General features: G+C 52.8%; 46 protein-coding genes. 19 read left to right on the plus strand and 27 right to left on the minus strand.

Going from position 1 to position 50,454, the window contains the following annotated elements; translation table 11 throughout:
• The 4 genes from NP596_RS04610 to NP596_RS04625 form a co-directional block, all read right to left on the minus strand.
• A partial coding sequence (locus tag NP596_RS04610; protein WP_371927902.1) for an ammonium transporter occupies positions 1-744 on the minus strand: 744 nt, incomplete at its 3' end.
• A 125-nt stretch (positions 745-869) separates the two neighbouring features.
• Positions 870-1,208 (minus strand): P-II family nitrogen regulator, encoded by a 339-nt coding sequence (locus tag NP596_RS04615; RefSeq protein ID WP_256614088.1) that lies wholly within the window; start codon positions 1,206-1,208, stop codon positions 870-872.
• A 179-nt stretch (positions 1,209-1,387) separates the two neighbouring features.
• The gene (locus tag NP596_RS04620; RefSeq protein WP_371927903.1) at positions 1,388-2,779 is read right to left on the minus strand and encodes an ammonium transporter; all 1,392 of its coding nucleotides are present in this window, start codon (positions 2,777-2,779) and stop codon (positions 1,388-1,390) included.
• A 19-nt stretch (positions 2,780-2,798) separates the two neighbouring features.
• Positions 2,799-3,137, minus strand: a complete 339-nt coding sequence (locus NP596_RS04625) for a P-II family nitrogen regulator (RefSeq protein WP_013819546.1) — start codon at positions 3,135-3,137, stop codon at positions 2,799-2,801.
• 428 nt (positions 3,138-3,565) lie between these two features.
• Here NP596_RS04625 and NP596_RS04630 point away from each other — a divergent pair, with 428 nt between their 5' ends.
• Positions 3,566-4,789, plus strand: coding sequence for a porin (locus NP596_RS04630; protein WP_256614089.1), 1,224 nt, complete (start codon positions 3,566-3,568; stop codon positions 4,787-4,789).
• A 151-nt stretch (positions 4,790-4,940) separates the two neighbouring features.
• Positions 4,941-6,350 carry a glutamate--ammonia ligase gene (glnA, locus tag NP596_RS04635; protein WP_256614090.1) on the plus strand — a complete coding sequence of 470 codons (1,410 nt, stop codon included), beginning with the start codon at positions 4,941-4,943 and terminating at the stop codon, positions 6,348-6,350.
• A 211-nt stretch (positions 6,351-6,561) separates the two neighbouring features.
• Here the strand turns inward: glnA and NP596_RS04640 are convergent, their stop codons facing one another.
• Positions 6,562-6,813, minus strand: coding sequence for a Rho-binding antiterminator (locus NP596_RS04640; RefSeq protein ID WP_256614091.1), 252 nt, complete (start codon positions 6,811-6,813; stop codon positions 6,562-6,564).
• Positions 6,814-7,254: 441 nt separating this feature from the next.
• On the opposite strand from NP596_RS04640, the gene NP596_RS04645 reads away from it, so the two are divergent.
• A complete protein-coding gene (locus NP596_RS04645; protein WP_256614092.1) occupies positions 7,255-8,523 on the plus strand; it encodes a hypothetical protein in 1,269 nt (422 codons plus the stop codon).
• A 163-nt stretch (positions 8,524-8,686) separates the two neighbouring features.
• On the opposite strand, the gene NP596_RS04650 is transcribed toward NP596_RS04645, so the two are convergent.
• From NP596_RS04650 to NP596_RS04690, 9 genes are all read right to left on the minus strand, one after another.
• Positions 8,687-9,454, minus strand: a complete 768-nt coding sequence (locus tag NP596_RS04650) for a hypothetical protein (RefSeq protein ID WP_256614093.1) — start codon at positions 9,452-9,454, stop codon at positions 8,687-8,689.
• Between the two features lie 132 nt (positions 9,455-9,586).
• Positions 9,587-9,787, minus strand: coding sequence for a hypothetical protein (locus NP596_RS04655; RefSeq protein WP_256614094.1), 201 nt, complete (start codon positions 9,785-9,787; stop codon positions 9,587-9,589).
• Positions 9,784-10,356 (minus strand): ATPase, encoded by a 573-nt coding sequence (locus NP596_RS04660; protein ID WP_256614095.1) that lies wholly within the window; start codon positions 10,354-10,356, stop codon positions 9,784-9,786. The genes NP596_RS04655 and NP596_RS04660 overlap by 4 nt, the downstream gene beginning before the upstream one ends.
• 18 nt (positions 10,357-10,374) lie before the next feature.
• Positions 10,375-13,677, minus strand: a complete 3,303-nt coding sequence (locus NP596_RS04665; protein ID WP_256614096.1) for a COR domain-containing protein — start codon at positions 13,675-13,677, stop codon at positions 10,375-10,377.
• A gap of 309 nt (positions 13,678-13,986) precedes the next feature.
• Positions 13,987-14,139 (minus strand): hypothetical protein, encoded by a 153-nt coding sequence (locus tag NP596_RS04670; protein ID WP_256614097.1) that lies wholly within the window; start codon positions 14,137-14,139, stop codon positions 13,987-13,989.
• 169 nt (positions 14,140-14,308) lie between these two features.
• Positions 14,309-14,974: a ribulose-phosphate 3-epimerase gene (rpe, locus tag NP596_RS04675; RefSeq protein WP_256614098.1), complete on the minus strand. Its 666-nt coding sequence runs from the start codon at positions 14,972-14,974 to the stop codon at positions 14,309-14,311.
• An 86-nt stretch (positions 14,975-15,060) separates the two neighbouring features.
• A complete protein-coding gene (locus NP596_RS04680) occupies positions 15,061-17,430 on the minus strand; it encodes a sensor domain-containing protein (RefSeq protein ID WP_256614099.1) in 2,370 nt (789 codons plus the stop codon).
• Between the two features lie 12 nt (positions 17,431-17,442).
• Positions 17,443-18,144, minus strand: coding sequence for a response regulator (locus NP596_RS04685; protein WP_256614100.1), 702 nt, complete (start codon positions 18,142-18,144; stop codon positions 17,443-17,445).
• Between the two features lie 67 nt (positions 18,145-18,211).
• Positions 18,212-23,413 (minus strand): ATP-binding sensor histidine kinase, encoded by a 5,202-nt coding sequence (locus NP596_RS04690; RefSeq protein WP_256614101.1) that lies wholly within the window; start codon positions 23,411-23,413, stop codon positions 18,212-18,214.
• Between the two features lie 120 nt (positions 23,414-23,533).
• On the opposite strand from NP596_RS04690, the gene NP596_RS04695 reads away from it, so the two are divergent.
• The 3 genes from NP596_RS04695 (at position 23,534) to NP596_RS04705 (ending at position 25,306) form a co-directional block, all read left to right on the plus strand.
• Positions 23,534-24,097 (plus strand): thioredoxin family protein, encoded by a 564-nt coding sequence (locus NP596_RS04695; protein WP_256614102.1) that lies wholly within the window; start codon positions 23,534-23,536, stop codon positions 24,095-24,097.
• Positions 24,097-24,489 (plus strand): Dabb family protein, encoded by a 393-nt coding sequence (locus NP596_RS04700; RefSeq protein ID WP_256614132.1) that lies wholly within the window; start codon positions 24,097-24,099, stop codon positions 24,487-24,489. The genes NP596_RS04695 and NP596_RS04700 overlap by 1 nt, the downstream gene beginning before the upstream one ends.
• A 301-nt stretch (positions 24,490-24,790) precedes the next feature.
• Positions 24,791-25,306: a copper resistance protein NlpE gene (locus NP596_RS04705; RefSeq protein WP_256614103.1), complete on the plus strand. Its 516-nt coding sequence runs from the start codon at positions 24,791-24,793 to the stop codon at positions 25,304-25,306.
• A 298-nt stretch (positions 25,307-25,604) separates the two neighbouring features.
• Here NP596_RS04705 and gnd read toward each other — a convergent pair whose 3' ends face one another.
• The 9 genes from gnd to amrB all read right to left on the minus strand — a co-directional run bounded on the left by gnd (position 25,605) and on the right by amrB (position 35,564).
• The gene (gene gnd / locus NP596_RS04710; protein WP_256614104.1) at positions 25,605-27,050 is read right to left on the minus strand and encodes a decarboxylating NADP(+)-dependent phosphogluconate dehydrogenase; all 1,446 of its coding nucleotides are present in this window, start codon (positions 27,048-27,050) and stop codon (positions 25,605-25,607) included.
• Between the two features lie 53 nt (positions 27,051-27,103).
• Complete coding sequence (locus NP596_RS04715) at positions 27,104-27,676, minus strand: cytochrome b (RefSeq protein ID WP_256614106.1); 573 nt, start codon at positions 27,674-27,676, stop codon at positions 27,104-27,106.
• An 83-nt stretch (positions 27,677-27,759) separates the two neighbouring features.
• A complete protein-coding gene (locus NP596_RS04720) occupies positions 27,760-28,389 on the minus strand; it encodes a bifunctional 4-hydroxy-2-oxoglutarate aldolase/2-dehydro-3-deoxy-phosphogluconate aldolase (RefSeq protein ID WP_256614107.1) in 630 nt (209 codons plus the stop codon).
• A gap of 113 nt (positions 28,390-28,502) precedes the next feature.
• Positions 28,503-30,323: a phosphogluconate dehydratase gene (edd, locus tag NP596_RS04725; RefSeq protein WP_256614108.1), complete on the minus strand. Its 1,821-nt coding sequence runs from the start codon at positions 30,321-30,323 to the stop codon at positions 28,503-28,505.
• A gap of 48 nt (positions 30,324-30,371) precedes the next feature.
• On the minus strand, positions 30,372-31,748 hold the full coding sequence (locus tag NP596_RS04730; protein WP_256614109.1) for an OpgC family protein: 1,377 nt from the start codon (positions 31,746-31,748) through the stop codon (positions 30,372-30,374).
• Positions 31,749-31,865: 117 nt separating this feature from the next.
• A complete protein-coding gene (gene pgl / locus NP596_RS04735) occupies positions 31,866-32,576 on the minus strand; it encodes a 6-phosphogluconolactonase (RefSeq protein WP_256614110.1) in 711 nt (236 codons plus the stop codon).
• Between the two features lie 32 nt (positions 32,577-32,608).
• Positions 32,609-34,078 carry a glucose-6-phosphate dehydrogenase gene (zwf, locus tag NP596_RS04740; protein ID WP_256614111.1) on the minus strand — a complete coding sequence of 490 codons (1,470 nt, stop codon included), beginning with the start codon at positions 34,076-34,078 and terminating at the stop codon, positions 32,609-32,611.
• A 162-nt stretch (positions 34,079-34,240) separates the two neighbouring features.
• Entirely contained in the window at positions 34,241-34,798 is a 558-nt protein-coding gene (gene amrA, locus NP596_RS04745; RefSeq protein WP_256614133.1) for an AmmeMemoRadiSam system protein A, read from the minus strand.
• On the minus strand, positions 34,785-35,564 hold the full coding sequence (amrB, locus tag NP596_RS04750; protein ID WP_256614112.1) for an AmmeMemoRadiSam system protein B: 780 nt from the start codon (positions 35,562-35,564) through the stop codon (positions 34,785-34,787). Before amrB ends, amrA begins: the two co-directional genes overlap by 14 nt.
• Before the next feature lie 456 nt (positions 35,565-36,020).
• Between amrB and amrS the strand changes: the two genes are divergently transcribed.
• On the plus strand, positions 36,021-37,106 hold the full coding sequence (gene amrS, locus NP596_RS04755) for an AmmeMemoRadiSam system radical SAM enzyme (protein WP_256614113.1): 1,086 nt from the start codon (positions 36,021-36,023) through the stop codon (positions 37,104-37,106).
• Between the two features lie 125 nt (positions 37,107-37,231).
• Here amrS and NP596_RS04760 read toward each other — a convergent pair whose 3' ends face one another.
• Positions 37,232-37,393: a hypothetical protein gene (locus NP596_RS04760; protein WP_256614114.1), complete on the minus strand. Its 162-nt coding sequence runs from the start codon at positions 37,391-37,393 to the stop codon at positions 37,232-37,234.
• Positions 37,394-37,567: 174 nt separating this feature from the next.
• Between NP596_RS04760 and NP596_RS04765 the strand changes: the two genes are divergently transcribed.
• The 4 genes from NP596_RS04765 (at position 37,568) to NP596_RS04780 (ending at position 39,592) form a co-directional block, all read left to right on the plus strand.
• Positions 37,568-38,173 carry a hypothetical protein gene (locus NP596_RS04765; RefSeq protein WP_256614115.1) on the plus strand — a complete coding sequence of 202 codons (606 nt, stop codon included), beginning with the start codon at positions 37,568-37,570 and terminating at the stop codon, positions 38,171-38,173.
• A 48-nt stretch (positions 38,174-38,221) separates the two neighbouring features.
• On the plus strand, positions 38,222-38,827 hold the full coding sequence (gene yfbR / locus NP596_RS04770; RefSeq protein ID WP_256614117.1) for a 5'-deoxynucleotidase: 606 nt from the start codon (positions 38,222-38,224) through the stop codon (positions 38,825-38,827).
• A 129-nt stretch (positions 38,828-38,956) separates the two neighbouring features.
• Complete coding sequence (locus NP596_RS04775; RefSeq protein WP_256614118.1) at positions 38,957-39,310, plus strand: glycine zipper 2TM domain-containing protein; 354 nt, start codon at positions 38,957-38,959, stop codon at positions 39,308-39,310.
• 78 nt (positions 39,311-39,388) lie between these two features.
• The gene (locus NP596_RS04780) at positions 39,389-39,592 is read left to right on the plus strand and encodes a hypothetical protein (protein WP_256614119.1); all 204 of its coding nucleotides are present in this window, start codon (positions 39,389-39,391) and stop codon (positions 39,590-39,592) included.
• 125 nt (positions 39,593-39,717) lie between these two features.
• Here the strand turns inward: NP596_RS04780 and NP596_RS04785 are convergent, their stop codons facing one another.
• The gene (locus NP596_RS04785) at positions 39,718-40,578 is read right to left on the minus strand and encodes an L-ribulose 3-epimerase (protein WP_256614120.1); all 861 of its coding nucleotides are present in this window, start codon (positions 40,576-40,578) and stop codon (positions 39,718-39,720) included.
• 595 nt (positions 40,579-41,173) lie between these two features.
• Between NP596_RS04785 and NP596_RS04790 the strand changes: the two genes are divergently transcribed.
• Both NP596_RS04790 and NP596_RS04795 read left to right on the plus strand, forming a co-directional pair.
• Complete coding sequence (locus NP596_RS04790; protein ID WP_256614121.1) at positions 41,174-42,667, plus strand: vanadium-dependent haloperoxidase; 1,494 nt, start codon at positions 41,174-41,176, stop codon at positions 42,665-42,667.
• 372 nt (positions 42,668-43,039) lie between these two features.
• Positions 43,040-43,357, plus strand: coding sequence for a hypothetical protein (locus NP596_RS04795; RefSeq protein ID WP_256614122.1), 318 nt, complete (start codon positions 43,040-43,042; stop codon positions 43,355-43,357).
• Between the two features lie 228 nt (positions 43,358-43,585).
• Here NP596_RS04795 and NP596_RS04800 read toward each other — a convergent pair whose 3' ends face one another.
• The gene (locus tag NP596_RS04800) at positions 43,586-43,738 is read right to left on the minus strand and encodes a hypothetical protein (protein ID WP_256614123.1); all 153 of its coding nucleotides are present in this window, start codon (positions 43,736-43,738) and stop codon (positions 43,586-43,588) included.
• A gap of 275 nt (positions 43,739-44,013) precedes the next feature.
• Here NP596_RS04800 and NP596_RS04805 point away from each other — a divergent pair, with 275 nt between their 5' ends.
• From NP596_RS04805 to NP596_RS04820, 4 genes are all read left to right on the plus strand, one after another.
• On the plus strand, positions 44,014-45,105 hold the full coding sequence (locus NP596_RS04805) for a sensor histidine kinase (protein ID WP_256614124.1): 1,092 nt from the start codon (positions 44,014-44,016) through the stop codon (positions 45,103-45,105).
• A gap of 23 nt (positions 45,106-45,128) precedes the next feature.
• Positions 45,129-45,545, plus strand: a complete 417-nt coding sequence (locus tag NP596_RS04810; RefSeq protein WP_256614125.1) for a response regulator — start codon at positions 45,129-45,131, stop codon at positions 45,543-45,545.
• Positions 45,542-46,873, plus strand: a complete 1,332-nt coding sequence (locus NP596_RS04815) for a PAS domain S-box protein (protein WP_256614126.1) — start codon at positions 45,542-45,544, stop codon at positions 46,871-46,873. The genes NP596_RS04810 and NP596_RS04815 overlap by 4 nt, the downstream gene beginning before the upstream one ends.
• 115 nt (positions 46,874-46,988) lie before the next feature.
• Complete coding sequence (locus tag NP596_RS04820) at positions 46,989-47,534, plus strand: hypothetical protein (protein ID WP_256614127.1); 546 nt, start codon at positions 46,989-46,991, stop codon at positions 47,532-47,534.
• Positions 47,535-47,602: 68 nt separating this feature from the next.
• Here NP596_RS04820 and NP596_RS04825 read toward each other — a convergent pair whose 3' ends face one another.
• A complete protein-coding gene (locus NP596_RS04825) occupies positions 47,603-48,889 on the minus strand; it encodes an esterase (RefSeq protein ID WP_256614128.1) in 1,287 nt (428 codons plus the stop codon).
• 281 nt (positions 48,890-49,170) lie between these two features.
• Here NP596_RS04825 and NP596_RS04830 point away from each other — a divergent pair, with 281 nt between their 5' ends.
• Positions 49,171-49,698 carry an SRPBCC family protein gene (locus tag NP596_RS04830; protein ID WP_256614129.1) on the plus strand — a complete coding sequence of 176 codons (528 nt, stop codon included), beginning with the start codon at positions 49,171-49,173 and terminating at the stop codon, positions 49,696-49,698.
• 157 nt (positions 49,699-49,855) lie between these two features.
• The gene (locus NP596_RS04835) at positions 49,856-50,389 is read left to right on the plus strand and encodes a DUF1097 domain-containing protein (RefSeq protein ID WP_256614130.1); all 534 of its coding nucleotides are present in this window, start codon (positions 49,856-49,858) and stop codon (positions 50,387-50,389) included.
• Positions 50,390-50,454 lie beyond the last annotated feature (65 nt).

A 50,454-nucleotide genomic window follows, 5' to 3' on the forward strand; every position in this document is an offset into this window, starting at 1 on the left:
GCTGCCGTCGGCGGTCAGGGCGCTGCCGCCGTTAAAGCCGAACCAACCGAACCAAAGCATGCCGGCGCCGGTGACGACCATGGTCATGTTGTGCGGCGGCATCGCCACGGTGGGAAAGCCGCGTCTGGGGCCCAGCACTAAAGCTGCAACCAAGGCCGCTATGCCGGCATTGATATGAATCACGATGCCGCCGGCAAAGTCTTTCACGCCCATATCCGCCAGCCAGCCGCCGCCCCAAATCCAGTGGCAGATCGGCATATACACCACGATCAACCATAAGGCGCTAAACCAAAGCATGGCGGAAAATTTCATGCGCTCGGCAAAACCGCCCACTATCAAGGCCGGCGTGATGATGGCGAAAGTCATTTGAAACATGAAGTACACGGTTTCCGGAATATCGCCGATTAAATTGCTGGTGCTCATATCGGGCAAGAATATTTTCGCGCCGCCGCCTAAGAACTTTTGCCAATCGCCGCCGTCGGCGAAGATAAAGCTATATACCCCGGCCAGCCACATCAGCGATACCAGGCAGGTGATCGCAAAGCATTGCATTAATACCGACAGCACGTTTTTGCTGCGCACTAGGCCGCCGTAAAACAGCGATAAACCGGGTATGGTCATGAATAATACCAACGCGGTGGAGGTTAAAACCCAGGCGGTGTTGGCTTGGTTGATTTCTTCGGCTGTCGCCAGTTGCGGCAACAAGAATAAGCTGGTAAGTGCGATAAGTTTATGAATTGTCATTGTTATAGTCTTATTTTTGATCCGCCTTCTAAATAAGGCCAAGCCAGATATGACAAGATCGCCTCTATCTACGTTTGTGTAGATAGAGGCGATCTTGTGAAAAGCCTTGGCTTATCCGGGCGGACTTATATGGCATCCTCTCCGGTTTCGCCGGTTCTGATGCGAATGATTTGTTCCAGAGAGGTGACGAAGATTTTACCGTCTCCGATTTTGCCCGTGTTGGCCGCTTTGACGATGGCGTCTATCGCTTGATCGACAATAGCGTCGGCAACGGCAATTTCGAGTTTCACTTTCGGTAAAAAATCCACCACATACTCTGCTCCCCTGTACAGCTCGGTATGGCCCTTTTGTCTGCCGAAACCTTTTACTTCCGTAGCCGTCACGCCGGACACGCCCATTTCGGACAATGCTTCCCTTACGTCGTCCAATTTAAATGGTTTGATAATTGCGGTAATTAATTTCATGCTTTCCCCAAATGATTAGTTAAGAACGGTTTTATCCTGTGCCAGCATGATAAAGAATTCTACTTAAACCTACAATTTGTCTGATTAACTCACTGATATTTCAGGTAGCGCCAACACGAGAAAAGGGCGGCCATTCCTGGCCGCCCGTGTCCGTTAAAACTGAAGAGTGGGCTGATCGGTCAGAGGTTATAGGCCGATTCGCCGTGTTCCGTGATATCCAGGCCTTGGCGTTCGGATGTTTCGTCGACGCGCAGTCCCACCATGATGTCGGCGATTTTGAAAGCGATGAAAGAGACAACGCCTGACCAGACGATCGCGGTAGCCACGCCCCATGATTGGCTGATGAGTTGGGTGATCATGTCGTATTCGGCAACAGCATTGCCCACATAATCCCAAACTCCCGTGCCACCCAATGCCGGACTTGCTACCACTGCGGTACCCAGAGCGCCGATGATGCCGCCTATGCCGTGTACGCCAAACGCATCCAGCGAATCATCGTAACCCAATATGTGTTTCAGACGAGTGACTGTCCAGAAACATACCGCTCCGGCTACCAAGCCCAGGAAAATCGAGCCCATCGGACCGGCCCATCCGCAAGCGGGGGTAATTGCTACCAATCCTGCTATTGCGCCTGATGTTGCGCCGAGCAGGCTAGGTTTGCCGCGTACTAGCCATTCAATCGTCAGCCAGGATAAGGTTGCCGCAGCGGCGGCGAGCAAGGTGTTGAGGAATACCAAGGCCGCCAGACCATTGGCTTCCAGGTTGGACCCGGCATTGAAGCCAAACCAGCCCACCCATAACAAAGATGCGCCAACCATGTTCATGGTGAGGCTGTGCGGTGCGATAAACTCTTTGCCATAACCGATGCGTTTGCCGATCATCAAACAGCCCACTAATCCGGCAACGCCCGCGTTGATGTGAACCACCGTTCCGCCGGCAAAGTCCAAAGCGCCTTTTTGGAACAAAAATCCTGCTGTTGCGCCGGCTGCTTCCGCAGCTGAGGCATCGGTATATGCATCGGGGCCAGCCCAGTACCACACCATGTGCGCCATCGGTAAATAACAAAAGCTGAACCAAAGGACTGTGAACAACAATAATGCCGAGAATTTAATCCTTTCGGCAAAGGCACCGATAATGAGGGCGGGTGTAATGGCCGAAAAGGTTAACTGAAAGGCAACATAGATGAATTCAGGGATGTAGATGCCTTTGCTGAATGTAGCAGCCATCGAATCCGGCGTTACGCCGGCTAGAAACGCTTTGCTAAAGCCGCCGAAGAACGCATTACCTTCCGTAAAGGCTATGCTATAGCCATAGAGTGCCCATAAAATAGCGGTCAGGGAAAAAATAACGAATACTTGCAGTAATATGGACAGCATATTTTTGGCGCGCACCATGCCGCCGTAGAATAATGCCAAACCCGGAATCACCATCAGAGAAACCAGTACCGTAGCGACTATCATCCAAGCCGTATCCCCTTTGTTTACAGTGGGAGCGGCTATTTCCTCGGCGAATGCCAGGTCGGTAAAACCGCTTAGCATGAGTAGTGCTGAGCCAAATAAAAGTTTTTTCATAGTTCTTTCCTCTATTGATTTAAAGCGCTTCTTCGCCGGACTCGCCGGTTCTGATTCGAACGACCTGCTCCAGATTGGTCACAAAAATTTTGCCGTCGCCGATTTTGCCGGTATTGGCAACTCTGACAATCGATTCGACTGCCTGCTCGACCAAACTGTCCGCCACCGCCACTTCAATTTTTGCTTTGGGCAGAAAATCAACCACATATTCGGCGCCGCGATACAGTTCGGTGTGGCCTTTCTGGCGGCCGAAGCCCTTTACTTCGGTGACCGTTACACCGGAGACGCCAATATCGGACAGCGCTTCACGCACGTCATCCAATTTGAATGGTTTAACAACAGCAGTTATGAGTTTCATAAATAAGCACCCCTTTTGTTCATGGCTAAATACCTCTACGTATTTGTGATTAACATCACACAGCCAAAAGCAGGTAGCGTGCCAAGTTATAAGCTTTTGATATTAAAGGATGTGATATGAAATTGGTGGGTTTGGTGCAATTTAAGGCACCAAGATGGAGCGTTTTGCTTCATTTTGGATCGTAGCGGCGGCGGGGCGAGCTTTTATCTGAAAAATAGCCGTGTCCGGCAGGTAATTGCGGGCATAACTTGTTGCTTAGCAACAAAAAATGGGTATTTAGCAACAAATATGGTGCAAGTTGCGCACTTAGATGGTGCGTATTTGCGCAATTCGTATGCATTTAATTGTATATGTTATTGAATTTGTTGTATATTTATTGTGGCACGGTACGTGCTTTATGGTTTTTGAATGTTTACTGGAGAAAAAATATGAAAAAAATCATACCCTCATTAATCACAGGCAGCTTAGCGTTGGTGGCGGCAAATGCTCGGGCTGAGGATGCCGGCATGATCGAGTCCTTAAGTGGTTACAACGTTAATGAAAGTGCGTTTACTAAAAGCACGGGGATTAATGTTGGCGGTTGGGCAAGCGGCGGTATTACTTACGCATCGCATAACGCACCATCCAATTCAAACGCGCCAATCAGCTTCAATGACCGCATCAATGAGTTTCAATTTAATCAATTGAATCTGTTTGCTGAAAAAGCAGTAAACAAAGGCAGCGGTTGGGATTTCGGCGGGCGGGTGGATTTTATGTTCGGTACCGATTCACGTAAAACGCAAGCAGCCGGATGGGATAATAGAATGATTCCCAGAAATAATGGCAACTCTCCAGGTGAGGGCGAACGCTTTTATGACGTAGCGTTTCCACAAGCGTATGCGGAAATCTATGCGCCATTCGGCAATGGCGTTACCGCGAAAATCGGTCATTTTTATACCATTATCGGTTACGAAGTGGTGACGTCGCCCGATAACTTTTTCTATTCGCATGCCTATACCATGCTATATGGCGAACCGTTTACCCATACCGGTGCGATTTTAAGTTACGACATTAACGACAATATCTCCATCACCGGCGGCGGTGTAATGGGCTGGGATAACTTTCGTCAACAACCGGGCGCGTGGGATTTCCTGGGCGGCGCAACCTTCACTACCGATGACGCAAACACCTCTTTAGCGCTGAACATCATCACTGGCGATACCAACCAGACCGATAACATCAATACCACAATGTATAGCGCCGTATTGCAACACGGCTTTACGGATAAACTGCACTACGTTTTGCAACATGACTTTGGGGTCATTCAAGACGGCGTTAACCGCGGCGGTCAAAACGCCGAATGGTACGGCATCAACCAATATTTGACCTACGACATCAATGATAAATTAGGTGCCGGCATCAGGGCGGAATGGTTTAGAGACAGCACCGGCGCGCGTATAGCCACTACCGGTATTGGCGGTGCTGCAGGAACCGGCGGTAGCTTTTACGCGGTTACGGCTGGCTTGAACTATTCTCCGAACTCATGGTTGAAATTGCGTCCGGAATTGCGGTACGACTATTTTGCGGCCGACGGTGACGGCTCTAAGGCTTACGATGACGGCAACGAGTTCGACCAACTCGGTGTGGCGATGGATATGATCGTTGCATTCTAAGCGGACGCTATCCATTTCAATGCAAAAAAACCACGGCGACAAACCCTAAATTGGCGTTTGTTGCTGTGGCTCTTTATAAAAATTGATGATATTGTTAACGCTGTTTTACACCCACTAACTATAACAATTATCCTGTAGGAGACCTTCGCCGATGTCAGTAGATAACGTACTTAAAATGATCCAAGAAAACGACGTGCAATTCGTCGATTTTCGTTTTTGCGATACCCGCGGTAAAGAACAGCACGTTACTTTTCCGGCGCATACTATCGACGAAGACACCTTTGAAGAAGGCAACATGTTCGATGGCTCATCCGTGGCCGGCTGGAAGCATATTAACGAATCCGACATGATTCTGATGCCCGATCCAAGCACTGCTAAAATCGATCCATTTTTCGACGATAAAACCTTGATCCTGCGTTGCGACATCATCGAGCCAAAAGATATGCAAGGCTACGGCCGCGACCCGCGCTCCATCGCCAAACGCGCGGAAGCTTACATGCAATCCACCGGCATCGCCGACACCGCATTCTTCGGCCCCGAAAACGAATTTTTCATTTTCGACGATGTGCGTTGGTCCGCTGAAATGGGCGGCTGTTCTTACAAAATCGACTCCGAGGAAGCCGGCTGGAACTCCGAAAAAGTTTACGAAAACGGCAACATCGGCCACCGTCCCGGTATCAAGGGCGGTTACTTCCCCGTGCCTCCGGTCGATTCATTCCAAGACATGCGTTCCGCGATGTGCTTGGTATTGGAAGAAATGGGCCAAACCATCGAAGTGCACCACCACGAAGTGGCGACTGCCGGCCAATGCGAAATCGGCTCCAAATTCAACACCTTGGTTAAGAAAGCCGACGAAGTGTTGGAACTGAAATACGTAATTGCCAACATTGCGCATGCATACGGCAAAACGGCTACTTTCATGCCAAAACCACTGGTTGGCGACAACGGCAGCGGTATGCACGTTCACCAATCGTTGGCTAAAGGCGGCGTAAACCTGTTCACCGGCGATTTGTACGGCGGTCTGTCCGAAACCGCGCTGTACTACATCGGCGGTATCATCAAACATGCTAAAGCCCTGAACGCCTTGACCAATGCGTCAACCAACAGCTACAAACGTTTGGTTCCCGGTTTTGAAGCGCCTGTGATGCTGGCGTACTCCGCGCGCAACCGCTCCGCGTCCATCCGCATTCCCTACGTCACCAATCCTAAAGGCCGCCGTATCGAAGTGCGTTTCCCAGACTCAACCGCTAACCCATACTTGGCCTTCTCCGCCATGTTGATGGCCGGTCTGGACGGCATCCAAAACAAAATCCACCCGGGCGAAGCCATGGATAAGGATTTGTACGACTTGCCGCCGGAAGAGGAAAAAATGATTCCGCAAGTTGCATTCTCGCTGGATTCCGCCCTGGAAGCGCTGGACCAAGACCGCGAGTTCCTGACCCGTGGCGGCGTATTCACCGACGATGCCATCGACGGTTACATCGCCCTGAAACAACAGGATGTGACTCGTCTGCGTATGAGCACTCACCCTGTTGAGTTCGATATGTACTACAGCCTTTAACGGTTAAGCCTGTTTCAGACAGGCCCACACCACCCCAAAACCCCGCAAGTTATCTGGCTTCGCGGGGTTTTTTATGTCCCGAGCATTCCCAGCAAAACCCATTGAGGGCCGATATTTTGTCCCCCAGTTCGTACCGAACAACGAAGTTTCTGCCGAGGCGAAAGCCCGCCTTTAATGCGGCCGATGATAGGCTCTTTCGCCGCGCGGCGGGTTAAAAAACGACTTCCTTAAATTGCGCGTTGGGTGTCAACACTTGCAGCTTTTTTAACTGATTAAGCTCGATTTGCTGTCTTTGTCCATTGTCGATAATCAGGTACTCGCGTTTTTCGGCGCTGGTCAGGGTGTCGACAGCTTTTCCTTCCATAGTCTGCTGGTCCTTAAACGTAAGCTTGAGCCGATAATGATACAGGCAGGCGATTTCGATAAAGTCGTGCAGATCGCAGGCAATGGTGCATTTACCCATGTTTGTCTCCATGGCGTTGGTTAACGCTTCTGAGGTGTTGTTGCTCTTAATATAACCCTAATCTCAGGATCGTTTAGTTTTGGCGTAGCCATTGATAGACTTTCCAGGCGCAAAACACTTTCGGGTATTGTTGCCGGGAGCGGCTTTAGCCCCGCTCAAGGCGCTCATAGCGGCTAAAGCCGCTTCTACGAAGGAAATATATTTCGGTAATATGTTTCCAACCATATCCTTAATGCGGTGACTTTTAGGGGTTAATGCGGTAAATCCGGGCGATTGGGCGGGTTGCCTTCATCCGCTGCACAATACGCAAAGCGAGGGTTTGAGTGGCTAGCCAACAAAATTGGGCGAGACACTGTTTCAGCGCAACGACGGTGTCCTGCGCCAATTTCCGTGAATACCCTACCTGAACTATTTCGGGTTTTTCTTTCAGAGGTGCCGGTTATGAAGAAAGCCGCAACCGTTATTGTTCTAATGGCGTTCGCAATGCTCAATAGTATGGGCAGCGTCGCAGCTCCCGCCATCGCAACAAATTCCATCGATAAGCAAAGCCATGCCGCGATTTTAGTAAAGTATATCCGCGTTGCCATAAACGATGCCATGGATACGGACCGGAATATCGGTAGCTATCGACTGTTTAAAACCGGAACCGCGTTAAAAAGCATCATGGATACCTGGCAAAACGCTAACCCAGCCATTGGCGATAAAAACTATGGCGCATTGGAGACGGCGCAACAAACCTTCATCGCCGATGCCTATGCCGCCGCTAAACAGTTGAATCAGGACACCGCCGCGCAGATGGAAGCTGCTGCAATGATCGAGCATCTTGCCAAGCAAAGTTCAGCGGATGCCGGGATATTTCAGGGTAGCCCCGCTCTGTTCAGTTACGCGCCAAGGATTGTTCATCCGGGTATGAACGGGGTACTGTCTTTTACCATACAGGGTGTGAATTTCCGCAAAGCCAAGCCGCGCATCATATTGCCCAACGGAAAAGCGGCGTTTCGGGTTTCTTTGTCGAATCATGAAGCCATTTTTTCGGTGCCGTCGGCAATCTTCAAGTTCGATCAACTGAAGCCAGGCTTTGCCACGCTAAGATTGAGCTACCTGAATTCGAAGAAAAAGCGGGCAAGCACGGATATTTCCGTCCTGCAATTGCCGCAAAAGTTCAGCGACTTTACGCTGCAGGTCAAGACTCGGGATACCGTTCGCGACACCTGGGAAGGTAATCGCCAGTTCTATTGGGCGGGCCAGGAACAATCCAAAACATTGTCGCAAGGGCCGCACGATAACGGTTGGAAAATAATGGCGGCTTCTCTCCGCCAGGGCCAGGTTTGGGGCGAGGCGGGTAAAGGTTGTACCGTTGCCGCCAATAGCGAATACGGTTTCGCGATCGAGATTCGCCACGATGCGGTTAAAACCGATTCGAGTCCCGGCGCATCGCCTTATCAATATTGCGAATGGCACTGGAAAGAATATTTCGATAGGCAAGTGATTACCGACCAACCGCCCGTGGTCGGTCAACTCAATTGGTTGGAAAACGTCATGCTGCCGTTACCGCAAAATACCGCCAGCACTTTGTTGCTAATGAAGACCTGGGACGGTATCGAGCGCACCATCGCCGGCTCGAGGACGGAGCCTTTTTTCCAGGTGGTCGATACCGGAAACGTTTTGGAAATTAAACCCAAAATCCCCGATGAACTGAATGCGCTTTGAGGCTGGCCGGCATGTCTAAGTCGTAAGCCGATAATAATCAATCTGGGCTTAGCGCAAGTCCCTTTCCAACTTCGCCCCGCCTGCAAAGCCAAGGCGTCGAGTTCTTCAGTGATTCCCTGTTTCCCCACCAAAATCCATTTTTCCCCTGGCTTTGGCGACAGCCTCAATAGCGCGGTTTGGCTGGCGCAATCAGAAAAAACACGACAAAACCGATAAAGCTCAATAACGTCAGCCAGTTGAAGGTTTTGGCCAGCTTGCGCAGCCCCGGGTTGGCCTTTTTAACGATGTCGAAGCTGTCGATATAAATGGTTTCGCAAGCGCCTTGCCCGGTGTCATTGCGGGTTGGGCTGGTGCCGCGGGTATAGCCGATGGCATGATTGGTGTATTCCGCCAAAACGCCAGTGAAGCGGATCACGTCGCCCGGTTCCGCCTGCATCAGTTTAGCCTTGAGATCGTCGTTATCGGTGACGATATGATTGTTGGATAGGGCGTACATGGAAAAGGCGGCGCCGATCTCCTGATTGGGCCATGCCGCCCAACAGGTCCAGCTATCGCTGCTGAAGCGCATGCTTTTGTAAACCCCGGATGCGACGTTTTTGCCCCAGATCACGCATACATCCCGCACGTTGATGAAATCTCGCCATCGTTTGTGATGCCAGATGTTGGTAAAACCGTCCGCGTTGCTGTAGCTGACCACCACGCCCTGCAAATCGTATTCGAATTTAGGCTTGACGGTATAAGCCAAACCGTTGGCCTCGATCGAGAAAGGTTCTCTATCCGTCTCGGTTTGCAGCGGTTCATCGAGTTGGCTGAGATCGTAATAGCTTGGCTCGGGCCAGTCGTCTTTATAAAACTGGCTGATGCCGGCGACACAGGCGCTGACGATAAACAGGTATTTGAACAGGCGTTCGAAAAAGCCGCTGGCGGTCATGTGAAAGCACCTGCATAAAGATTATTGGACTGCCCAAACTTTTATTTCAAACAAACTCGGCACCGGCATCGAAGTAATCAGCGCCAGGATTTTAGTATGTTGGCTGAAAACCGGTGCACCGTCTAAGATCGTTTAGTGTCGATCGGGTTGCGCTGGAGTTTTCAAGTCTGCCGGGGCGTCGTCACCCACTGTAAAAGGTGTTGTACCGTTCCATTGCACAGAATATTGACCAAGCCTGCGCTTGCGTTCCAGGGTTTTGCTGACGGCCAGCCGCAGGCAATCCAGCATCGCTTGGGTGTCCGGGCTGAGGGTGGGTTTGGATGGTTCGCTCATGATTGGGCCTGCTGTTGTAACCATGTGAAAAAATCGGCATGTAATATTTCGCGGGCCGTTCCGGTTTGCTGAAATACCAATTCCGGAATGGCGCCGCTGTTCATAAAGCAAAGAGTTTGATCGGTTTTCGGCGCAAAGACATTTAACAAGTTGTGCAGGCTGCGCGGGAAACGCCGCGCAATGTCTGCTTCGGCGATGTTGTGGCCGCCGTGGGCGACGCGTTCGGCTACACGCAACCGCGACATTTCCGCATTCGGCAAGGCCAGATAAGCCAATTCCACTCGCCAGCCCTTGGCTTGCAAGCGGTCTATCAGTTTCAAATAACCGCGCCCGGCCAGCGTGGTTTCGAAGGCGAAATCCTGGCGCGCGGCGATGCAGCTTTCGATTTCATGCAGGAACAAGCGGCTGGCGGCCAGCAGGTGTTGTTCTGGGGCCAGCGGCGACAGGCCGGCAGCGATCAAGTCGGCGTTGACGAAGCGTCGGCAGCCCGCCACCGAAGGCAGGTATTCCAGCGCGAAGGTGGTTTTGCCCGCGCCGTTGGGGCCGGCAATTATCCAGCAGGTTGGCATGAGCTTGATTCTTCTGGGCTAGGTCGAGGCTGTTGTTGACTTGTTGTCTATTAATTTTTGTAATTCCGGTTTCAACCTTTTTACGAGTTCCATCATGTAATGCTGCCGGTTGGAGTTTGGAATTGGTTGACCATCCGTTTCCCGGAATTTCACTAAATCGGTATAAGCGAATTTGGCGCCTATTTGAGTCTGGTCGAACTGATCCCCATGTGGCTTGAAAAATTGCAACCTAGCTAATTCCTCGTCGGAACTAAACTGACATGGAGTAAAGTAAATCGGTGCTATTAATAGGCTGTTATCGGACTTTAGCCGCTCAAGTGCTGCACCGAATTCTTTTTCCTGAATGTATTGCGAATTCATGAACTCCTGACTGACTAATAGAATCATCACGTCGCAATTGGCAACCTTGCTTTGCAGGAAGTTATCCCAATCTGTGCCGATTGGAATTTCTTGATCCGCAAAAACTTTAGCATATAACTCTGGAGAATTAATATATTGATCAAAATCGGCCTTGAAGATGGAAACGTAATCCCTCTGGGCATGAGAATAGGAAATAAATATTTTTAATGGTCTATTCATTGAGTTTGTTTTATTCGCCCATTTTGGTAGATGCTCTGAACGTATACCATCCAGCAATTCCGATACATCTACAACTTCATAACTGGCTGGACATTCTACTTTGAGTTTGTAGTCGCGCTTACGTTGTAAAAGCCGCTTTAAATCGAAAGATTCAGGCTTGGTTTTTTCGCGACATTGATTGCAATTACATGGCACGAGCTTTTCGACTTTTTCGTGATGTTTTTCGTCGTTTAATCGAAAACTGTCGTTTAACGCATCTAAGTCTGCCGAGATGGCGGTTAGCAACTCCTTGCGTTCCGGACCACGTGCACGCAAGATAATTTCTCCTCCCTTCGGAGCAATTTCAACGAGGAGTTCGCTACCATCCTGTTCAAATAACACTCCGGTTACCCAGCCCAAATCCGGGCGTGATACGAAACGATGTTGACGCACCATCAGGCGGCTAACCAAACCTTTAGGCATAAACTCGTAGCGGTAGCGCAACACTAAATCGCCCGGCTGTTCCCAAGATGCGAGTGCGGCAGGTTTTGACGGAGGCAGCAGTTGTGGAGCAAGCCATGTCTCTGAGCCGGCGTCAGGTAGCTGATAACACAGTTCAAACTTTTGCATTAGGGCCAGTAATTCGGCGTGCATATCGGCATATTGAGAATCTTGCCAAACTCTCAGGCAGTCTTGCTGATTAAAATGTCCCAAGGCAGTCTTAACGATTTCATCATCTAGCATTTTGAATACCGCTTCTGTGGCCCAAGTATTTTGCAGAATTATTGTTTTAAGTAAGTTCCTATCCTCCTGAAAATGTAAGAATACTCCAAGATCGTGTAGATAACGGCTTAAAAACAAGGCTTTTTCTCGATCAAACGGCAACTGTTGACCATAAAGATCGAAATATTCTTGCAGCGATATGTGCGGTCTATACTCCGCTAGAGTTTCAATATCGGCACGGATAGAAACCCAACGAGCAGGAAGTTGTTCGCCTATGTGCGGTAAGTTTTTAGCATAATATTCAAGTGCACTCTTCAACTTATTTGCAGTACCAGGAAACTCAAGATTTCCATTGAATATCTCTTTCACGTTATCGAATCGGCCTTTTATACCTGCTTCGTCGATTTTTTTTCCGCGCCCGCCTTTCTCATTCTGGAATATCAAGAGCGGGCTATGATCGGACAATTGGTCAACGACTTCCAGCCAGTATTTAAAGCCTTCGTCTTGAACGGTTTTATTATCTTTACGGGTATCGTCCAGCAATACATATAAGGAGCGTTTAGTAAGGAAAAACTGATGTGTAGAATGATAGATTTCCTGGCCACCAAAATCCCAAACGTTTAAACGAAAAGTTCGGCTATTATCGAGTTTAAACTCGTGTCGATGAATTGCTATTCCCTTTGTCGTTTCTGCTTCCTCAGGAAGCGGTTTATCGGTTTGATAAAGTCGTCTCAATAAACTGGTTTTTCCAGCGCCGCCTTCGCCGACAATTAATAATTTTGCTTCGTATAAGTGATCGATTCCTTGTTTTTGTTTTTCATCGAAATAATTTAAAATTGCTTCATTGCCCTGCTTAACTATCTCAGCTGGTGGAATAGTAAGATAATCATCATCCACTGTGATTGCATTATTACGCCAATAACCTAGCTGCATCGATTGAGATTTTAATCTTATTGAAACTCCAGATCTAATCCAATGAAGGAAAGGGGAAATATCGCTGATGGGAATAGATCTGGCTACAATCTCTTTAAGGCCATCCAAAGCGAGTAAAGGCGTCAGATCAACCTCTTTCGATCCTTTTATTCGTAATGTATTAAGTACGGTCAAATTTTTTAATGGGTCTAAATCAGTATCGACTTCAAAAATAAACTTTCGACCAATATGTAAATACTCTAAATTTGATAATCTTTTCAGTGTAGTTAAGTCTAAATATTTTGTTCCCGAAATATCAAGATTTCTCAATTCAATAAGATTAGCTAGTGGATTGAGATCGATGATGTTATTGTCACTGATGTCGAGTTTTACTAGATTTTTTAAATGAGTTATTGGGCTTAACTCAGTGATTTTCGTATTGTGGGCATTGACCTCTCTCAGTTTATTAACTTTTACCAAAGGGCTTAAATCATCAACTGCTGTTCCACCGAAATAAAGTCTTTCTATGTTATGCATGCCGGCGAGCGGTGACAAATTTTTAACTCTTGTACGGCTGATAAAAAGTGATTTTAGGTTTGTTAGTCTATTTAGGGGGGTTAAATCAGTTACTTTAGTACCTGATATGTAAAGATCCTGTAATTTCTTAAGGTTAGAAATTGGGTCTAGATTGGATAGTTTTGTATCTGAGAGGTCGAGCCATTCTAAGTTTTTTAATTCTGCCAGGATTGATATATCTGAAGTTCTAGTGTTAGAAAAGTCTAACCACTCCAGTTTTTTTAAATTTTTTAGCGAGGAGAGGCTTTCAGGGCTATATGAAGTCTGTCCGTCGAAGCAATTAAACCAGAGCCTCCTGAGGTTGGTTAGGTGTAAAAAAGGGTTGCTTTTATCCTTTTTTCTAAAGTAACTAATTTTATTTGCTGGGCCATTATTCCGGTTATTTCTTTCAAATCCCAAAACTTCCTTTAAATTAGAGAATGATAGTTCCTCCAGCCAGACTAATTCGGAAATTTCCATTGGGACTTCAGTTAATCCACAATTACCCAAATCTAAACATGGAGATTGAGTAATCTTGTTTTCTTTGATGAGTTTCAAAGCGAGTTCAGACATTAGATGTGTTCCTTCATATGCTGTGCGGAAGAGATTTTTAAATTCGTCCTAATTGATTTGATAAATTTTAGCAGGTATCCCCAATTCAGTCTTTGTGGTGTAAGCTTGCATTTTCTCGGTGTCGGTTATATGCCTTTGATGTTGTCAAGGCCTTATGGTTGATAAACGTTTGTTTAATGTCGATTCTCGAAGCGATCCACCATGGATAGTTTTCGATTGACCGCCATTGTTTTTAGTCGTGATGGAATGTTGGATGCTACAGGGTTTGTTTTGCTGGATTGTCGCTGCATTCAGGAAATGTATCCAAGGTTACTCGTCTATTTGGACTTGTTCTTCCGGGTTGGTGAACAGCCGGCTTTTCTTTTGTTCGAGGTATTCGATGCGTTTATCGTCGTCGGACAGCTTGATCAAGCCTTTTTCAACGCCCTGTTGTATGTAGTCGATGACTTGATTTTCGATCATGTACTGCCCTGTTTAGCTTTGCGACTGGATTGAATATCCGCGCATTTTAACAAAACAGCCGGTGTGGACTTTGAATAATGAACTGAAGGTTTTAGATGGGAGGCAAAGACGCTGTCTTTTCAGGTGGGTTCATCCGCTTCGATAAGAGCATCGAAGCGGATGTATGGGATTAGGCCTTGGCCATTTCAGCGCGCATTTCGTCGATCACGGCTTTATAGTCGGGTTTGCCGAAAATCGCCGAACCGGCCACGAAGGTATCCGCGCCGGCGGCTTTGATTTCGCGGATATTCGAGGTGTTGACGCCGCCGTCGATTTCCAGGCGGATGTCGAAACCGCTGTCGTCGATGATTTGTCTGGCTTGACGCAGTTTCGGCAATGCGGACGGCAGGAAGGATTGGCCGCCGAAGCCGGGGTTGACCGACATCAGCAGAATCATGTCCACTTTGTCCAGCACGTGTTCCAGATAGGACAGCGGGGTGGCCGGATTGAATACCAGGCCGGATTTGCAACCCAGGTCCCTGATCATTTGCAGGGAACGGTCGATATGCCGCGAGGCTTCTGGGTGGAAGGTAATGTAGCTGGCGCCGGCCTTGGCGAAATCCGGAATGATGCGGTCGACGGGTTCTATCATCAAATGTACGTCGATCGGCGCGGTGACGCCGTGCTTGCGCAACGCGTCGCAAACCAGAGGACCGATGGTCAGATTCGGCACGAAATGGTTATCCATTACATCGAAATGTACGATGTCCGCGCCGGCTTTTAAAACATTGTCCACTTCTTCGCCCAAGCGCGCGAAGTCGGCGGAGAGAATGGAAGGTGCAATTAAATCAGCCATTTTCTGATCCTCGTTGGTTTGAAAAATAGACCATTATACGATGTTTCGGCGCTTAGTCTAAAACCCTGGTATGAAAGACGGCGGTGTCAGGAAACCGGGAGGGGGCGGTGCTGCTTCAAAAAACTTTCGAATTCATCGGCGGGCAAGGGTTTGCTGGCGAAATACCCCTGATAAAAGTCGCAGTTGCGGCTGCTTAAAAAGGCCATTTGCGCCGGGGTTTCGACGCCTTCGGCAATCACTTGCATGCGCAGGGTTTTGGCCATGGCAATGATGGTGGCGGTAATTTCCATGTCGTCGCTCTGCATCGGAATGTCGTCGATAAAACTTTTATCGATTTTCAGCACATCCAGCGGAAACGATTTTAAATACGCCAGCGACGAATAGCCGGTGCCGAAATCGTCGATGGCCAAGTGGATACCCAGGTCATGCAAACGGTTTAAGATATCGATGGCTTCCTTTTCCCGTTTCATCAATGCGCTTTCGGTCAGTTCCAATTCCAGATATTCGGCCGGAAAGCCGGTTTCGGCCAAGGTATTTGCGACGATGGCGCAAATATCGTTGTGCAGAAACTGATGCGGCGACAGGTTGACCGCGATGCGGATAGGCGGCAGGCCGGCGTCCAGCCAAGCCTTGCCTTGCCGGCAAGCTTCATTCAGCACCCAGTTGCCGATGCCGGTGATCAAGCCGGTTTCTTCGGCAATCGGAATAAATTTGAGCGGCGGTATCAATTCGCCGCTGGTTTGCCAGCGTATCAAGGCTTCCGCGCCGACAATATCGCCGGTGCCGACACACAGTTGCGGTTGATAAAATAGCCGGAACTCGTTTTTTTCGATGGCCTGGCGCAGCCGAAATTCCGTACCGATGCGTTCGCGGGCGGCGCGGGTTAATTCCTCGGAAAAATATTTAAAACAGTTACGGCCTTCATTTTTGGCCTGGTACAGCGCGGTGTCCGCATGCTGCAACAATTCGGCGGGCGCGCCGCCGTGTTCGGGGTAGAGGGCAATGCCGATGCTGGCGCCGACTCTGACTTCGTTACCGTTGCTTAATAGCCAGGGTTCGTTGACGGTGGCGATAATGTCGGTGGCAATGCGGGCGGCGGTTTCCGGGTGCGCTATGTCTTCCAGAAGCACGACAAACTCGTCGCCGCCCAGCCGGCAGACGGTATCGGCGGCCCGTAGCCGGGCGGTCAGGCGCCCCGCCACCATCTGCAGCAGGTCGTCGCCGGCCATGTGGCCGAAACTGTCGTTAACGTCCTTGAAGCGGTCCAGGTCCAGCATGACTATCGCCAATTGGGTGTGTTGGCGTTGCGCTTGCGAGATGCTGTGTTGCAGCCGCGACATCAGCAACATGCGGTTGGGCAGTTTGGTGAGCGGGTCGTGGTGGGCCAAAAACTCCAGTTCCTGCTCGGAGGCTTTTAGTTTGGAGATGTCGGCAAATACCCCGACGTAATTGCAAATTTGGCCGGCGGCGTCTTTGACCGTGCTGATGCTCAATAACTCGGGATAAAGCTCGCCGTTTTTGCGCCGGTTCCAGATTTCGCCCTGCCAGTGCCCGGTCCGGTTGATTTCGTCCCACATGGCGCTGTAAAACTCGGGGGGATGGCGGCCGGAGCGTAATAATCGAGTCGATTGCTGTATGGCTTCGAATTGGCTGTAGCCGGTAATTTCGGTAAACGCCCGGTTAACCCGTTGAATTTGGCGGTCGACATCGGTAATCATGACGCCTTCCCGGGTGGTTTCGAACACGGCGGCCGCCAGGCGCAGATGGTCTTCGTTGCGCTTGATTTCGCTGATGTCGGTGACCGTGCCGATATAGCCCAGTAAACGGTTATTGCCGTCGTATTCGGCTTCGGCGCGTCCCACTACCCAGTGCAGCGGCCCATTCCGGTGTTGAAACCGGTATTGGCTGTAAAAAGGGGTTTGGGTTTTGGTGGACAACTCCCATTCGACACTCACGCGCGGCCGGTCTTCGGGGTAGATCGATCGTAGCCAGCCGTCGCCTTTTGCCGCGTCTAAATTTAAACCGCTGATATTGCACCAGCGCTGGTTGACATATTCGCATTTACCGCCGGCATCGGTTTTAAAAATGCCCACGGGCGCCAGTCTGGCCAGGGTTTGAAACAACGCTTCGCTTTGCCGCAAGGCAATTTCGGCTTCCTTGCGGGCGGAGATGTCGCGCAGGCCGATCACATACGCCGGCCGGCCTTCCCAATCCAGCGGAGTGGCGCGCATTTCGGCCCAGGCAAAGCCGCTGGGCCTGATCAGGTTGATGTCTTGCGGAGCGGCGGAGCTGTTGGTGACCGGAATGGCCAGGGATTGGCCGACAATAGCAGGGCGTTCGAGCAGTTGTTCGGCGGCTTGATTGGCGTACAGCACCGTCCCCTGCAAATCGACCACCAGAATGCCGTCGGTAATGGTATCCAGGATCAGGCTGAGCCGCTTTAGGGTATCGGTCATCTTGAGCGCTATTTAGATGATGATGGTCTGAACGCCCGTGCCTTGTGTTTGCGTGGTGATGGCCGCCATGACCGACGACATGCGGGACAGGTCGCCCAACAGTTTCAATACCGGTTCCGGAATATCGCGCACCAGCATCGGAGTGGCGAACACCTCTTTTTCCAGGGCCTTTTCCGGCATGCCCAGCACTTCGATGACATCGAACACCCAGTGGCCGGGCTCGTAAATACCGGCCAGCAGGGCGCTGATTTGTTCCACCATGCGGCGGGTTTCCGCATTCAGCGAAACCACATACAGCGTCAGTACCAGTTTATGGTGGTTGGCGCGCCTGGCTTCGTGGGTTTTGGCCATGTGCGCCACCTGGGCTATATCCCGGATTTGCGACGCCGATAGCGGTTTGCTGGCCAGCTCGAATTGCAGACCTTCCTCATGGGCGGATTTCAGTTGCTCCATGAACTCGGCGGCAAAAGCGGTGACGATATAGATATTCAGGTCGGGATCCAGCGCTTTCAGGCGGCGGAGGGTCTCCACGCCATCGATTCCCGGCATGCGCAAGTCCAGAAAAATCAGGTCCGGGCGCGCTTGCTCGACCATTTCCAGGCCTTGCAGGCCGTTTTCGGCTTCGCGGACACTGTAGCCGTCTTCTTCCAGGATCAGTTTGAATGCGCCCCTCACCGCGGGATCGTCATCGATAACCAAAATGTTATTTAACATGCGCTTTTACTCGGAACTGTGTGATTTTGACGCGAATTTTTCATAATTATCCAAGGAATGCCGGCAATTAGCTATCGAAAATGTGGAAATCGAGGCGAATCCGGCAGCCCGCTCCCGGCCGGCTGTCGATATCGATCGCGCCGCCGCTGTCTTGTATCAGCCGGCGGGTGACCGATAAACCCAGGCCGGTGCCTTTGCCGGGGGGCTTGGTGGTAAAAAAAGGATCGAACATGCGGCTTTGGACTTCCTGGCTAATACCAGGGCCGTTGTCGCTAATCGACACAGCCAGGGTTTGCCCGTTGAGCATAGCAACAATCTCAATTTTAGGTTGTGCCGAATCCAGCAAGGCATCGCGGGCATTGATCAGTAAATTCACCAAAATCTGTTGCAGACATTCGGCCGGACAGGCGATGTCCGGTAAGGTGTCCGGTATATCCATTTCAATCGTAATAGCCGCTTTGCGCAGTTCGCCTTCCAACAATAACAAGCTTTGCTCGAGTACCTCGGAAAAGGAGCAATGCCCGCCGGTGACGGATTTGCTGCGCATGAACACCAACATGTTGGAAACGATTTTTTTGATGCGCTGAATTTGTTGCAGCGCTTGCTCGAGAATTTGTTTGGATTTCGGATCGTCGGTGCGGTCGGCGACAAATTCCACAAAGTTCATCACGCCCATCAAGGGATTGTTGATTTCGTGCGCCACGCCGCCGACCAGGGTGCCCATGGCCGAGAGTTTTTCCATTTGCAGCATGTGTTCCTGGTTTTCCTGCAATTGCAAATACGCCAGCTGGGTTTGTTCCAGCAGCTTGGCGTTTTCCAGGGAAATGGCGGCCTGAGCAGTCAATAATTCGGTCATGCTGATTTTTTCCAGCGTGAACACGCCTTCGGCCAAGCGGTTTTCCAAATAAAGCAGGCCGATAAATTCGGATTGCTTGATGATGGGCAGACATAATACCGAGCGCAGTTTCAGGGTCTGCACTTCCGGGGCGTTTTGAAAATCCCCGCAATTCATCGCATCGTGTAAAACCACTTTGGCATGGGTGCGCTGTACGTAATTGACGATGGCCCGGCAAATGCCGCGAGTTTTAGCGATCGAATAGGCCGGTTTTTGCGGCAATTGCTTTTTGCCGACGTGTTGTTCGGCGCAGACCAGCAATGCCCCGCCTTGTTCGATCAACAGATAACCATGCTGGGCGGCGGAACTTTCCAGCACCACCGCCATGATTTTTTGCATCAATTGGCTTAAATCGATTTCCGCCGACAGCGCCAAGGCCGATTTCATCAGGTAGTTGATATCCAGGCTGGGCAGGGTTTCATGCGAGACTTCGTTGCGGTTGCCGCGCGCCGCCGTGTCGCCGCCTACATAGGGGCGCCGTTCCTGCAGACGGTTGCTTTTGGCATCCGCCCGGCATAGGCGGTAGTGGCGGCGGGCTTCTGCGTAATACAATTCCGCATCGCCAAGCCGGTATTCGTTTAACAAATCCGCCAGCATTTCGTACAAGTGTCCGCTTAGCAAACCGTAGTGTTGAGCCTGGGCCAGAGCGATGGCATCGAAATACAGGTTACGCGCTTCCCGGTAAAAGCCTTGTTTCAGGGCGATTTCCGCCCGAATGAACGCCAGATACGGTTTTAATAACGGTCCCAGTTCGGCCCAGGTTTCCAATTTGCCCAACAAGGGGGCGATTTCGGCATCTATTTCCGGCCAGTCCGGTGCTTCCGGCTGGCGCAGGCGAATCAGAATTTTGAAGACATACCAGAGTCTTTTCAGGACATTGTCGGTCAGTCCGTGCAGATAATCCTCCACCTGTTGCAAGGATTGCGCGGCCGACCGGTATTCGCCCAAAAAATATTGGGCAAAGCCCAGTAACGCAAAATAACTGCCGGATGCCGCCACATAATTATCGGTGGCCCAGCGTTGCAGGGTAGCGGTCATGTCGGCGGCTTGATAATCCGGTTTCATCGGTTGTACCCAACCCGCCAGCACCGCTTCGGCCAAGCCCACCGAAAACGACAGTTGGTTTTTACGGGAAAATTGCAGGCACTCTTCCGCGGCTTCTTCCAGTTGGCGCAGGTTTTTACCCTGTACCATCAAGTTCCACATCAGAGGGCCGTAAGACAAGCCGGCGTTATACAAATCGCCGCAGTTTTTGCCGCACTGTATGCCTTTGTGCGCATAATCGACGATCTCCGCCGGATGGCTGCGGCTGTGCATGTTGCACCAGACGATGCCGTTCATGCCGCGGGTGGCGCCGAAGGTATTGGGATATTTGGCGCACAGGTCGTGCGCCAGATCCTGGTATTTAAAGGCTTCGTCGAAGCGGCCCTGTTCGCCGAGATTCAGGCCCATGATGGAGAACGAATAAATCACCGATTCGTCCATGCCGCCTTCCAGGCAATGCAGCGTGGATTGCGCCGCCGACAGATACAGCTGCGGTACCAGACCGCACATATACAGGTCCGGGATCAGCTCGCTGTAAAAGGCCAGTTCGATTTTACTTTTGCGTTCGCGGGTAAACGGCATTTTTAAAATTGTTTGCCAGACATCGCCTTGTTGCTGGATTTGCACCATCAACACCTGCATTTGTTGCCGGGCTTGGTCGGCATCGGCCGGAATCGATTTTTCAAAGTAGGCCAGGCCCCGGTTGGCGGTCTGGATGGCTTGGTTGAAGTTGCCGAACGACGACAGCGAGGTGGTCTGGTCGGCCAATGCCTCTGCTTTGTCCAGGTCGCTGACCGCATGTTCGATCAAGCGATTCAATAGCGCCTCGGAATGTTCGTATTGGCCGCGCATCAGATTGGTTTTCGCCAGGCGCTGATAGATTCTAAAGGTCAAAGGGTAGGCCATTTCCCAGCAGTCGGCCGGCAGATAGTCGTGGGCTTGCAGGAAAAATTCGTTGGCGGCTTCGCCGGCCAGCGCATCCAAGGCCTTGTTGCCGGCGTGAAAATTAATATCGGCCAGCCAGTATGCGGTTTCTGTATCCAATTCGGCGGCACGGCCTTGATTGAGATGGGCGGTAATGGTGAACAGATTGTCCAGGTTTTCTAAATCGACGTTATGTTCGACGGCGCATTGATATTCAATCCGGCCCACGTGCAAATTGTCCTTGATTTTCAGGTGCGCATTCGCCAGCGCCGCATCGAGCAGTTTTTTACCGATGCGCCAGTGTATGCCGGGCCTGATCGTAACATCGACCTGGCGCAGTACCGCTTCTTGTACGCGGTCGTGCACGAATTGCAGATCGGATTTGTTTTCCAGCAATAAACTCGAACTAAGTACCGGCTTGAGATCTTCAAACAGTTGTTCGATACGTATGTCCATTACCAAGGCCACGTTTTCGGCGGTAAAACGGTTACCCATGCAGGCGCAATGGTTGAGGATATGCAGGGTCTTGAGGGGCAGTTTTTGCACTTTGGCGCTGAACAGTTCCACCACGCTGGCCGGCATTTGGGTGTCGCGGATGCGTTGCATATCCCAGAACCAATGCAGGTCTTCGTCGGTGCCGAGCAGGCCCTCGTTGTACAGCCAGGCCAGGCTTTCACTGACGAACAAGGGGTTGCCTTCGGTCAAGTCGGCGATAAAGCATGCCAGTTGCGCGGTAGCGGCCGCTTCCGCATCGAGAATGTAAGTCACCATTTCATGGCAATCGCTGGCGCTGAGAGCTTCCAGGCGGATTTCCGCCAAGGGTCCGGCATTGTCGCGAACGGCGTGGATCAATTTGCTCAAGGGGTGGGCGGAGTCCACTTCGTTGTGGCGGTACGCACCTATAAAAAACAGATAAGGGTGTTCGCCGTGGTTGGCGAACAGGTTTTGCAGAAAATCGAACGTGGCGGTATCGCACCATTGCAAATCGTCGATAAACAACACCAGCGGGTTGTTCTCGCTGGCCAGACAGGCCAGAAAACGCCCGAATAAATTGTTGAAGCGGTTACGCGCTTCCACCGGCGGCAACGGCACGGGCTCGGGTTGCGGGCCGATGATGAACTCCAGCTCCGGCACCACGTCGATAATCACCCCGCCATGGCTTTCCACGGCTTCGAGGATTTTATGCTTCCATTGCGCTACCTGCTCGTTGCTTTCGGTGAGAAAGGTGCGAATCAAGTTACGCAGGGCTTGTATGAAGGAGCTGTAAGGAATGTTTTTTTGATACTGATCGAATTTGCCGGAGGTGAAATAGCCTCGGTTCTTAACCAGCGGTTTCTGCAATTCCTGGATCAGACGGGTTTTGCCTATGCCGGACAAGCCGGAAATGAATGCCGAGCGGAACCGCCCGGACATGACCTGCCGATATTCCTGGTATATCAGCGCGCTTTCCGCCTGACGGCCGACCATTTTGGAGATGAAAACCACCCGCCGGCTCAGGTCGTGTTGGCACAGGCTGAAGTTGGAAATGCGGCCTTGTTTTTGGAGTTCCGCCTGGCAGCGCCTTAAATCCGCCAGCAAGCCGGCGGCGCTTTGATAGCGTTTTTCCGGCTGCTTCAACGTCAGTTTGTGAACGATTTCCGCCAAGGTCACCGGAATGTTCGGATTGACGGTATGCGCCTTGCGGGCTTCTTCGGCCAGATGCGAGTGAATCAGTTCCAGCGGGTCGGCGGAAAAAAACGGCAATCCGCCTGTCAGCAGTTCGTAAAACACGATGCCCAGCGAATACAAATCGGTGGAAAAATCCACCCGGTAATTGATGCGGCCGGTCTGTTCGGGCGAAGTATAGGCAAGGGTGTTGCGGACGAATTCCGGATCGTAAATAAAATGGCTGACGTCGCGGATGTCCAGCGGCGTGATGAAGTCGGTCAAGCGTACGCTCAGGGTGTCCGGCAGTACCAAAATATTGTGCGGCTTAACGCCTCCGTGGGTGATGCCGGCGTCATGCACGGTTTGCAGGGTATCGGCCAAAGCGCAGGCCAGACTGAGAAAGTCGGCCAGTTCGATAGGGGCTTGGCCGCTTGCCCAAATATTTAACGGCAGGCCGCCGAACCAGGGTTGTACGATGAATTGATGGTCGTCGCTGCTCTCCAGGGTTAGCGGGGTGCAGATGCGTGGGTCGTGCAGCACTTTTAAGCGTTCGACTTTCTGGCGTAAATGCCGGGACTGGTCTTCCCAACTGGACAGCAGTTTCAGGCATTTGATGACCAGCGCGTAATCCGGTACATGTTTGTGAAACCCTTTAAAAACCGTGGCTTGCAGGCTTTCGCCCAGTTTTTCGGTGATGACGTAATTGTTTAAGCGGGGGGCATTTTGCAGTTGAATAGTATGGTTATAGTGCTCAATCATCTGCGATACCTGCCTTGGAATACGGACCTGGCCTTTCATAGTAAAGCGATTTTTCAGGTAAAACCAGTTTCGGGGCTGTTTTATAATCCGGGTTTTATAACGCTTAGCCGAGGAGAACTTATGGCCGCCACCCCTTCCAACATGTTGCCTTTAGGCACGATAGCGCCGGATTTTTATTTGCCGGACACCATTAGCGGACAGCACATGGGTCTGCGGGAACTGCAAGGCGAACAGGGTACCCTGATCATGTTCATCTGTAACCATTGTCCATACGTACTGCATGTTAAGCAGCAATTGATCGCCATTGCCCAGCAATATGCCATCTTGGGTGTTTCAAGCATAGCGATTAGTTCTAACGATATTGTAGATTACCCAATGGATGCGCCGGACAAAATGCATGAGCTGATGGCCGAGTGGGGCAATCCGTTCGCCGCCTATTTGTATGATGAAAGCCAGGCGGTGGCCAAAGCCTACCAGGCCGCCTGTACGCCGGATATTTATTTGTTCGACGCCAACTTGGCCTGCGTTTACCGGGGGCGGCTGGACGGCTCCACGCCCAAGAATGAACTGCCGGTTTCCGGCGAGGATTTGCGCAATGCGCTGGATAATCTATTGGCCGGTCAACCCATAGCCGCCGAGCAAATTCCCAGCATCGGTTGCAATATCAAATGGAAGGCGGCGTGATGATTAGGCGGTTACTGATCCTGTCGGCCATTTTTTTGTCCGGCTGCGCCTCCGCCCCAATAGCGCAGCAACCTCGTTTGCATCATCTGGTGGTGGTGTGGCTCAAGCAACCGGGGGATGCAAGCCTCAGGCAGCGCTATATCGATGAGAGCAAAGCCCTGGCCAAATTGCCCGGCGTGCTGGCTTACGATGTCGGCACGCCGGCCCAGGCCAAGCAGCGGCGCGGCAGTGCCGCGTTGGACGAATCCTACGATGTGGCGATAGCCGGCGTGTTCGAAAACCAGTCGGCTTTTGAAACGTTTTTACAGCATCCGGAATATGGCCGGGTTGCCCGTGAGGTGTTGCGTCCGATGGTGGAGCGATATCGGGTTTATGACTTTGTGGAGCGATAATCCGCCCGGATTGGCCGAGCGCGGCAAAACGGGCTGTTGACCTTCAGGATATTCCTGGTAAATTTTTTCCGTTGCGCGGAAGCTGGAATTTAAGTCACTATCTGGCGAATGCCGGCTGATACGGGCCGATTGCGTAGGTTAGCTTGCTAGAGCGTAACCCGGCAATCGACGCAATTTGCACTGCCATCAGCCGATGCGTTGGGCTATGGCTGGCGCCTAACCTACTCGAATAGTTACGAGTTTAAAACATTGCCCCATTGGTAACGATGGGTTTTCCACCATAAACATTAAGAAAAAAATAATGATAAAAATAAATCTGCCTTTGATGTTTTTCAGCACCCTATTATTTGCCCATCAACCCGCGCTGGCATTGTCGGACATGCAAATGCAGGAAAAAGTCCTGAAAACGCGCGAATCGACGTCCCAGCCGCATATGGACCACTCGGCCCATGACAAAGCGCCAGATCAAAGCCAGACGTTTCATGGCGTGTTTTACGGTTTTTTGCCGTGCGACGATTGCGACGGTCTGAAAATGACCTTGTCCCTGAAGCAGAACAACAATTACCTGCTGGTGAGCCAGTATGCAAAAGAATCGTCGAGAGAGTTTTACGAAAAAGGCAAATACACATGGGATGAAAAGACCCGCACCGTGGTTTTGACGCCGCGCAAGGACGCAGCCATAAGACAGTTCCGTATTGAAGACGAAGGTACGTTGGTTCAGCTGGATAGCAAGGGCGCGCCTATGCCGGGCAATCAGGAAAGCTATACCTTGCGCAGGAGCGACACGGTAAAGTCGCGCCAAGTGCACATTCATTAAGGATTTAGCCCAAAAAACACCGCTTACGGTTCCCGTGTTTTGCGCTCATCGTTATACACATTTGGTAACTATTCAGTGAATGCCCGCCGATGCGGATCAATTGCGTAGGTTGGGTTAGCTCGATAGAGCGTAACCCGACAATCGAAGCCATTGCACCGCCATAAGCCGATGCGTTGGGTTACGGCTAGCGCCTAACCCATCAACCTACGCTGAATAGTTACCAAATGTGTATAACGATGAGGGCTTTGCGTGGGAACCTGGACGCGGGCGGCTGCAGGAACTGCCCGCGTTTAGACTGTTATACGGTATAGGTACTGGAAGCCGTCTTCCCGCCGTGCCCGGTCCAGTCGGTATGGAAAAACTCCCCGCGCGGCTTATCGGTGCGTTCGTAGGAGTGGGCGCCGAAATAATCCCGTTGCGCTTGCAGCAAGTTGGCCGGCAGCCGTTCGGTGCGGTAGCCGTCGAAATAGGCCAGGGCGGAGGAGAAGGCCGGAGTCGGGATGCCGAGCTGGATGCCCAGAATCACCGCCTGCCGCCAGCCGGCTTCGGCCTGCTTCATGGCGTCGATGAAAAAATCCGCCAGCAGCAGGTTTTCCAGATCCGGGTTTTTCGTATACGCCTGCTTGATGTCGTTCAAAAACTGGCTGCGGATGATACAGCCGCCGCGCCACATCAAGGCAATGTCGCCGTAATTCAAGCTTAGCTTGTATTCCTTGGCCGCTTCCCGCATCAGTCTAAAGCCTTGCGCATAGGAAATGATTTTGGAGGCGTACAAAGCCTGGCGAATGGCCGCGATCATGGCCTGTTTGTCGCCGCTGAAGCTGGCGGCCGGTTTGGGCAAGACTTGCGCGGCCCTGACCCGCTCGTCTTTTTGCGCCGACAAACAACGGGCGAACACCGATTCGCCGATCAGCGTCAGCGGAATCCCCAAATCCAGCGCATTGATGCCGGTCCATTTGCCGGTGCCTTTTTGGCCGGCGGTGTCCAGAATGCTGTTCAACAACGGCTGACCGTTGTCTTCCTTGTAGGCCAGGATATTGGCGGTGATCTCGATCAGGTAAGAACTCAGTTCGCCCCGGTTCCATTCGGCGAAAATGGCCTGCATTTCGTCGGTGCTCAAGCCCAGGCCTTCCGACAATAATTGGTAGGCTTCGCAAATCAATTGCATGTCGCCGTATTCGATACCGTTATGCACCATCTTTACGTAATGACCGGCGCCGTTATCGCCGACCCACTCGCAGCAAGGATCGCCGTCGACATGGGCGCTGATGGCCTGAAAGATCGGTTTCACGGTCGGCCAGGCCGCCTTGTTGCCGCCGGGCATGATGGACGGGCCGTGGCGGGCGCCTTCCTCGCCGCCGGATACGCCGGTGCCGATGTACAGCAAGCCTTTTTCGGTCAGGTAGGCGGTGCGGCGGTCGGTGTCGGTGAACAGCGAATTGCCTCCGTCGATGACGATGTCGCCCGGAGACAATAAAGGCAGCAAGTCTTCGATATATTGATCGACCACGCTACCGGCTTTCACCATCAGCATCACCTTGCGCGGCGCTTCCAGACTATCGACCAATTCTTGTAAAGAGTAAGTGCCGACCACCTGGGTGCCTTGTGCCGGGCCTTCCAGAAACTCGTCCACCTTGCTGGTGGTGCGGTTGTAGACCGCCACCTTGAACCCGTGGTCGTTCATGTTCAACACCAGGTTTTGACCCATCACGGCCAGACCGATTAAACCAATATTTGCTTTCATGTTCGCCTGCCTTGTTCGTTGTTTGTGACGGAAATTTTAACACGGCTAACCGATCAGGATTGCCGCGGTGTACGTGTGTCTGATTTACCGGCGGGCAGCATGCGAACCAGGGTATTGTCGCGCTGCTTGTAGTGATGAAACAGTGCCGCAATGATATGCAAGCCGATCAGGAAATAACCCAATTCGCCGATAGTGGCGTGCAGTTCTTTCAAGGATTTGCCTAACGCTTTATCTTCCGGCAGCAAGGCCGGTAATTCGAAGCCGTAAAAAGGAATCGGTTTGCCGGCCGCGCTTAACGTCAGCCAGCCCAGAACAGGCATGCCCAACATGATCAGATACAAGGCCAGATGCGCCAGTTTTGCCGCTAGCCGTTGCCAGGCCGGCGGTGCGGGAACGATCGCGGGTGTGCCGCTCCTCAAGCGAACTATCAGACGCGGCAGTATCAGTACCAATACCGATAAACCCAGCATGAAATGCAGGGCTTTCATGGCCTCGCGCGGATCGCTGCCCTTGGGGAACAGTTCGCGCAGTTCGATGAAGGCATACACGCCGACCATTAAAATGAACATCAACCAGTGTAGGGCTATGCTAAAGGTTGCATAACGATCTTCGGTGCATTTCAACATAATGTATTCTAATAAACGGGAACAGGCAGGGTTTAAAACAGTTGTTAAGTCAGCGCGCGTGTTGGTCCTCCTTGATTGCGAGACTATTTCTTCAACGCCGCCGCTCCCGCCGCCCTGCGGGTAATTTCGGCCCAATCGCCGGCATCGACCAAATCCGCCGGCGCCATCCAGGAGCCGCCGACGCAGGCGACGTTGTTCAGGGCCAGATAATCGGGGGCATTTTTCGGATTGACGCCGCCGGTAGGGCAGAAAGTTACTTGCGGCAGCGGGCCGCCGATGGATTTCAGCATCGGGATGCCGCCGGCCGCTTCCGCCGGGAAAAACTTCATGGCGGTAATGCCTTTTTCCAGCAAACGCATGACTTCGCTGGGGGTAATCACACCGGGCAGGATAGGCACGCCGCAGCTTAATCCCTCGTCGAGCAGGCTAGGCGTGAGGCCGGGGCTGACGATGAATTGCGCGCCGGCGTCGATGGCTTGCCGCAAGGTTTGGGTATTGATGATGGTGCCTGCGCCGACGATGGCGTCGGGCACTTCCGCCTTGATGCGGCGGATGCATTCCAAGGCCACCGGAGTGCGCAAGGTGATTTCCAACACTTTCAGGCCGCCGTCGACCAGGGCGCGGGCCAGCGGTACGGCTTGTTCGATTTGGTTGATCACCATCACCGGCATCACCGGCGAGGTGGTCATTACTTGATTGATTGATACGGTCATGTCTGAATCTCGATAATGTAAGGGTTTACCCATGGGGCACAAGAGCGCAGCGTAACTCAACGATAAAGCCTTGAATGGTTGGGTTACGCTGCGCTAACCCAACCTGCGCTTTTTTAATCCACGAAAAATAAATTGGTGGCGCCGGTTTCCGCCGTGGACGCTTGCGCGCGCATGGCGCCGAACAACTCGCGGCCCATGCCGAAGTGGTGGCCGGTGGCATGGTTGGGCTCGGCGATGCGGGCTTCGAATTCGGCGGGATCGACTTGCACATTGACTTCGCCGGTTTGGGTGTTCAAGGCAATGATATCGCCGTCGCGTACCTTGGCCAGCGGGCCGCCGTCTATGCATTCCGGCCACATGTGGATGGCGGAAGGTACCTTGCCGGAGGCGCCGGACATGCGGCCGTCGGTAATCAAGGCCACGTGAAAGCCTCTATCCTGTAGCAAGCCTAAAATGGGTGTCAATTTATGCAATTCCGGCATGCCGTTGGCTTTAGGGCCTTGGAAGCGCAGTACCACGATGAGGTCTTTTTCCAGCTCGCCGCGTTTGAAGGCCGCCACCACATCCAGTTGATCGTCGAAGACCATGGCCGGTGCGGTCACAACTTGGTGTTTTTCGGCCACGGCGGAAATTTTCGATACGCCGCGGCCCAGGTTGCCGTGCATCACATGCAAGCCGCCGCCGGCGGCGAAAGGCTGTTCGACGCAAGCGATCACGTCCGGGTCCAGCGATGCGTCAGGGCCTTGTTCCCAATGCAATCGGCCGTCGGCAAGCGTCGGCACTTGGCTGTATTGGGCCATGCCGCGCTGGTCGCCGATGGTCAGAATGTCGCCGTGCAGCAAACCGTGCTCCAGCAGTTCGCGAATCAGCAAACCCATGCCGCCGGCGGACTGGAACTGGTTGACGTCGGCCGGGCCGTTCGGGTAAATCTTGGTCAGCAGCGGAATGACTTTGGACAAGTTGTCGAAGTCGTCCCAGTTGACGATGATGCCGGCGGCGCGGGCAATCGCGATCAAATGAATGGTGTGATTGGTGGAACCGCCGGTGGCCAGTAAACCGATGATGGCGTTGACGATGGCTTTTTCGTCGATCACGTGCGCAATCGGTCTGAAGTCGTTACCCAGCGCGGTGAATTTCAGCACTTGCTTGGCGGCGGCCTTGGTCAGTTCGTCGCGCAGCGGCGTATACGGGTTAACGAAGGAGGCGCCGGGCAAATGCAGACCCATGATTTCCACCATCATCTGGTTGCTGTTGGCGGTGCCGTAAAACGTACAGGTGCCGGGGCTGTGGTAGGATTTGGACTCGGATTCCAACAGTTCTTTTTCGCCGATTTTGCCGTCGGCGAATTTTTGCCGGGCGCGGGATTTTTCCTTGTTGGACAGGCCGCTGGTCATCGGGCCGGCCGGTACGAAAACGGCGGGTAAATGGCCGAAACTCAAGGCGCCGATCAACAAACCGGGGACGATTTTGTCGCAGACGCCCAAAAACAGGGCGGCGTCGAACATGTTGTGGCTTAAGCCGATAGCGGTGGACAGGGCGATGACGTCGCGGCTGAATAAGGACATTTCCATGCCGGGCATGCCTTGGGTGACGCCGTCGCACATGGCCGGCACGCCGCCGGCGAATTGGGCCACGCCGCCGGCTTCGCGCACGGCCTGTTTAATCAGCTCGGGATAATGCTGGTAAGGTTCGTGGGCCGACAGCATGTCGTTGTAGGCGGAAATAATGCCGACGTTGGCTTTCTCGGCGTGCGACAGCGCGTCTTTTTCAACGGCGGAGCAGACGGCAAAACCGTGGGCCAAGTTGCCGCAAGGCAGGTTGGTGCGTTGCGGGCCGTTGGCGATGGCGGCATCGACGCGGGCCAGATAAGCGGCGCGGCTCTCTCGGCTGCGTTCGACGATTTGCTGGGTGATTTTATCGACTATGGGGTGCATTAAGGCTGTCTCCAGATGGATGGCAAGGGCGGGACAATTTGAAAGCTGTCAGAGTGTATCGGGTAATTCGATGGGATTTTCTTGGGGTTGAAAAGCCACTTCTTCGGTATTTAAGGTTTCGGCATCCGCCGATAGTTCTTCCGGCCCGCTGATGGCTAGATCCGGTTCGGGTATCGGCGCGGCGGCCATGCCGATGTCGGCGGGTTGCGCCTGTAGAAACAACAGCGGGGCGATGGTTAAAAAGGCCAGGCCGAAAGCCAGCATGGCTTGTTTGGGCCACTCGGTATCGAGGGAAAAAGCCGTAGCGTTGCCGGCGTTTTTCCAGGGCTTTCGGTCGAGCCAGTTCAGCAATTGCGCGGCCAGTAACATCAGGCCCAATCCGGCGAGGTTGACCCAGGCGCTATCGATTAAACCGGGATTTTCGCCGTCCAGCAATACCCCGCCCAGGAAAGACAGGCAGGTGCCGAGCATGAAAATAGGCAACGATTGCTGGCCCAGGGTGATGAATTGGCCCGCCGCCGCGGATTGCAGCCAGCGCGGATGTTTGCGCAGACAATTGCTGGCCAGATACGTCATGGCCAGAAAGTGCAGGTAGCGCATTATACCGAGGTGGCTTTTGTCGAGTAACGGCTCCCACTGTTCGCGAAATGCGGCAAACCAGGGCAGCCGGTCATAGCCGAAAGCGTTTTCCAGCGGGTAGCAAAATACCGCGTAAGCGAGGCATAGCCACATCAGGGGACGGCTGAACGGCGGTATGGGTAGCCAACCGCTGCCGAAGGCGAAGCCGGTGAAAAAAACCAATTGCCAGCAAAAAGGGTTGAAATACCAGACGCGGTTGTTGATGGGGTCGGCGGTGAGTTCCCAGCCGAAATAATGGGCGCCGGCATAAAGCGAGATGGAAAACAGCACGGCCAGGCCGCGATGGATGCGCGATAACGCCCAAACCATGGGCAGCCACAGCATGATCACCAGATACATGGGCAGAATGTCGATGAAATTAGGCACGTATTTCAGGCTGACCAGCGCCAGCAGCGCATCCTGGGTATGGTCGAAAAAATAGCTTAGATTATCGAGTTGCCACTTGGCGCTGTCGGCGTCCCAAGCGGTGACGATGACCAGCAAGGTGCTCATCAACAAAAACAGAATGATATGGGCCAAATAAATCTGACCGCAACGAAACAACACTCTGACCGAACCCAGAGTCAGGCCCGCCTGCCGGAAACTGCGCCCAAAAGCGATGGCGGCGGCAAAACCGGATAAAAACACAAAGGTTTCGGCGGCGTCGCTAGGCCCGAGCCTGGAAGGGGTATAAGCGAACCAAGGGTTGAACGGCATATGGTTGATGAAAATAATCATCAAGGCCAGACCGCGAAAGAAATCCAACTGCAAATTGCGCGGTATTGTGGTGGTAGAGTCGGATTTCATACGGCGTCCCGGTAGGAAAAGTGGGCGGAATGGCGTTTGCGGCTTAAACGGTACTAAAGGGTAGCCAAAATAAGCGGATGCGGACAAGCCGGTTGCGGCTGTCCGCAAGCCGTTCGCTCAAGGCGCCCAATACAGTTCGACCGGCACGTCTTCTTGATGCAGCAATGCCCGAATCGGCATATCTTCCGCCGGGCCGGGTTTTTGCGCCTCGCCGAACACCGCCAGTTTGTCTTCCCCGGTAAACAAAATGATTATCCGCTCGGCTTTCAGCAAGCCGGCCAGGGTCAGGGTCAGGCGTTCCGTGTTGGGGCCGGTCACTTCGCTTTGCTTGGCCGCTATTGCCGCGGTCAAGTTTTCGCTCTCGCGTTTGAGTGCGTCGGACAGTCCCTTGGCTTGCGGGAACAGCGAGGCGGTATGGCCGTCCGCACCCATGCCGACGATCGCCAGACTAAACGGCTGGGGCAATTTGCGGTAGAGGGTTTCGGTTTCGGCTTGACCGGCCGCCGCGGTTTTGGCGGCATTTTTCATGCCGGTAAACTCGGCGACTTTGGCGTTGTTAATCAGCAGGGTACGCTTGATCAGCGCTTCGTTACTGGCGGCATGGTCTTGATCTACCCAGCGTTCGTCCACCAGGGCGATTTTGATTTTTTTCCAGTTTAATTCGGTTTTTGACAAGGCTTCATACAAGGGGCCCGGCGTGCTGCCGCCCGAAACCAGCAGGGTGGCGGCGCCGTGTTTGCCGAGGGCCTCGGACAATACATCCTGGCATTCGGCAACCAATGCGGTAAATAGGTGATGATGCTGTTCAAAAAAGAATTCTTTAACCATGGTCGTTATTCTCTCAATAAGGATGGTGTTGGTTATTCTTCCCAGGCGCGCCCGTCGCGCGCGAGTAATGCTACCGATGCAACCGGCCCCCAATTGCCGGCCGGATAAGGCTTGGGCGGGGTATGGTTGTGTTGCCAGGCATCCTGGATCGAATCCACCCAGGTCCAGGCCTGTTCGATTTCCTCTCGGCTCAAAAACAGGGTCGGATTGCCCCGCAACGCTTCCAGTATCAGTTTTTCGTAACCGCCGAAGATGCGGTTTTTCTTGAAAGTTTCGGAAAAACTCAAATCCAGTTTGGTTTGTTGTAATTTAATATTACCGTCGATGCCGGGTATTTTGTTCAGCATCATCACGTCCACCCCTTCGTTGGGTTGCAGGTGGATCACCAGCTTATTGGCCGGCAACTCGTGAAAACTGTCTTTAAAAATGTTGTGCGGCAGGTTTTTAAAGTTGACGACGATTTCGGTGCGTTTGTTGGGCATGCGTTTGCCGGTGCGCATGTAAATGGGTACGCCGGCCCAGCGCCAGTTGTCGATATCCACCCGAATCGCCACGAAGCTTTCGGTAGTGCTTTCCGTATTGGCGCCTTCTTCTTCCAGATAACCGGGCACCGGTTTACCTTGAATATAACCGGCGGTGTATTGGCCTCGCACGGTTTTCTCTTCCACATTCAGATAGGTGATCGGCCGCAGGGCTTTCAGTAATTTGATCTTCTCCATATGTATGCTTTGCGCTGACAGGTCGGCGGGCGGTTCCATGGTGACAAAGGTCAGAATCTGCAATAAGTGGTTCTGCAACATGTCCCGCAGTTGGCCGGTCTTGTCGAAATAATCCCAGCGGCCTTCGATGCCGATATCTTCGCCGACGGTAATTTGGATATGGTCTATGGTGTTGTGGTTCCAGCAGGTATAGAACAATGAATTGGCGAAACGCAGGGCCAACAGATTCAATACGGTCTCTTTGCCCAGATAATGGTCGATGCGGTATACCTGATTTTCGTGGAACACCTGGGCCACCACATCGTTAATCTCCACGGAAGATTTCAGGTCGTGGCCGATGGGTTTTTCCATCACCATGCGCGATTCGGCATTTAACGCGCCGCTACTGTGCAGGCCGTGGCAAATGCTTTTGAACAATAACGGCGACACAGCAAAGTAATTCACCATGACCCGTTTTTCAGGATCAATCGCACTATTCAGTTGTTTGTATTGTTCGGGCTGAGTCAGGTCGATTTTTAAATAAGACAGGCGCTGGGCAAAACGTTGCCATATTTGAACGTCGATGTCGTTGTTCAAAAACGCCTGCAAACTTTTATGAGCTATGTCGACGAAACTGCTGTCGGTCTCGTCCAGACGGTCGACGCCGATGATGCGGGTATCTGCTTCGATGAGATGGTGTTTTTCCAATCGATACAAGGAAATCAGGAGTTTTCGCTTGGACAAATCGCCCAGCGCGCCGTAAATCACCAGATCGCAGGGTTTGAAATTTGAGTTTTCTGTCATGTCGTTAGTTACGAAGCAAAAATAATCAGCGCCCGGTCAATCGGCTATGACAAGGGCTATAGGGGTAAAATCCCGCTATTATAGTGTCCGCAGTGCTTGACAAACAAGGCGCTGTCGCTGCTTTCGGTATTATTTTCGGCTGGGGAGCGGCTTATAAGCCGGTCAGGAAAACATTTCCGTACGGTAACGAAATATTTTCAGGGTTTCGGACCAGTAGTCGGCGGGCAGGCCGGCTTTTTGTTTGAGATGGCGTAAAAACTGCCTCGGATCGGGCAATTGTTCCCAAACCGATGGCAAAAAGGTACCGCGCCGGTAGCCTTCCTGCAGAATCAAACCGTCGACGCCGGGTTGCAGTTGGGCTATCAAGTCTTGTTCGGAAACAAAACGGACGCTTTCGGCGGGGCTTAAAACGGAAACATGCACGTCAAGATCGGTATATTCCGCTGCGGACAGCGGTGGAAAGCGCGGGTCGCGGAAGGCGGCGGCAAAAGCGTTTTCGGCAATATCTTGTACCAAGGGTCTGACGGCTTCCAGCATGCCGATGCAGCCGCGTAATTGTCCGCCGCGTTCCAGCGTTACGAAGCTGGCCCTTTTTGCCGTCAATGCGGGGTCGCATTGTTGCAAGTCTACCCGTAGCGGGTGGCCGGTAGTCAGCCCGGCCTGAATAGAGGCCCTGGCCAGTTTCAGCAGTTCCCTTTTTTGGTCGTCATTCAACGACATAAGCGCCATAGCCCACCACCCGGTATTTGTCGCCGGCGGTATCGCCGGAATTTCTCAGGTCTATGGTTTTAATATGTAGAGATTTTTCCCGCAACAGTTTTAACAGGCCGCCGACCGGCACTTTGCCGCAGGCCGCTTTCGAAGACAAGGTGTGATAATCGAGCGCTTCGATCAGATCGCTGGTATGCCGGTCGAGTTTTTGCGCGGTGGTGTAATCGTGATAATGGCTTAAGTCCGAACTGATGACGATTAAGGTTTCATCGCCGCCCCAGAGCATGTCCAGCACTTGACTGACTTGGTGCGGGCTGGCGTCGCCGGCCACAATCGGCACCAGTTTGAAGTTGCTCAGGGTTTGTTGCAAAAAAGGCAGGTGTACCTCCAGGCTGTGTTCCAGCGCATGGGCTTGCTCCAGATACCCCACGAACGGGAGTTGCCGTAATTGCTCGATGGCCTTCCGGTCGACGGCAATGCTGCCCAATGGGGTGGTAAAGGTATCGGCGGCGCTGACGGCCAGACCCTGAAATGCGACCCGGTGCGACGGACCGAGCAACACCACCCGGCTAATGCTGTCGCGGACAGGTTTTAAGCGCGCGTAGGCGCTGGCGGCAATCGGGCCGGAATAAATATAGCCGGCATGGGGGGCGATGATGGCTTTTGGGGCCTGCGTGCCGCTGGCGGCGTGCTCCAGAAAGCCGTTCAACATATGGCTTAAGGTGGCGGCGTCCGCGGGATAAAAACTGCCGGCGACGGCGGGTGCTCTATTCATGGCATCTACCTCCTAACGATTCCGAAGACGCTTTTATCGCCCCGGCCCATGAACGTGGCGCGCAATTATTAACGCTTACGGTAAGCGATACCGATGCATTTTTGCGTGCTGTTTAAGTGGCTGTATGTTACAACAAACCATGCCGGCAAACGGAAAAAATTCTTGCGGATTTTAATGTCGGATCAAGCGGTTACCTTAGGCGATTTCCCGCGAAAATATACCCGGCTGGCGGGTCTTTTTGTCTATCTACCGCAGTCCAAAAACGCCACATAGCACAACTATGCGGCCTTTTTTGCTCTTTGTAGCGGAACAAAAATCCGGCGCCATTCGGAGGTATTTATTCCTGGCAACCGCCTTATTTCGTTTTTATCGCGCCCGGGTTGGGAATGTTCCTGGTTTCGGCGGGTCCAAGCGATTAAATTTTGTCACGTCCGGCTCGGCCGGCAGGAGGTCTGTATGACCCGTTTTATCACTCATGATACAGTGGCTACCCAGTATTGGCATGCGCTTGAAGACGGCCGGGTGCAATGCGACGTATGTCCGCGATTTTGCAAATTGCACGAGGGCCAGCGGGGTCTGTGCTTCGTGCGGCAAAACCTGGATCATCAAATCGTGATGACCAGCTATGGCCGTTCCAGCGGCTTTGCCATCGATCCCATCGAGAAAAAGCCCCTCAATCATTTCCTGCCTGGTACGCCGGTTTTTTCCTTCGGTACCGCCGGGTGCAATTTGGCCTGCAAGTTTTGCCAGAACTGGGACATCAGCAAATCACGGGAAATGGATACCCTGATGAGCCGCGCCGCGCCGGACTTGATTGCCAAAACAGCGCTGGAGCAGGGCTGCGGCAGCGTGGCGTATACCTACAACGATCCGGTGGTCTTTCATGAATACGCTATCGATACCGCCCAAGCTTGCCGGGAACTGGGATTGAAATCGGTCGCCGTCAGCGCCGGTTACGTCTGCGCGGAACCGCGCGCCGAGTTTTATCGGTGGATGGATGCCGCCAATATCGATTTAAAAGCCTTTAGCGAAGATTTTTACCACAAGATTACCGGCGGCCATTTGCAGCCGGTTCTGGAGACGCTGCAATATTTAAAACATGAAACGCAAGTTTGGTTCGAACTGACCACCCTGATCATTCCCGGCGAAAACGACTCGGAAGCGGAACTGGAAGCGATGACGCAATGGGTAGCGGAAAATCTGGGACCGGATGTACCCATGCATTTCACGGCCTTTCATCCGGATTGGAAAATGATGGATAAACCGAGCACACCCGTTTCGTCATTGCTGCGAGCCAGGGAGATCGCCGGCAAAAACGGCGTGCGTTACGCCTATGTGGGTAACGTACACGACAAGCAAGCCGAGAGTACGTATTGCCATGCCTGCGGCGAATTATTGATAGGCCGGGATTGGTACGTATTGTCCGACTGGAATCTGAATGCCGAAGGCTGTTGCCGGTTTTGCGGCGCAAAATGCGCGGGCTTATTTAATGCGCGGCCGGGGTCGTGGGGCGCAAAACGGCAAGCGGTGCGGATGGATTAATTAAACCTGCCTTTAAATCAATCGGCGGCGCAAAAAAAGCCCGCATGATGCAAAATCATGCGGGCCGTGGAGTGGGCAGAGCTTTAGGTACTGCGAGGTGAACAACGAGGGTCGAGCAAAAGCGGTCAAAGTTCGATGCCGCGATCTAAATCCAGATTGCTGGAAAGAGAAGCCGCGCCAAACAGCAGGGTGGATAAGACAAATTCGCCGGACATGAAGCCGAATATACCGGAGGTAAATAATATGCCGGTGAAGACATCTCTAAAGAAATTGTTTTTAGGTTTCATGGGTGAGTCCTGGACTGATTGGCAGTCGAAATTTGAAGATGGCTTAACTATAAACCTAACCAAATTATTTACAATACAGCTATTAATGTATTGCTTGTTTCTTAATTTGAAATAATGCCGGCTGAACATACGCCGAAATTTAGGGTCTCCAAACGTTATGGTTCGATATTCGGTATGAAAATTTTCTGCTTATTGCTTGCGTTGCTGGGTGTGAAGCCCGCCTGCGCCGACGAAATTTTTAGTTTGGCTTTACCGGAATGCCGGGCCGGTATCGAAAGGCGTTCCACGGAACCCGGCGTGTTGCTGGTTAGAACCGACTGCGATTTATCGATGGATTCATTAAGCAAGCTATTGCGGGAAGGATTGCCGATTTTTTTTGCGGAAAACTCACCGCCCGTTAACGCCGTCGGTTTGGGGCGCTTAATGAACTACCCGCAATGGTCGCTGGCTCTGGCGAGGGCGGCCGCGGACTCAAAGGCTTGGGACCGGCGGCGCGGCCGACCGGCTAAACCACCTCGGCATGAAAATCAAGTAGTCACGGCCCTGCTCAATCAATCGGCGTATTTGGGCGACCTGCGGGCGGTTTTTTTGCGTTATAGTCTTAAAGCTTGCGTGGCCGGGGTGGAAAAAGTCCTGGTATTTAGGGCTGAAGACATTTTTCGAAACGATTTGCCGGACTCATTAAAGCTGGCGGCCGGCGATTTGCTGCCCGGCGATGCGCAAGTCTGGTTGACGTTGCAGCCGGCAGACGACGAAATTCGCGGCTTGAGTTTGCCTTAAGCGCGCAGCCTTATTTAAACCAACGACAGTTTACCGATTGTTACATTTATGAACCATACCCGTATTAAAAGCAGTTTTTACGCTTATCTCTCCAGGTTGAGATGGATTAAACGCTGGGGCTTAAAGCGCAATGCCTTGGATGAAAACGTCATGGAACATAGCTGGGAAGTGGCGGTGATAGCCCATACCCTGGCCTTGATCAAGAACCGCTATTTCGACGGCCGGGTCGATGCCAATGCCATTGCCGCGGCGGCTTTGTATCACGACATTACCGAGGTAATAACCGGCGATTTACCCACGCCGATCAAATACCACTCGCCGGCTATCATGCATGCGTATAAGAGCATCGAACATCAGGCTGAAATCGAGTTGCTGAACCTGCTGCCCGAGGCATTGCAAGCGGATTTCGAGCCGTTGATCCGGCATGAGCAATTACCGCCGGCGAACCGGCAGATCATTAAAGCGGCCGATAAAATTTCAGCCTATCTGAAATGCCAGGCGGAATTAAAAGCCGGCAATACCGAGTTCGAGATTGCGGCCGAACAATTGGCCAAAAACATCCAAGATTTGCAGCAACCGGAAGTGGTGTTTTTCATGCAGGCTTTTGTGCCCAGCTGCGGCCTGACCTTGGACGGTTTGATGCAGACTAACTGATTGAGGAGCCGGGTTGTCGGCCGGCTGCAAGGCGACGGTTTTAATGCCTTTTTAATCTGTTGCTAATCGGACGTTAAGTATGGCCCGGTAGAATCGATCCCATCTATTCATAGTCCGGAGAAGACTTTTATGTTCAAAATGGGGAAATTCGTTATTGCAGGCATACTGTTGACACCGGTCGCTTTCGCCGACGGCCACGGACACGGCCATGGTCATCATAAACACCATAAACGCCATGGACACCACGATCACGACCATTATGTGGAAGTGGAGCGGGTTTATTATCCGGAACGGGTCGTGCAATATGTACCCGCGCCGGTACCCGCGCCGCGCTACCAAAGTTACGATCAACGCAGTACCAGCGGTTTGGTGGGCGGAGCGTTGGGTAGTGCGGTAGGTTACGAGATGAGCAAGGGCGATCCATTGGGCGCCGGTATCGGCGCGGCCGCCGGTGCCTGGATGGGTAACGGCATGGGCCGCTGAAACAGCGTTCCCCGTGTCCGTGCGTTGGACGGCATGGAGGTATGTTTAGTTTGGCCGCGCGCAAGAGGCGGTGCGGCGTTGGCTTCGCCAAGCCGCGGGGTTAAACGCATCAATTCGGCGGCGGAAATCGAATCCGCGATTGCCGGATGTGTGTCATCGCGCTTCGCGGCGCATTTACGTTCCCATACCGACTTCGATAAAAAAGATTTGGTGTTGCCGGAAGCCTTGACTTCGTTAATCGGCAAACGCCTCGGCGAGTTGGCGGCTTTTTCGAAGCCTTAACCGCCGCCGAAGTGTTCGAACTGTTTCTCGCCAGCGGCGTGTACCCGGATTACGGCGAGCGTTTTTTACGGCCGGCGCAACTCGATTGCCCAGATATCGCCGAATTTTTAAGGCGGCCGGCAGGGCTAATACCGCTGTTTGATAAACGCCAGCGCCTTGGTAGCCAAATCGTCCGAGTCGTGCCACAGGTTGCGCCATATGCACAGCGTGTTGGATAGATTGGGATCGACGACTTCCGAGGAAAAGGATTCGAACGTGATCGGGCCCTGGAAATCGATTTTTTTCAGCGCGGCGAAAAAACTGTCGAAATCGACATTGCCGGTACCCAGGTAACCGCGGTGGCTTTCGCCGATATGTACATAGCCGAGTCTATCCTTGGCCGCCAGCACGGATTTCTCCATGCCGTCCTCCTCAATGTTCATATGGTAAGTATCCAGATGCAGATAAGCATTGGGCCGGTCGACCTCATTCAGAAAAGCCAAGCCTTCCAGGCCGGTGTTCATGATATTGGTTTCGTAACGGTTGACCACTTCCAGATTGATGTTGATGCCTTTTTCGCCGGCATAGTCGGCCAGCCGCCGCATCGCCGCCACCGAATTGGCCCGGTTTTGCCGGGAGGCGGGGCCGGGATATTTACCCAATGCGCAATAAATCACCCCGCACAATTCCGTGCCGCCTATCGCCTGCAGCACGTCGGTAGCCTTGCGCAGCAGTTCGTCGCCCTTGGCGACGATGGCCGGTTCGGTGCTGGTGACGTCGGTGGCGGGCGACAGACCCAATGAAGCGTGGGCGCGCAGGTTAAATTCTTGCAACAGGTCTTTGGTTAGCGCGGTATCCACTTTCCACGGGTCCAGCAAGGCGATTTCGATGTAATCGTAACCGGCCCGCGCCGCGCCGCTTATGGCTTTACGCGCGCCTTCCGGTGTCCAATCCCCCGACCACACCAGTGCGTGTCCGCCGTATTCCAATAGTTTGCCGTTTGCCATAACGCTTTTCTCCCGGTTTTTTATAGTTTTTTGAGTGCCGTTGATTTTAAGTCATGCAAATTGGCGCTGGCAATGCCGTTTCAGCGTAGCGTGCTACAAGGCCGGTTGAGGTTTATTCAGCGGTTTGATGGCTTACAGTAATCCAATGATTGCCGAGTTTTCGGTTACTGCTGTTGGAGATGAAGTATCCGCGCTTGGCTGTATTGGTGCGAATTAAAAGATATTTGAGCGAATGCGAATAGTGTCGACCGGCAGTTGCCTGAACACAGGAGACCCGGCTGATACTCAGCGTGGCGAACAGGGTTGGGGATGAGTTAAATCAGCGGTTCGGATGATTATGTAATTGTCGTCAATATCAATTTTGGGGTCTGGTATTTTTTAAAAACCAGGACTGCGGCGTTAGGTGTGTGATTCACTCTCCGCAAGTATTGTACGTTGGTACAGAGTGTTTTTTATTGAATAGCAAGTTAATATCCTTTGGCATTTATTGCACAATTGGATTTATTACGATGTAAATAAAAACGGGGAAATCATGCATACAAACAATATTAATTTATTTAAATATCCTGCAAGTGCTCTTTGCGGGGCAATTTTATTGGTTCTGACAAATTCCGCGCAAGCGTCCGTGCCGGGTGTCGATCCCAACGAAAACATTCTGTTGCAATGGAACGATGCAGCCTTGGAAGCGATTCGAGAAACGCATCCTGGCCCGCCGATGGTTGCGAGAATGTTGGCGGTGTTGAATACCAGCGCATTTGATGCTTGGGCGGCGTTTGATAATAAGGCTCGCGGTACCCGGCTGGGAACTACATTAAAAGCGCCCGCCAATCTTTTGAACGAAGCAAGCAAAAAGGAAGCTGTGGCTTACGCGGCATTCCGTGCCGCGTCCGACCTGTTTCCGCAGCCCGATCAGCAGCAGTATTTTCGGGACCTGTTGATCCAGCAAGGCTATGATCCAAACAAAACCGGCAGCAATAAAACCACCGCGTCGGGTATTGGCAATATGGCGGCAAGCGCTCTGCTGGCTTACCGGCATCACGACAAATCAAACCAGTTGGGAAACATTAACGGCGGAGCTCCCTATTCTGATTGGACCGGATATCAACCCGTCAATACGCCCGAACAAATCAACGATCCTAACCGCTGGCAACCGTTACGGGTATCCGATGGCCATGGCGGTACCGTGGTGCAGAAGTTTATTGCCCCGCACTGGGGTAAAGTGCTGCCCTTCGGCATAAAAGACTGGGACAAGGATGTAGTGGCGCCCGTGCGTAAGGAGATAAAAAAGCGCACGGGCCGTGTAGGGCCGGCAACAGTAGATCAGCCGGAATATACCGAACAGGCGTTACAGGTTATTGCTTATAGCGCGGTATTGACCGATCAACAAAAGGTAATCGCCGAGTTTTGGGCCGATGGCCCCAGTTCCGAGTTACCGCCCGGTCATTGGAATTTATTCGCTCAGTCCGTTTCTCACCGCGATAACCATAGCCTGGATCAAGATGTTAAGCAGTTTTTCGCGGTATCGAATACGGTTTTCGATACTTCTATTGCGATCTGGGGAGCAAAAGTCAAATTTGATTCGGTTAGGCCTGTAACGGCGATTCACTACCTGTTTGGCGGTCAATCCATCAACGCCTGGGCGGGGCCTTATCAAGGCACGCAAGCAATTCCGGGCGAGGCTTGGCAACCTTATCAGGCCTTGACGGTGGTGACACCGCCTTTTGCCGAATATCCATCCGGACACAGTGCGTTTTCTTCCGCGGCAGCCGAGGCCTTAAAACGTTTTACGGGCAGCGATGTGTTTGGAGAGACCTATACCGAGCTCGCTGGCGTATCGAGAGTGGAGCCTGGACAGGTTCCTGCCGCGGAGGTTGCCTTGAGTTGGGCGACTTTTACCGATGCCGCGGATGAAGCGGCCATTTCCCGCAGATACGGCGGCATACATTTTGTCGATGGAGATGTGGATTCCCGGTTGATGGGACGCGAAGTCGCAAAACAGGATTGGCCGGTAATTCAATATTATTTCGGTAATTCAAAACACAAAGTGAAACATTCGGAGGGGCACGAACACGAGGAAGATGATCGTTAGACATTTTTTGAAGGGTTAATGCCTTAACATTCAAACAATTGATTATGATTAAGTCCGTGGCTACTTACTGGTTACGGACTTTTTTATTTGTTTCTCACGAATCGGTAGCGCACCAATATTAGGGGTGCAAGGGATTCGCAACGACCTGGCCCGCTGTTGTTAGAAAGCTTAATAGGTTACGGCGTATCGGTTCCACGGTTAATTTTGGTGTAAGATTCGTTACGGTAAATTTCCGGATGCAAGGCTAATCGGAAATATTACGGCGGGCATTGGCGGCTTATTTTCCGTTGTCTGCAACGCTTGAAGTTTGATATTTAACAGACAGCGCCGTTCATCGATTTCAATACTTTAAAATTTGCGGGAAATTTAAAAATGACTTATTTGAAGAAAATTTCTGTTTTTGCGTTGTCGTGTCTAATGGCAAGCCCGGCTTGGGCCGGACAAGTGGAGTTTTGTAAAGTCATCAGAAGTTTTGATGAAAAGGACTTAAGCGCGGCCCCGCAAATCGGTTACGAGGATTGTGCGGGCGTGGCTTTTCTCGACTATGGAAAATATTTTGTAAAAGCGGCCTGCTGGCCTGGGGCCGTCGATCTGCTGGAAGGCAAGTGCGAGCTTCATCAGGATAAAGGCCCCGATATTAAAACGGATACCGATGAGAGTTTTGAAACAGGCGCGGAGCAATTGCAATAGTTTCGGCAAGCGCTTTTCGTTCGCCCGGTAACTTTTCCCGCGGGTAGTTATCTTTGGCGTTATCGATCCGGCCGCCGCAATGCAAAGGCGAGCGTGGCGTTGGCGAGTAGGCATTGAGACGCCGGTTTTTAATGGCGTGGGTCCAATGCCTGAAACACCGGTTGCCTCAACATCGCCAAGGCCTATTTGTATAGCCGCCGAGGCGGGCGATTTATGACGCCCACCGGGTTACCGGCAACTCATCCGTACAACGAAATCCCGCGGACTTCGGCCGTCGGCGAAAGTCCGGTCTTCCGCCCGCGGCACCTTTCGGTAAAAAGCCTTGGCGGGCGCCATATCGTTAACCGGCAATTCGAACCACATTGCTATGTTGTCGTTCATTTCCTTCTCCAGCGTGCGTTAAGGAGCGGCCATGCTAAGCGGCCGCTCCTGGCGGCGTGCGGTCAGTAGGGTTTGCGGCGGGCGAATATTTTCGATTCGGCGGTTCGGTCGGCGGCGGTTTACATTGAAAATTCTCACTGTGCCGCAGCCCCGGTTTTCAAGAGACTTGGCGGCGCGGCTATGCTTTTGCCCCGGTCGTCGATAGAAAACTCATTTTGCGGCGCATTTATTGTATGATCCCCGGCTTTATCGTGGCTAAGTTAAGGATCATCCGTATGATTGCCGCTAGAGATATTTTGAACGGACGCGACGCCTGTTGGCTGATGGACTGCGCCGCCGACGCGATGTTGGTTATCGGCTCTGACGGCCGTGTTCTGCTGGCCAATCCGGCGGCGGAGCGCCTGTTCGGCTACAGCCTGGACGAATTCTGCGGGCTGAGCGTCGAAGACCTGATGCCGCGGCGCTTTCGGGCCGCGCATGGCGACAAGCGCGCGGACTATGCCGGCCGTCCCGAATATCGCCGCATGGGCAGCGGCCTGGAATTGTACGGTTTACGCAAGGACGGCGGCGAATTCGCCACGGATATCAGTATCAGCCCGGTCGAAAACGGCCACGTGCTGGCCACCATATACGACGTTTCTTCCCGCAAACGGCTGGAAGAAGAGCAAAAACGCATGATTCACGAGCTGGAAAACGTCAACGAGGAATTGAAAAACTTCGCCTACGTGGTGTCGCACGACCTGAAGGCGCCGTTGCGCGCCATCGGCTCGCTGGCCGACTGGATCGCCGCTGATCAGCACGACCGGCTGGACGCCGAAGGCCAGGAGCATCTGCGCTTGCTGATCCAAAGGGTGCGGCGCCTAGATGCCTTGATCGACGGTGTATTGCGCTATTCGCGCATCGGCCGCGCGCACGAGGCCGCCAACGCCATCGACCTTAACGAATTGGCGCGCGAGGTTATCGATTCGCTGGCACCGCCGCCGGAAGTTACCGTGTCGGTGGCGGCCGACCTGCCGACCATTCGCGCCGAAAAAACCGGTATGCAACAAGTCTTGCAAAACCTGTTGTCCAACGCCATCCGTTATCTGGATAAACCCGAAGGCCGCATCGGCATCAATTGCGCCGAGCAGGCGGACTGTTGGCAATTCAGCGTCGCCGACAATGGCCCCGGCATCGAGCCGCGCCATTTCGAACGTATTTTTCAATTGTTTCAAACCCTGCATCCGCGCGACCGGGTGGAAAGCACCGGGGTGGGACTGTCCATCGTCAAGAAAATCGTCGAACAAAACGGCGGCCGCGTTTGGCTGGAATCCAGTCCCGGCCAAGGCAGCACGTTTTATTTCACGGTGCCGAAAACATATCCGTAATCCTGTAACCAGCCCCCAAGAGTATGAGAATCAAGAGCAGCCCCATTCTACTGATTGAAGACGACAGCGTGGATGCAATGACCGTTAGGCGCGCCCTCAAGGAACTGCATGTCGCCAACCCATTGGAGCATGCGGAAAACGGCGAGGAAGGGCTGGCGTATCTGCAAAACGCAGCGCATGCTCCCCCCTGTCTGATTCTGTTGGACCTTAACATGCCGGTCATGAACGGTATCGAATTTTTGCATGCGATTAAAGCGCTGCCTGCATTCAAACGTATTCCGGTGATTGCGTTGACGACGTCCGACGAGCAGGAAGATAAGGTGGAAAGTTTCGAACTGGGTGTGGCCGGTTACATGCGTAAACCGGTGGAATATAGGCAATTCGTCGAAATCATCCGCACCATCGACGCCTATTGGACCATCAGCGAGTCGCCGCTATGAGCGAATTAAGCAACAAACCGACGATCCGTCTGCTGCTGGTGGAAGACGATCAGATCGACCGCATGGCCTGCAAGCGGGCGTTGGCCCAACATGACGACTACGAGTTTATGGTGTTCGAAGCCGAAACCGGCAACCAGGGCCTAAAGTTGGCCCGCGAGGAACGGATCGACTGCGTGCTGCTCGACTTTCATTTGCCCGATCTAACGGGCGTGGAGTTCCTCTCCGAATTGGCCGAGGCCTCCGGCGAGCTGCCGATGCCGGTGGTGATGCTGACCGGCTCGGACAACGCCATGGTTGCGGTAGATGCGATGAAGCTGGGCGCGCGCGACTATGTGGTCAAGGGCTCCGATGCCAGCGGTGATGCCATGCAGTGGCTGCCGGCGGTGGTGATGCGGGCGCTGCGCGAACAGCAGGCCATTCTGGACAAGACCGAAGCCCTGGCGCAATTGCGCGAGGCCGAAGCCAAGTACCGCTGCCTGGTGGAACAAATGCCGGCCATTACTTACATCGCTTCGCTGGATACGCCCGGCCAGCTGCTGTATGTCAGCCCGCAAATCCGCCAACTGGGTTTCGCGCCCGAAGCCTGGCTGGAGGGAACAGAGGGCTTTTTGAAGCAAATACATGCCGAGGACCGCGAAACCGCTATCGAAGCCTATGCCGCCACCTACGAACACCATACGCCGCTACGCTGCGAATACCGCTTGATCGCGCACAGCGGACAGGCGCGCTGGTTTTTGGACGAAGCCAACGTGGTGCGCGACGAAAACCGCGGCGCCCTGTGCCTGCAAGGAATATTGGTCGATATAACCCAGGACAAGGAAAACGCCCGGGAATTGTATTATTACCGCCGCCGTCTGGAAGAACTGGTGGCCCAACGCACCGAACAGTTGGAAAAACAGAGCGGGATACTGGAATCCGCCAATGCCCGCATGGATCACGAACTCTGCGAACGCAAACGGGCGGAAGCTGCATTGCGCGCCAGCGAGGCCCGCTTCCGGCTGCTGTTGGAGTCGGCCGGCGAAGGCATTATCGGCGTGGACGGCAAGGGGCTATGCACGTTCGTCAATCCGGCGGCCTTGGCCATGCTGGGCTACGAGCAGGCGGAAATGCAGGGCCGGGAAGTCTGCGCAACCATTCATCCGGGCGCGGCCGGTAACGACGAGCAGTGTTGTACCTACCACGCGTTCCACAACGGCATTGCCCGGCGCGGCTCCGATACTTTCCACCGCCGGGACGGCGGCGTCTTTTCGGCCGAGTATTCCGCCCATCCGATGCAGGTCGACGGCAAGGTGGTCGGCGCTGTATTGATAATCAGGGCGTCGGGCTGAGGCTTGGCGGCCAGCCGCCGTTTCGCCGGTATTTGCGGGCCTTTTAAAGCCGAAAAAAGGATACGCTGCCGGGGATTTTATTTAGACCGATAACGCCACTAAACCGGGTCCGATTATGAAATACATCGTAAAACAACTGTCCGACGCGTTTATTTTCGAGGAAATGGAGCAAGCCAGACGGCAGTTTGTCGAGGCGCTGAATTTTACGCTGGAAAACGCCAGCATTTTTTTCGATAAAAACGCCGGCAATCCGCTGGATTTTTATATAGCCTACGATTTTCAGCAAAAGCACGGCGAGCACGTGGTGTATGGGTTTAATTTACGGGATGAGGTTATCCGGATCTTCAACCTGGACGATAATAAAACCCATGCCTCCAAATCAGCCCTGGCGCTCGGCCAACAGTTAAAAAAATTGGCCGAGGAAATCGAGGAACGCTACGATCCCGAACCGACTAAAACCATTGCCGAAACCCAGGACAAGAAAGACGCAGAGTATGCCAAAAACATCAATCGCTCCTATCGCGATGTGCTGAGAGAGGCCATCGAAAAAGACCGGGCCGAGCAATTGAAGCGGGCCGAGGCCGCCGCCGAAGCGCCCGCCGAGGACAGTTATCAACGGCATACCATTTTATTGGGCAGCAAAAGCGCCGCCAAATCCTAAGCTGGGCAAGCCGGCCGGGTACGGGTGTGTGCCCAGCCGGACAAGAGTGGTTCAGGCGTGGGATTATCTCAGTCGTCCGTGGATAGTCCGATCAACAGCCGGATAAATTCCATGACTTTTTCGTTAAACACATCGTTGTGGTCGGCGATGATGCTTTCGTCGACCCGGATATTCAAATAGGGATTGCGGGGGTTGGTTTTATTCAGGTGCGTCAGCACGGTAGAGCCGTATTGGGTGGCGTTGCCCGGAGTTTGCGTGCTCCAGAGGTGTTTCATGTTTGTATAGCTGGCCAGCCGCGAGTTCGATTCGGTTGTCGCCGGGGTTAAAGTGTGGCTGATCAATGGCGGATAATGGCCCACCGTGTTGCGGTCGGCTTCGCCTTCGTCCAGGGACAGCGGCAGGTTGCAGTCGTCGCGTTCGATATCGCGATGGGTTTCGAATACGGTCGAGAACACCCGGCCCATGGGAAACAGAATGCCGGTGGCGTCGTCCGCTTCCGAAGTCAAAATCGCCAACCGAGGCAGCTGTTCCGGAAAGTAACTGCAACGCGCCTGGGCCAGGTCGTAAAACGGCGAATACCGCAGTGCTTCGAAGGCCGGATTCAGCAACACCACCAGATCGCCGAAACCCTTGGCGGTATCGGTAAAACTTTTGTTTTCCTGGCTGTCGACGAAACGGCTGGCCAGAATTTGCGAGGTGGCGCTGAAAATCACCGCGCCGCCGAAGCTGTGGCCGATCAAAACCAGCCGGCTTTTGATCGGCGGCGTCATGGAATTGCGCACATTGGCGATTTCCTCCAGTTTGACCAGCAGTTCGGTAATGCCGAGATAGCCCACGTCTTGCGCCGTGCTTTTGCGGTCCCAGAACGTCAGGTAATTAAACGGCGGCACGTCGATGGACTCGCCGCGCCAGCCGATATAAACCCCGGCGATCTTACGCGGCGGCCGGCCCAGCTCCCGGCTGCGCCGGCTTTCTATTTCGCTGATTCTGGCCAGGTTATCCTTGAAGCCTTCGATGTTCGAGTCGCCGGGGCGGGCATTGTGATGCCAGCCGTGCACGAACACGGTCAATAAAATGCTTTCCTGGGCGGCTTTTTGGTACAAGGTATCCAGCAAGGCTTGCATTTGCTTGCGGTCGCGCATTTGGCCCTGGTCGTCGATTTCGACGAACCCCAGCGTATATTCGTTGGCGGCGCCGTCGTTATAGAGGTGCAGCGAGTTTTGTTCGCAAGCATTAGCGGGCGTTACGGTACAGGCGCGGTAATCGCTGCGGTAAATGTCGTTGGATGCGCATCCGGACAATAAACAGGCGGCAATGACGAATGCCCGCAACGCGGAAAGTTCAATCTGTTTCATGGTGATCTCCTCGGCAGGGAATAAGCTCGGCCGCTGTCCGGTTGTCGAATAGCCGAAACTGCCATCGGCTAACAGAGTCGTTATTCAGCGGCCGAGGCGGATGCCGGCTTAATGTCTATTATTTTTCGGCAATCTAAAAGTAGCGAATCCGAATGGAAGTTATAGTATAGATAATCTATTCGATGGCGTTATCCGGGTTTGGTGAACGTTAGCGTAATATGGAATACCCTTGGTTTAATGTCTAAAACTTTATTTTCCCGATAAGAAAAAAGGAGCGGACCATGTTGGAACTTGTATTGATTTTGGCGGCGGTTGCGGTTGTTTTTGGGCTGGTGGCGGCGAGGCGGCCGGCGGATTTTCAGGTCACTCGTTCCGCGTTGATGGCTGCTCCGGCGCCGATAGTGTTCGAACAGGTGAATAACTTGCAAAACTGGGATGCCTGGTCGCCGTGGGCCAAACTCGATCCCAAGGCCCATCATGTCTTTGAAGGCCCGGAAGCAGGTGCCGGCGCCATAATGCGCTGGGCCGGCAACAATAAAGTGGGCGAGGGCAGCATGACGATTGTCGCCAGCCAGCCCTGTGAACTGATTCGTTTTACGCTGGAGTTTTTAAAACCGTTCAAGGCAACCAATACGGCGGAATTCACCTTTAAGTCGGAAGGCGGTCAAACGCTGGTTACCTGGCACATGTTCGGCAGCAATAATTTTATCGGTAAGGCGGTGAGCTTGTTCATGAATTGCGATGCCATGGTGGGCGGGCAGTTCGAACAAGGTTTAGCCGCCATCAAAGCGATTGTGGAACGGGCTTAACGCCGTTGGTTGGCCTCGGCTTAATCTGGTAACATCCTTGTCCAATCGGGTTGGCGTGTTCGGCCCGGTTAACGCAACGGGTTGGATTTTATAAGGTCGCCTCAGTATAAAATCTAGCGGGCCCATTTTTCAGAGGTGATTTTTTGGATCGAGTTTTATGGATAAATTGACAGCACTTTCTACCAGTATCGCCTTACTTGCCGGCGTAATGGCGTTTTTTGCAGTAGGCCCCGCCAGCGGCCTATTTTTAATCTGGGTTTCAACCATCGCCTGGGCGGCGTTTTTCTTGCTTGGCGCGGACAAGGCCGCCCTGACGAATATGCTGGTCTGCGGTTCTTTCGGTGCGGCGATGGGGTGGATTGGCGCCTTGATCATCGCCAATATCGCACCCGATACCGCGCTGGGCGTGCCTATGATGGCGGCATTGGCCGTGATTGAGACTGTTTGGGTAATGTGCATGGCGGCGCATTTTCCAAGGTTTGCGGCGATTCCGGCCAGCGTCTTGGGGTATTCCTGCGTATTCGGCTATTTGTTGCAAACCCCGGACACTTTGGCGCACGATGTTTTATTGGGGATTTCCCTGAGCAATCCGCTGGTGTTGGTCTGCATCTCGATAGCGTTGGGCGCTTACTTTGGGGTGTGGTCCGGCCAATTCGCCGCCAAGCTGGAAACCATCAAGTTTAAAAAATAACAGTTGTTTTTAGGCCTGTCGTTGCGGCAGCCCTATGTTATAAACAGGGTAAGGCCGGCTTGCCG

Origin of the sequence: Methylomonas rivi, assembly GCF_024505165.1 — a bacterium.
Lineage (GTDB): Bacteria > Pseudomonadota > Gammaproteobacteria > Methylococcales > Methylomonadaceae > Methylomonas > Methylomonas rivi.

Bases quoted from the DNA above. Each gene is read 5' to 3' on its own strand.
- rpe (WP_256614098.1), bottom strand. From the start codon at position 14,974: ATGGCTGATTTAATTGCACCTTCCATTCTCTCCGCCGACTTCGCGCGC.
- NP596_RS04795 (WP_256614122.1), top strand. From the start codon at position 43,040: ATGACTTATTTGAAGAAAATTTCTGTTTTTGCGTTGTCGTGTCTAATG.
- NP596_RS04680 (WP_256614099.1), bottom strand. From the start codon at position 17,430: ATGACCGATACCCTAAAGCGGCTCAGCCTGATCCTGGATACCATTACC.
- NP596_RS04815 (WP_256614126.1), top strand. From the start codon at position 45,542: ATGAGCGAATTAAGCAACAAACCGACGATCCGTCTGCTGCTGGTGGAA.
- gnd (WP_256614104.1), bottom strand. From the start codon at position 27,050: ATGAAAGCAAATATTGGTTTAATCGGTCTGGCCGTGATGGGTCAAAAC.
- amrA (WP_256614133.1), bottom strand. From the start codon at position 34,798: ATGTCGTTGAATGACGACCAAAAAAGGGAACTGCTGAAACTGGCCAGG.
- NP596_RS04630 (WP_256614089.1), top strand. From the start codon at position 3,566: ATGAAAAAAATCATACCCTCATTAATCACAGGCAGCTTAGCGTTGGTG.
- glnA (WP_256614090.1), top strand. From the start codon at position 4,941: ATGTCAGTAGATAACGTACTTAAAATGATCCAAGAAAACGACGTGCAA.
- NP596_RS04705 (WP_256614103.1), top strand. From the start codon at position 24,791: ATGATAAAAATAAATCTGCCTTTGATGTTTTTCAGCACCCTATTATTT.
- NP596_RS04665 (WP_256614096.1), bottom strand. From the start codon at position 13,677: ATGTCTGAACTCGCTTTGAAACTCATCAAAGAAAACAAGATTACTCAA.
- NP596_RS04620 (WP_371927903.1), bottom strand. From the start codon at position 2,779: ATGAAAAAACTTTTATTTGGCTCAGCACTACTCATGCTAAGCGGTTTT.
- NP596_RS04695 (WP_256614102.1), top strand. From the start codon at position 23,534: ATGGCCGCCACCCCTTCCAACATGTTGCCTTTAGGCACGATAGCGCCG.
- NP596_RS04645 (WP_256614092.1), top strand. From the start codon at position 7,255: ATGAAGAAAGCCGCAACCGTTATTGTTCTAATGGCGTTCGCAATGCTC.
- NP596_RS04825 (WP_256614128.1), bottom strand. From the start codon at position 48,889: ATGAAACAGATTGAACTTTCCGCGTTGCGGGCATTCGTCATTGCCGCC.
- NP596_RS04625 (WP_013819546.1), bottom strand. From the start codon at position 3,137: ATGAAACTCATAACTGCTGTTGTTAAACCATTCAAATTGGATGACGTG.
- NP596_RS04830 (WP_256614129.1), top strand. From the start codon at position 49,171: ATGTTGGAACTTGTATTGATTTTGGCGGCGGTTGCGGTTGTTTTTGGG.
- NP596_RS04765 (WP_256614115.1), top strand. From the start codon at position 37,568: ATGAAAATTTTCTGCTTATTGCTTGCGTTGCTGGGTGTGAAGCCCGCC.
- NP596_RS04835 (WP_256614130.1), top strand. From the start codon at position 49,856: ATGGATAAATTGACAGCACTTTCTACCAGTATCGCCTTACTTGCCGGC.
- zwf (WP_256614111.1), bottom strand. From the start codon at position 34,078: ATGACAGAAAACTCAAATTTCAAACCCTGCGATCTGGTGATTTACGGC.
- NP596_RS04650 (WP_256614093.1), bottom strand. From the start codon at position 9,454: ATGACCGCCAGCGGCTTTTTCGAACGCCTGTTCAAATACCTGTTTATC.
- amrB (WP_256614112.1), bottom strand. From the start codon at position 35,564: ATGAATAGAGCACCCGCCGTCGCCGGCAGTTTTTATCCCGCGGACGCC.
- amrS (WP_256614113.1), top strand. From the start codon at position 36,021: ATGACCCGTTTTATCACTCATGATACAGTGGCTACCCAGTATTGGCAT.
- NP596_RS04805 (WP_256614124.1), top strand. From the start codon at position 44,014: ATGATTGCCGCTAGAGATATTTTGAACGGACGCGACGCCTGTTGGCTG.
- NP596_RS04720 (WP_256614107.1), bottom strand. From the start codon at position 28,389: ATGACCGTATCAATCAATCAAGTAATGACCACCTCGCCGGTGATGCCG.
- NP596_RS04730 (WP_256614109.1), bottom strand. From the start codon at position 31,748: ATGAAATCCGACTCTACCACCACAATACCGCGCAATTTGCAGTTGGAT.
- pgl (WP_256614110.1), bottom strand. From the start codon at position 32,576: ATGGTTAAAGAATTCTTTTTTGAACAGCATCATCACCTATTTACCGCA.
- NP596_RS04660 (WP_256614095.1), bottom strand. From the start codon at position 10,356: ATGCCAACCTGCTGGATAATTGCCGGCCCCAACGGCGCGGGCAAAACC.
- NP596_RS04820 (WP_256614127.1), top strand. From the start codon at position 46,989: ATGAAATACATCGTAAAACAACTGTCCGACGCGTTTATTTTCGAGGAA.
- NP596_RS04615 (WP_256614088.1), bottom strand. From the start codon at position 1,208: ATGAAATTAATTACCGCAATTATCAAACCATTTAAATTGGACGACGTA.
- yfbR (WP_256614117.1), top strand. From the start codon at position 38,222: ATGAACCATACCCGTATTAAAAGCAGTTTTTACGCTTATCTCTCCAGG.
- NP596_RS04670 (WP_256614097.1), bottom strand. From the start codon at position 14,139: ATGATCGAAAATCAAGTCATCGACTACATACAACAGGGCGTTGAAAAA.
- NP596_RS04640 (WP_256614091.1), bottom strand. From the start codon at position 6,813: ATGGGTAAATGCACCATTGCCTGCGATCTGCACGACTTTATCGAAATC.
- NP596_RS04655 (WP_256614094.1), bottom strand. From the start codon at position 9,787: ATGAGCGAACCATCCAAACCCACCCTCAGCCCGGACACCCAAGCGATG.
- NP596_RS04700 (WP_256614132.1), top strand. From the start codon at position 24,097: ATGATTAGGCGGTTACTGATCCTGTCGGCCATTTTTTTGTCCGGCTGC.
- NP596_RS04800 (WP_256614123.1), bottom strand. From the start codon at position 43,738: ATGAACGACAACATAGCAATGTGGTTCGAATTGCCGGTTAACGATATG.
- NP596_RS04685 (WP_256614100.1), bottom strand. From the start codon at position 18,144: ATGTTAAATAACATTTTGGTTATCGATGACGATCCCGCGGTGAGGGGC.
- edd (WP_256614108.1), bottom strand. From the start codon at position 30,323: ATGCACCCCATAGTCGATAAAATCACCCAGCAAATCGTCGAACGCAGC.
- NP596_RS04715 (WP_256614106.1), bottom strand. From the start codon at position 27,676: ATGTTGAAATGCACCGAAGATCGTTATGCAACCTTTAGCATAGCCCTA.
- NP596_RS04810 (WP_256614125.1), top strand. From the start codon at position 45,129: ATGAGAATCAAGAGCAGCCCCATTCTACTGATTGAAGACGACAGCGTG.
- NP596_RS04690 (WP_256614101.1), bottom strand. From the start codon at position 23,413: ATGATTGAGCACTATAACCATACTATTCAACTGCAAAATGCCCCCCGC.
- NP596_RS04785 (WP_256614120.1), bottom strand. From the start codon at position 40,578: ATGGCAAACGGCAAACTATTGGAATACGGCGGACACGCACTGGTGTGG.
- NP596_RS04760 (WP_256614114.1), bottom strand. From the start codon at position 37,393: ATGAAACCTAAAAACAATTTCTTTAGAGATGTCTTCACCGGCATATTA.
- NP596_RS04775 (WP_256614118.1), top strand. From the start codon at position 38,957: ATGTTCAAAATGGGGAAATTCGTTATTGCAGGCATACTGTTGACACCG.